Raw genomic sequence first — 57,545 nt, forward strand, 5'->3', positions numbered from 1 at the left:
GAGCAGTTGGCTTTTAACCAATTGGTCGAAGGTTCGAATCCCTCACGACCCACCAGATCTTGCCCCGTGCCTTCATTGGCGCGGGGCAATTTTTGTTATGCGTCAGAAAGATTCCGCGGCGTTGCCTCGACGCACGCCCGGGTACCTGGCGTGAGGTCGACTGGAGCGGGGAGCGTGGCAGGCGTATCCTTGTGCGCGAGCCACGGCTCATGTCCTTCAGAGGATGACGCTCGACAGGACACCGCCAAGGGCGATAGACGCCCAAGGCACCAGTTGCAGTCTGGGGAGCCCAGCTGCAGCGCAAGGGAGGGCCGCCACGCGCCGTTCGTGCTCATGGCCGGGCCCTGACCCACTCAGCACAGGGGGAGCCCCTGTGGGCTAGGTGAGAGACACATGAACAGCCTGACAAATGCCATGCCGGGTCGTGAGGCCCACGATAGCGTCCGCGAGCAGGTGCGAGAGCACCTCGCCCGTGCGTACTGCCCGACCCGTCCCGCGGCAGGGGATGCCGCGCTGATCGCCGAGATCAAGCAGCTGCTCGTCAAGCGTGATGCCGTGCTGGTCGCCCATTACTATTGCGATGACGCCATCCAGCAGCTTGCCGAGGACACCGGCGGCTGTGTCGCGGATTCCCTCGAGATGGCGCGCTTCGGCGCCCGTCATGACGCCTCGACGTTGATCGTCGCCGGCGTGCGCTTCATGGGCGAGACCTCCAAGATCCTCTCCCCGGAGAAGCGCGTGCTGATGCCGACGCTGGAGGCGACCTGCTCGCTGGATCTGGGCTGCCCGGAAGACGAATTCGCCGCCTTCTGTGATGCCCATCCCGATCGCACCGTGGTCGTCTACGCCAACACTTCGGCGGCGGTGAAGGCGCGTGCCGACTGGGTGGTGACCTCCTCCATCGCCGTTGATGTGATCGAGCACCTCCACGCGAAGGGCGAGAAGCTGATCTGGGCCCCGGACAAGCATCTGGGCGCCTATGTGCAGAAGCAGACCGGCGCTGACATGCTGCTGTGGGATGGTGCCTGCATCGTGCATGACGAGTTCCGCGCCCAGGGCATCACCGACCTGCTCAAGGTCCACCCGGACGCCGCGGTGCTGGTGCACCCGGAATCGCCGCAGTCGGTGGTGGAGCTTGCCGACGTGGTGGGGTCCACGTCCCAGCTGATCAAGGCCGCCGTCGAGCTGCCTCACGAGCAGATGATCGTCGCCACCGACCGCGGCATCTTCTTCAAGATGCAGCAGGCAGCACCGGGCAAGCAGTTGTTCGAGGCGCCGACCGCCGGTAATGGCGCGACCTGCAAGAGCTGTGCGCACTGCCCGTGGATGGCGATGAATGGTCTCGAGAATCTGGCCGCGGTGCTGCGCCGTGATCCCGCCGAGGCCAACGGCGAGGAAATCTTCGTCGACGACAGCCTGCGTGAGCGCGCGCTCAAGCCGCTGACCCGCATGCTGGAGTTCAATCGTGGCTGATCACGCCGACGCCTGATCGACGAGAGGCGCTGCAGGCAGGCGATGCAAACCGCCGCACCCGAGGAGTCGGGGCGGCGGTTTTTCATTGTCGGCGGGAAGGGGCGGTGGAGATCAGAACGCTTCGATGGCGTTGCGGTAGTCCTTGAAGTCCTCACGCCGCGCATTGATGCGATTGGCCAGCGCGAAGTCGTCTGCCTTGCGCGCCGCCTCATCGGCCAGTTTCAGCTGGGCGAAGGCACTGTCCATGCGTCCCTCGAGCTGCTCGAATTCCGCCCGGTACAGGAAGGCTTCGGCCTGATGCCCGCTGCGGCCACTGGCCTCGGCCGCCAGATTCCAGACCTTGGGATCATCGGGATGTTCGCGGCGCATGTCTTCCAGCTGTTGGCGTGCGCTGGCGGGGTCCTGCTGCAGCCTGACCTCGGCAAGTGCCAGGCGTGTCGGCAGGTAATCCGGCTGCAGGCGCAGCAGGCGTCTGGCGCGTTGCGTGGCCTCGTCATAGCGACGTGCATCCCGGGCGACCTCGATGGCACTGGCGCTGATCAGGGTGAGGTCGGGATGCTTGTCGTGCAGGCGGTCCAGCGCGGCGAGGGCGCTGTCGATCTCGTGATTCTCGGCGGCCGCCAGTGCCTGGTAGTAGGCGATGGCATCCGGATCGGCTGAGTCCTCACGCAAGGTCACCAGCCCCTGGGAGGGCTGGCTTAGGTTGAGCGCCAGCAGGGCGCGGGCGCGTATCATCTCGTAGGCCAGCGTGCCCAGCGGATCAGGGGTCGCGGTCTCCAGGGCATCGGCACGCGCCTGGGTGTCACCGATACGTGCTTCGGTGACCGGGTGCGTCAGCAGGAATTCCGGCGCGTTGCTGCCCTGCAGGCTGGCCATGCGCTGCATGGCGCGAAACATGCGGGGCATGGCCTCGGGGTCGAAGCCGGCACGCGCCAGCGCCTCGATGCCGACACGGTCGGCCTCCTGTTCGAAGCGGCGTGAGTAGGCCAGCTGATCCGAGATCGCCGCCGCCTGGGTGCCGGCCATGGTCGCGAGACCGGCCGAGCCGCCACCGCCGGCCGCGATCACCATGCCGGCGAGAAAACCGGCCAGTGTCGGCAGGCGAGTTTCAGCCTGACGTTCCATGTTGCGGGCAAAGTGATGCTGGGAGAGGTGGCCCAGCTCGTGGGCGAGCACCGAGGCGAAGGCGTCGCGGTCCGGCGCGAAGGCGAACAGCCCCGTATTGACGCCGACCACGCCGCCGGGCACGGCGAAGGCGTTCAGCTGACTGCTGGCCACCAGGGTGATGATGAAGTCATTGCGGTCCAGCTCACTCCAGGGCGCCAGCTTGCGAACGATGCCATTGATCCAGTCCAGCGTGATAGGGTCATCCCATTCACGCACGTGGGCGCGGAACTGGCGCAGCCAGGCGCGTCCGATACGATATTCATCGTTGCTGGAAATGCCGCCGCTGGCGCTGCCCAGGTCCGGCAGTCCATAGTCGTTCTGCGCCACGGCGGAGGGGCTGGCCAGGGAGGCGCCCATCAGCGTCAGGCTGAGCAGCAGGCTGGACAGGGTGACGCGTGTGGTGCGTGCGTGACGAACGCGACCGCTCAAGGGGGACAGCAACGACATGCAGGCAATCCTCTTCAATAAGGTGCAAGGCACAGTCGGCCCGCACGACACATGAAGTGAGCCGGACTGACCTGGCGCCCCCTCACTCTCAGGGGGTGGCGGGGCGGAAAGTTGCTTTGTCAGGCAAGGTGCCCTTAAATCGGGGCGTTTTCAAGCTGCACCCTTCATGCGTGTGGCAGAACATCATAACGAGAACGGAAGGGCAGATGGCATTCGAACGACCTGGCGCTGAGACTGCGAATCCGACGGCTGATTCCACGGCCGATACCCACCTGACAACGCTCGATGCGCGCGGCCTGCACTGTCCGTTGCCGCTGCTGCGCACCAAGCTGGCACTGGCTGGCATGAGTGCCGGCGAGCAACTCGAGGTCCTCGCCAGCGACGCCGGCGCCTGGGGTGACATCCCCGCCTATCTGGCGCTGAGCGATCACGCGCTGGTCTCGCGTGAAGAGACGGCCGCGGGTGATTATCGCTTCGTGATCAAGGCGCTCACGGAGGATGACCCCTCATGACCATGAAGACCCTGTTGCGTGGCTGGTTGGAGCGCTATTTCTCCGATGAGGAAGCGGTGGTGCTGTTTCTGGTGCTGGTGCTGGTCTTCGCGGCCGTCATCTGGCTGGGCAGCATGCTGGCGCCATTCTTCACGGCCTTGATCGTCGCCTTCCTGCTGCAGAGCGGCGTGAGCTTTCTGGAGCGGTTCGGCTTGCCGCGTCTGGCCGCCGTCAGTCTGATGACGCTGGTGTTCATGGGCATCATGCTGGCCAGTGCGCTGATCCTGTTGCCGCTGGTCTGGCATCAGCTGGCCAATCTGATCCAGGAGATTCCCGGCATGTTCGCCTCGGGTCAGCGCTGGCTGGGCGAGTTGCAGCAGCGCTTCCCCGGCCTGATCACGCCGGAGCAGGTCCAGCAGTGGGTCGGCGCCGCCGGGCGTGAGCTGACCCAGTTCGGGCAACGTGCGGTGTCCCTGTCGCTGGCGTCGCTCGGCAACCTGATGGGCGTGGTGATCTATCTGGTGCTGGTGCCGATCCTGGTGTTCTTCATGCTCAAGGATCGCGAGCGGCTGGTGGAGTTCACACTGGCATTGCTGCCGCGCAAGCGCCTGCTGATGAGTCGGGTGTGGAACGAGATGGATGACCAGATCGCCAACTTCGTGCGCGGCAAGGTGATCGAGATCGTCATCGTCGGTGGCGTCAGCTACGTCACCTTCGTCATCTTCGGATTGCCGTACTCGGCGCTGCTGGCCATCGTGGTCGGTTTCTCGGTGCTGATTCCCTACATCGGGGCGGCGGGGGCGACCCTGCCGGTGGCCGCCGTGGCCGGTTTCCATTTCGGGCTGGGCGATACCTTCATGTACGTGATGATCGCCTACGGCATCATCCAGGCGCTGGACGGCAACGTGCTGGTGCCGTTGCTGTTCTCGGAGGCGGTCAATCTGCACCCGGTGGCGATCATTCTGGCCGTGCTGTTCTTCGGCGGGATCTGGGGCTTCTGGGGCGTGTTCTTCGCCATCCCGCTGGCCACGCTGATGAAGTCGCTGCTCTACGCCTGGCCGCGTCGTTCCCGCGCCGAGGCAGGCCTGCCCGAAGAAGAAGTGCAGGGATGAGCGCATGTCCCGGGCCTCGTCCCGTGTCGCCTGCATGAAAAAGCCCCGCCGATCGGCGGGGCTTTTTCATGCAGGCGAGTGGCGGCGTTTCACCGCCATGGCCCTCCAGCAGGACCCTTGCGCACAGGCAGGCCTTGACGCTCGGGGCTTGCAGCCTTCCGGCGAGCATCACTTGCCGGCGTCGAGCTCGCGGGCGGCGTCCAGCACTTCCTCGACATGGCCCTTGACCTTCACGCCACGCCATTCGCGCGCCAGATTGCCGTCGGCGTCGATCAGGAAGGTGGAGCGCACCACGCCGAGACTTTCCTTGCCCATGAATTTCTTCATGTGAATGACGTCAAAGATCTTGCACAGGGTCTCGTCCGGGTCGCTGATCAGCTCGAACGGGTAGCCCTGCTTGGCCCGGAAGTTCTCGTGGGTGCGCAGGCTGTCGCGGGAGACGCCGAGAATCACGGTGTTGGCCGCTTCGAATTCCTTGAGGTGGTCGCGGAAGTCACCGCCTTCGGTGGTACAGCCCGGCGTGTGGTCCTTCGGGTAGAAATAGATGACGGCTTGCTTGCCCTTGAGGCTCGCCGGGGTGACTTCGGTGTCACTGGTGGCTTGTGCGGTAAAATCGGGAATTGGCTGACCGAGGCTGACGCTCATCTTGCTCTCCTGGCGATGACTGACGGCCATGTGGTGGCTGACAGTATGGAATGAGGAAAAAAACCGGCAGTCATGGGCATCGGGCTTGCCCAGTTCTGCGGTATGTCCTGCATTACACGCAGGGCGCCTGAACTTGTCAAAGACGGGGCAGAACTCTTGTGTTTCACCGCCTTGGCGACCGGCGTCATCGGGCCCGTCCGGCGTGCATCTGCCCCGTGGGCAGGCGAGGGAATCCATCGCTTTGCATAACCGGTGCAGATGGCGTCTGTACAGGCTTCGATGGTCTTTGTAACATCATCACCCTTGGCGCGACTCGCGTGTCGGCGTGCCCACGCAATCAGAGTCCTGCGTCAACCAATCTATGTCAGATGTCTGTCCCCGGGATCTGCTGTTTCAACAGCACAGGGACACGCCTGGCGCATCAGGCACCAGAGGAGAATTCGAGGGATGATCACAGGTAGCATTGTCGCACTGGCGACCCCGATGAAGGCCACCGGCGAGATCGACTGGGACGCCCTGCGCCAGCTGGTCGCCTTCCACCTCGAAAATGGCACCGATGCCATCGTCGCCGCCGGCACTACCGGCGAGCCGACCACCATGTCCTTCGCGGAGCACTTCGATGTGATCCGCTGTGTGGTCGAGACGGTCGCCGGCAAGATTCCGGTCATCGCCGGGACTGGCGCCAACGCCACCTCCGAAGCCGTCGAGCTTGCTCGTTATGCCAAGGAAGTCGGTGCGGATTACTGCCTCTCCGTGGCGCCGTACTACAACAAGCCGACTCAGGAAGGGCTCTATCAGCACTTCAAGGCCGTCGCCGAGCAGGCCGGTATTCCGGTCATTCTCTACAACGTGCCGGGTCGTACCTGCTCCGATATCTACAACGAGACGGTCTTCCGCCTCGCCGAGCTCGACAACATCGTCGGCCTCAAGGATGCCACCGGCAATCTGGAGCGTGGTCAGGAGCTGATCGACCGCCTCAAGGGCACCGATTTCGCGCTCTACTCCGGTGATGACCCCACGGCCTGCGACTTCATCCTGATGGGCGGCCACGGTGACATCTCCGTGACGGCCAACGTCGCACCGCGCCTGATGCACGAGATGTGCGCCGCCGCCGTCGCCGGCGATGCCGAGCGTGCTCACCAGATCAACACGCGTCTGATGCCGCTGCACTCCGCGATGGGCGTTGAGTCCAACCCGATTCCGGTCAAGTACGCCATGCATCGCATGGCGCTGGCACCGGAAGCCGGCGTGCGTCTGCCGCTGACCTGGCTGTCCGAGCAGTATCACTCCACGGTCGATGAAGCGCTGCAACTGGCCGAGGTGCTCAACTGATGAGTCAGCGTCTTGTGCCACTGGCCCTGCTGACGGCTCTCGCGGTCGCCGGCTGCTCCAGTGATGGTTATTACTATGACCGCAACAGCGAGTATGCGGACGCCAGCATCGCGCCGCCGCTCGAGCTGCCCGAGACACGCAATCGTGCCGAATATCAGGACTCGATGCCGGTGCCACAGGCCAGCAGCGATTTCTTGGCCAGCGATGACTTCGAGGCGCCGCGTCCGCAGCCGCTGGCGACCAGCGAGAAGGGACAGCGTGAATTCGTCGCCCTGCGTCAGAGTGGCGATGCCCGCTGGCTGGCGGTGAATGCCGCGCCTGCGGCGGTCTGGACGCGCCTGCAGACCTTCGCGCGTGACCAGCAGCTGGACGTGCAGAGCATCGATGCCGGCAAGGGCGAGATCACCACCAGCCAGGGCGTGATCAGCGTCAATCAGGGCCTGCGTGCCGACGCCTCTGAAGTGCGTTGTCAGCAGGGCGGTGACGTCTCCGGCAGCTGCCTGAACGCGCTGCGTGGCTATCTGGCCGCCTCGCCTGCAGACAGCGGTGTCTCGCTGGCGGCGCAGTCGCTCAGCCGTGACGACCGGGTCCGTCTGGAAGGCCGTGACGGTACCTGGCAGATCGACCTTGCACTGGATACCGAGCGCAGCTGGGCCGAGCTGCTCTACCAGCTGCAGAAGAACTTCAACACCGACTACCAGAAGCTGGTGGATCAGAACCGCTCACGTGGCGAATTCATGGTCAACTACATCCCGCGGGAAGATCGCGACGGTGGCTGGCTGGGGATCGGCGGGGATGGCGAGCCGCTGCCGATGGTGCTCACGCTGCGTGGCGAGCAGGATCATACGCTGGTCACAGCCAAGCGCGCCGACGGTGAAGAGACCACGCCTGCACTGGCCCGCGAGCTACTCGACGCCGTGGCGTCGACGCTGCGCTGAGCATGCTGCTTGATGCGTCTGCCGCCTCATTCGACCTTGCGTCGGATGAGGCGGCTGCGTTCTCGGCGCCGGCCCGCAGCGGCGTGATGTCGATGGCCTCGCTGGGCAGTGGCAGCAAGGGCAACGGCACGCTGATACGCACGCGCGAGGCGCTGGTGCTGGTGGACTGTGGCTTCACGCTCAAGGAGAGCGAGGCGCGTCTGGCGCGGCTCGGGGTGCATCCTTCGCAGCTGGATGCCGTGCTGGTCACCCATGAACATGGTGACCATCTGGGAGGCATCGGGCCGCTGGCGCGCCGTCATGGTGTGCCGGTGCATCTGACCACGGGCACCTGGCTTGCCGGCCGCGCGAAGAAGCTGGGCACGTTGCCGAGCCGTCATCTGATCACGCCGCAGCAGGAATTCGCGATCAAGGATCTCGAGATCCTGCCGGTGACCGTGCCGCATGATGCACGTGAGCCGGTGCAGTTCGTGTTCAGCCGACGTGGCGAGACGGCCACGCGGCGTCTGGGCGTGCTGACGGACCTCGGTCACGTCAGCGAGCACGTGCTGAGCTGCTTTGCCGACTGCGATGGTCTGGTGCTGGAGTTCAACCACGACCCGCAGATGCTGGCCAGTGGCCCTTACCCGCCCAGCCTCAAGCGGCGGGTCGGTGGACGGCTCGGCCATCTGGCCAACGCCCAGGCCTGTGCCGCGCTGCCGTATCTGGGGCTGGAGCGCCTGCAGCGGCTGGTCGCCTCGCACCTGTCGGAAAGCAACAATCATCCGTCATTGGCCCGGGAGGCACTGGCCCCCTGGCTTGCGGATGACGATAGCCGCCTGATCATCGCCGCGCAGGACAGCGGCTTTGGCTGGCAGGCCATCGCCTGATACTCATGACGCCCGGTCGCTTCGCGATCGGGCGTTTGTGATTCTGGATGAGCTGACCAGATGGACAGCTCTCGAATCACGCCATACACCAACGCCACGGTCCTTCTCGACTGGGCGTGACAGACTCAAGCGTGATCGATTCATCGTCGACCGCCTCAACACTCGACGCGACTAGCGTCATCAGGGGGAATCTCATGGAAAAGCGTGAAGAGCTCTACGCTGGCAAGGCCAAATCCGTCTTCGTCACCGACGATCCGGATCTTCTGCTGCTGGAATTCCGCGACGATACCAGCGCCTTCGACGGCAAGCGTATCGAGCAGCTGGACCGCAAGGGCATGGTCAACAACAAGTTCAATGCCTTCATCATGGAGAAGCTCAAGGCGGCCGGTATCCCGACCCACTTCGAGCGTCTGGTCAGCGACAACGAGTGTCTGGTCAAGCGTCTCGACATGATGGCGGTGGAGTGCGTGGTGCGTAACATCTCCGCCGGCTCACTGGTGCGTCGTCTGGGTGTCGAGGAAGGCCTCGAGCTCAATCCGCCGACCTTCGAGCTGTTCCTCAAGAACGACGAGAAGGGCGATCCGATGATCAACGAATCGCTGGTCGAGACCTTCGGCTGGGCAGAGCCCAAGCACCTGGCGCGCGCCAAGGAACTGACCTTCCAGGTCAACGACATCCTCAAGCAGCTGTTCCTCGATGGCGGCATCCTGCTGGTCGACTACAAGCTCGAGTTCGGTGTCTTCAAGGGTGAGGTCGTGCTGGGTGACGAATTCTCGCCGGACGGCTGCCGTCTGTGGGATGCCGAGACGCGCGAGAAGCTCGACAAGGACCGCTTCCGTCAGGGTCTGGGCGGCGTGATCGAAGCCTACGAGGAAGTCGGCCGTCGTATCGGGATCGATTTCACGGCGTGAGCATGGCGTGAGGCCGCCGCCTCACTCACGATGCACGCATGAACGAGACGACCCTCCTGCCAGTGGCAGGAGGGTCGTCTCGTGTCAGAGGTTTGCATGTGCAGAGGTTCGCATGTGCAGAGGTTCGCATGTGCAGAGGTGAAGCGGTACGGAGGCGTTACCCGTGGCGCAGTCTCGCCAGTTCGATCACCTGCTGTGCGACACTCGCCAGCGCGTGATCCTGACCTTCGTCATCCAGGCTGCCATCCTCGCGAAAGGCACTGCCTGCCCGGGATACCGCGATCTGCTGGGGCGCGACCAGCATGCCGAGGTTGTTCAGATAGAGTCGCACGAACGGCAGGGCGCGCATGCCGCCCATCCCGCCCGGGGACGCCGAGACGATGCCGACCGGCATGCCGCGCAAGGCATCCATGCCGCTCTGGCCTTCGGTGTCCGGACGCGACAGCCAGTCAAAGGTGTTCTTGAGCAATGGGCTGAAGAAGCCATTGTATTCCGGGGTGGCCAGCAACAGCCCCTGATGGCTGGCAAACAGGGCCTGCAGACGGTCTGCACTGGCAGGACGCCCGTTGGCTTCTTCGCTGTCCCCATCGTAGAGCGGCATCGGGAAGTCGTTGAGGTCGAGCAGGTTGATCTCGGCTCCCTGATCGCCGGCCAGATGGGCGAGGCGAGTGATCAGGCGCCGATTGACGGAGGCCTTGCGGGTACTGGCGGCAAAGGCAAGCAGACGAATACTCATGCGGCGGACTCCCGGTGGAACACGTGAAGATGCTGGAATGCACGCCCAGTATGGTCAGGAGTCGTGACGGTTCGCCAATGCAATCTGGCATTGTCCTGATCTGGCGCCGCTCTCTCGTTCAGCTGGCCACGATGGCGGCGACCTGCATCGTCAGGCTGCCGTCGGGTTGGGTGTACGCCGTGAAGCGCACATCCACGTCCACCAGCTGCACGCCATATTGACGCTTGCCATCGGCAGCCTTGGCGGCGTGGTAGGCGGGGCGCGGGTCCTGGGCGAGCACTTCCTCGATCAGCGCGCGCAGCGTGGCACTGTCGGAGCGCTGTTCAAGCTGCTGCTCGGCCTCGTCACTGAACATGACGGCATGGCGTGGCGGCGGGGCAGGCGCGTAACCGGCACGTGCCTGGGGCACGGCATCGACCCACGGCAGATAGGGCTTGATGTCCATCACCGGCGTGCCATCCAGCAGGTCATGGCCGCGCAGCAGCAGGCGCACGCCGCTGTGCCTGCCCGTCTGTCTGCCGCCCGGCCTGTCGCTGGCGCCTGTCTCGACGCCTGCAAGCTCGACCACCGACTGGCCCAGTCGGTTGGGACGATGGGTACTGCGCGAGGCGAACACGCCGGTGCGTGCATTGCCACCCAGGCGTGGCGGGCGGATCAGCGGCGTCCAGCGTGTGGGGCTGGCGTGGAACAGGAAGTGGATCCACAGGTGGCTGAAGCCGTCAATGTCGCGCACGCAGTCCGGGTCATCGAAGGGCGGCAGCAGGTGCAGGATGGCGGTGGCATGGCGTGCCAGACCCGGCTGGCGGGGAATGCCGAACTTGTCCGGGTAGCAGCTCTCGATGATGCCCACCGGCTGCATGGTCTGTTGCCCCAGTGTCATGGCCTGCTCACGCAGATGAGGGGGCAGCAGCGGCATGCGTCTGGCCAGTGCGGCATCGCTCATCGGGCGCTCGGCCGTGTCGGCGGTCGGATGGGGGCTGGCGGGCTGATCGGAAGAGGACATGGCAAGACCGTGGCAGAGGCTGAAGTGATGACGGGGCAGGATGTCGTGTGACATCCCGGGCCGCCATGATGCCATGCTCGTCGTCGTACGGCATGACTGGTCTCGCCGGGCTGGCTTGTGTAGTCTGCCGCGAGAGCAGTGCCCAGCGGCACTGAGTCGTGATGCTGGCGTCGGAGCGAGAGCGCTCCACGCGATTCTTGAGGGCCAATCAGACCATGTCAGACCCCATCGCCATTGCCGCCACCGCCGATGGCCTGCAGCCGACGCTGGATCTTGATCATCTGGCGCAGGCGAGCCAGCAGTTGATCGAGGCCGGGCGCGCACTGGACGCTGCCGGTCAGGTGCCCGCCACGGGCGGCAACTTCTCCTGTCGCCTCAGTGATCGCCTGATGGCAGTGACTGCCTCGGGCTGCCACAAGGGCCGCCTGACCAGTGGCGATATCCTGGTCAGCGATTTCGCCGTCAGGTTGCTGGGCACATCACGCAAGGCCTCGGACGAGGCACGCCTGCATGGCCAGCTCTACGAGGATCTGCCGCAGGCGCAGGCGATTCTGCATACCCACTCCAGGGCCGCCACCGTGCTGTCGCTGTGTCATGAGGGCGACACCCTGAACCTGGAGGGCTTCGAGCTCAACAAGGCCCTGGAAGGTATCAAGAGTCATGAGACGCCAGTACGTCTGGCGGTGTTCGACAATACTCAGGACATCGATGCGCTGGCGCTGGACGTGCGGGCCCGCCTCAAGGCGGATGCCGGCCTGCATGGCTACCTGATTCGTGGTCATGGCCTCTATACCTGGGCCAGCAGCATGACGGCCTGCCGCCGGCATGTCGAAGCGCTCGATTTCCTGATGGGCTGTGAACTGGAACTGAGGAGACAGCGATGAGCTTTCTGGCCATCTACGCCGAACAGGACGCCTCGCGTCCACAGTTGATCACGACCGATGGCGCGCGGATCGCCAGCGAACTCGAGGCCGAAGGCATCCGCTTCGAGCGCTGGACGGCGGGCTGCGAGTTGCGTGATCCCACCGACCAGGCTCAGGTGCTGGCGGCCTATGCCGACGATGTCGCGCGTCTCAAGCTGGAAAACGGCTTCGTGACCGCCGACGTGATCGGTCTGACGCCGGATCACCCCGAGCGGGAAGCGCTGCGGGGCAAGTTCCTCGATGAGCATCGCCACGCGGAGCACGAGGTGCGCTTCTTCGTGCGCGGCAGCGGCATCTTCTACCTGCATCTGGGCGAGCGGGTGCTGGCGGTCGGTTGCGAGAAGGATGACCTGATCGCCGTGCCGGCCGGTACCGCGCACTGGTTCGACATGGGACCGACGCCGGACTTCACCGCCATCCGCCTGTTCACCAATCCGGAGGGCTGGGTCGCCAACTTCACCGACAACGACATCGCCGCCCGCTTCCCGCGTCATGAAGCGCTGGCGGAACACTTCACCCAGACTGCCGCCCCGCATTCCCAGGAGTCCGCATGATTCGCGCCATCGTCACTGACATCGAGGGCACCACCGGCTCGATTCGCTTCGTGCATCAGGTGCTGTTCCCCTATGCGCGCGCCAATCTGGGCGATTTCCTGCGCGCCAATGCCGAGCGCGACGATGTCGCCGAGCAGCTGGCGGCCACCCGTGAGCTGGCCGAGGCGCCCGAGGCAGACCTCGAAACCGTGATCGGCATCCTGGAAGGCTGGATCGATGCCGATCGCAAGGCCACGCCACTCAAGGCCCTGCAAGGCATGGTCTGGGCGAAGGGCTACGCGGACGGCGACTTCACCGGCCATGTGTATCCCGATGCCGTGAAGGGATTGCGTGACTGGAAGGAACGCGGGCTGTCCCTGCATGTCTATTCTTCAGGCTCGATCCAGGCGCAGAAGCTGCTGTTCGGTCACTCGGATGCCGGGGATCTCACACCGCTGTTCGCGGGCTACTTCGATACCACGACAGGGCCGAAGCAGGAGGCCGAGAGTTATCGTCGGATTGCCGCGCAACTGGGCCTGCCGGGTGCCGAGATCCTGTTCCTGTCCGATGTGGTGGCTGAGCTCGATGCCGCCGCGGCCGCCGGCTTCCAGACCTGGCAGCTGGTCCGTGAGCCCGGCATGGTCACGGGGGATCACCCTCTGGCCAATCGCTTCGATGAAGTGTCCTTCAGCGGGTGAGAGGCAGTCGCTGATCAGACGTCTCTCGACGCCCTCTGCGCCACCGCGAGTCAGCCGCATTCCCGAAAGCGAATCGCCCCGTCCCGGGGCACAAGGAGGACCTACGATTGCACAGCCAGACCGATAGCCGCGCAGCAGCCTCGCGCATCAGCATCGTGACCGCGCAGCCGCGCCACGCCGCGGATCAGGCCGAGGTGTTCTATCAGGCCGTGATGCAGGGAGCGGCCAGTCACTATGATCTGGCGCAACGCCAGCAATGGGCGTCCCGTGTGCCCAGGGATGCCGAGCGCTGGGCGGCGCGCCAGCATCGCTTCGAAGTGCTGGTGGCCGAACGGGACGGGCGCTGCATCGCCTTCTGCGAGTATGCCCCTGAATGGCCGCTGGCCCGGATCGAGATGCTCTACGTCTACCCGGGGCTGACCGGGCAGGGGATAGGCACCCGCTTGCTGGAGGAGGCCGAACAGGACCTTCGCCGACGCAAGGTGCGGGTGGTGAGTCTGGAGGCCAGTCTGATGCTGTCGCCAGGGCTTGCACGCCGCGGCTGGGAGAGTCTGGGGCTTGAGCACGTCAAGCGAGGCGGTATCTGCCTCAAGCGCGAGCGCTTCGAGAAACGTCTCGACGAGTGACGCGTGCGTCACGGTGATATCGGACATGAAGACGCCCCCACCGGTCACCCGGTGGGGGCGTCTTGCGTTCGACAGGGTAACGGACCTGGCTGGCGATCAGGCCATGGTATCGACGATACCGCCTTCCACCCGCAGCGCGGCACCTGTCGTGGCACTGGCCTGCTCGGAGGCCGCGTAGACGCTCATGTTGGCGACTTCCTCGGGGCTTGCCATGCGCTGGAGGATGGAGGTGGGGCGGGTCTGCTGGACGAAGTCGGCCTCGACCTCCTCAAGCGTCCTGCCTTGCTCCTCGGCGTTCTTCTTGAGCATCTCGAGCACGCCCTCGGAGCGGGTCGGCCCGGGCAGGATGGCGTTGACGGTGACCTGCGTGCCGGACAGCACCTTGGCGAGCCCGCGTGAGACGGACTGGACGGCGGACTTGGTCATGCCGTAATGGACCATCTCGCTGGGGATGTTGAGCGCCGACTCGCTGGACAGGAACTGGATGCGCCCCCAGTCGCGCTCCTTCATGCCGCGCGCATAGTGGCGGGACAGGCGTACCGCCGACATCACGTTGACCTGGAAGAACTGCTCCCAGGTGTCATCGTCGGTCTCGAAGAAGTCCTGTGGGGCGAAGATGCCGACATTGTTGATCAGGATGTCGGTGTCCGGGACGGTCTGGATCAGCGTGTCGCAGCCTTCGCGCGTGCCCAGGTCCGCGGCCACGCCCTGTACCCTGCTGTCAGGGACGTCACGCTTGAGCTGGGCGATGGCGTCATCGACACGTGCCTGGGTACGGCCGGTCAGGGTGACGCTGGCACCCGCGCGGGCGAGTCCCGTCGCGATGGCAAGGCCGATGCCGGCGGTGGAACCACTGATGATGGCGCTGCGTCCGTGTAGATCAATCTGCATGCAACCTCCTTCACGGCAAGCGACGGCGTTCGCACACGATGTCCCGGCACCTGGGTAAGTGCCGGGACAACGGCCACGAATCGGCTCGCTGCTGTCATCTGGATGTCCTTGTTGCGTGGCGGTGCCGGGCGCGCAATGCAAGGGGCAGCGCCGGTGCGGATCAGATCTTGCGAAGGTGCATGTGACGCAACAGGCCGCCAGGCCCGAGGTCGCGGTCTTCCATGCGCTGTAGGGCATGCCCTTCCAGCAGGCCATCGAGAGGCACGCTGAGATTGGTGGCCAGCAGGCGGGCCAGCGGATTGAGCAGCCGCCGGATCACCCCGGCTGGCTGTTGACCGCGCAAGCCCTTGTCGAGCAGGGACATCTCGCCGTCCGATGCCAGCACGCGCAATGCTTCATCGAAGGCTGTCTGCGGTTCTGGCACGACCGCGAAGATCAGGTGGGCGATCACGACGTCAAAGTGGCCATCGGGAAAGTCGAGTGCCATGGCATTGCCCAGCTTGACGTTGGCATCGAAGCCCAGCGCCTCGGCGCGCTCGCGGCAGCGGCGCAGCATGGCGGGCGAGGCATCGACCACCTCAAGCTCGATGTCACGGGGCAGGAAGGGCAGGTCGAGCCCGGTACCGCCGCCGAGCAGCAGCACGCGAGTCCCGGCTTTCAGGTCCAGTGTCGCGATGGCGTCTCGGCGTGCCGAGCGGAGGACACGCGCTGCCACGCGGTCGTAGACCGGTGCGTAGAGGCTCCAGCGGCGGGTCTGCCAGCGTCCGCCTGACACCGTGGAGGCGGCAGGCGGACGCTGATGAGGAGATGGCGAGGACATGGGGCGCCTCCCTGGCGGTATGGCAAGGCGTCATGAAGATGGGCCGGCGTCACCGGTGGCATCAGCAGGACAGGAGCTGACCAGCAGGAAGGCACTCACCTGTCATCTGGCTAGCGGGTCTCGACAGTGTAGATGCGCATCGACAGGTCGATGGCCGTCACGTCCTTGGTCAGCGCGCCGATCGAGATGCAATCCACGCCGGTGGCGGCGATGCCGGCCAGGGTGCTCTCGTTGACGTTGCCCGAGGCTTCCAGCACGGCTGGCCTGGCATGCGCCTTGTTGCGCGCGACGGCCTCGATGAGCTGATCGTTGTTGAAGTTGTCGAGCATGATGACGTCGGCACCGGCATCCAGCGCCTGTTCCAGCTCCGCGAAATTCTCGACTTCCACTTCGCAGGTCAGGTCCGAGGCGATATCGCGTGCCTCACGGACGGCGGCCGCGATGCTGCCACAGGCGGCGATATGGTTTTCCTTGATCAGGAAGGCGTCATACAGGCCGATGCGATGATTGTGGCCGCCCCCGCAGCTGACGGCGTATTTCTGGGACACTCGCATGCCGGGCAGCGTCTTGCGGGTATCCAGCAGACGCACGCCGCTGCCTTCCACGAGTGAAGCGTAGTGGTGGGCGCGGGTCGCGGTGCCGGACAGCGTCTGCAGCAGATTGAGTGCTGCGCGCTCTCCGGTCAGCAGCGAGCGAGCGGGGCCTTCCAGCTCAAGGAAGGGCGTGTCGGCCTCGAGTCGGTCACCATCGCTGGCCAGCCACTTGAGACTGACACGCGAGTCGAGGCGACGAAAGAGCTCATCCACCCAGGGCACGCCGCACAGAATGGCCGCCTCACGGCTGATCACCCGGGCCTTGGCCCACTGTCTTTCGGGAATCAGCTCGGCGGTGATGTCGCCACCGCCAACATCTTCGGCGAGCAGGCGGGCGGCACTGGTGCGGATATCCTCGGCGAGGGCGTCGTGGAAGTTCATGCGCGTCTGATCCTTGTGCAAGAAGTGCTGCCGGAGCTGGTATCGCGCCGCAGGAAGCCCCCCGACACAGACCCATGGCTGCCGAGCATGCCATAATGTGCGCCATTATAGGAAAAGCCGCGCGGGCGGTCAGTCCCTGTGTGCGATACCGGTGCGATATCTCGCCTGACGGTGCACCGGGCCGGCAGGGTCACGATCAGGCCGTCATGAAACTCACGCCCCGCGTGCAATGTCGTTCCCGTCTGGAGTCATCGATGCCCCCCTCGTCTTCCTCCCCATGGTCGGGCCAGCTGGCGCGACTGGCCGTCACCCCTGAGCACTGGCTGGAAAATGCCCGTCAGGTACCGTCGCCCAACCACAATGCGCGTCCCGAGGGCGAAGTGTCGGCATTGGTGCTGCATTCCATCAGCCTGCCACCGGGGCGCTTCGGAGGGCCGGCCATCGAGCAGCTGTTCACCAATCAGCTCGACCCCGGTGCCCATCCCTACTTTGCCGACATCCATCATCTGCGCGTCTCGGCGCATGTGCTGATCCAGCGTGATGGTCGTCTGGTGCAGTTCGTGCCCTTCGATCGTCGTGCCTGGCATGCGGGGCGGTCGCGCTGGCATGACGGAGCGCGTGAGCGCGTGGAGCTCAATGACTTCAGCATCGGCATCGAGCTCGAGGGCGATGAGGTGCACCCCTACCGCGAGGTGCAGTACCGGACGCTGGCACGGACGGTCGCCGGCCTGATGGCCCGCTACCCGGCGCTGACCCGTGAGCGCATCACCTCGCATGCGCGGATTGCGCCGTTGCGCAAGACGGATCCTGGTCCCGCCTTTGACTGGGCTTACTTCGATCGCCTGCTGGACGACATTCAGGACTAAGGTCGCAAGTGCCTCGCGATGGTGCAATGCAGCATGCAGGGGCCGGATTCCGGTCAGGGAGCGTAGCCACGGGGCGCGTTGGTAGTTTTATTACAAGACGTGCTCCAGGCGACGGCTGGCATGCGGCGGGAAATCCCGCTCGGCACTGGCCGAGACCCGCACGGCCACGGCGGTGCCAGTCCATGGCGCACGGCTGCGCGGCCATGCGCACCGAATTGGCACGGGGGGGTGTTTGCGGTATCTTTCACGCCAAATGACTGCATCTTGTGCCCTGCTTTGACGCACGAAGCACAACGCATCTGGCAGCCGGAGTCTCCGGTTGCCGCGGTTTTATCGGAGACGCGGCCCACTCAGAAGGCTGTGCCCACACTGAAGAGCGCCACTGGTTCCGATGTAGCATTTCGTCGGAACAACTGACAAAAAATTTCTTCACTCGGAGAGACGTCTATGAGTCTGGAGGCAAGAGAAGATCTCGATCCGATCGAAACCACGGAATGGTTGGACTCCCTGGAATCGGTTCTGGATCGTGAGGGTGAGGATCGTGCCCAGTACCTGATGTCACGCCTGGCCGACCGCCTGCGTCGTGATGGCCATCAAGTACCCTTCTCGGTGACCACGCCCCATCGCAACAGTATCCCCGTGCACCGCGAAGCGCGCATGCCGGGCGACCTGTTCATGGAGCGTCGTATCCGTTCGCTTATCCGCTACAACGCCATCGCTCAGGTGATCCGCAACAACCGTGCCCACAAGGGCCTGGGCGGTCACATCTCGAGCTTCATGTCCAGTGCGACGCTTTATGATGTAGGTTTCAACCACTTCTTCCGTGCACCGGAAGGCGATTTCGAAGGTGACCTGCTGTATATCCAGGGCCACGTGGCACCGGGTATCTATGCACGTTCCTTCCTGGAAGGTCGTCTCAGCCAGGAGCAGATGGACAGCTTCCGTCAGGAAGTCGACGGCAATGGCCTGTCCTCCTATCCGCACCCGTGGCTGATGCCGGATTACTGGCAGTTCCCGACCGTCTCCATGGGTCTGGGCCCGATCCAGGCGATCTACCAGGCGCACGTCATGAAGTACCTCAACTCGCGTGAGTTGAAGTCCATGTACGACCGCAAGGTGTGGTGCTTCATGGGTGACGGCGAGTGTGACGAGCCGGAATCCCTGGGTGCCATCTCGCTGGCGGGTCGCGAGAACCTCGACAACCTGATCTTCGTCATCAACTGCAACCTGCAGCGTCTTGATGGTCCGGTGCGCGGCAACGGCCGCATCATGGACGAGCTGGAAGGCGTCTTCCGTGGTGCCGACTGGAACGTGCTCAAGGTCACCTGGGGTCGCTTCTGGGATCCGCTGTTCGAGCAGGACAAGAAAGGCATCCTGCAGAAGCGCATGGACGAGGCGGTCGACGGCGACTACCAGAACTACAAGGCCAATGGCGGCGCGTACACGCGTGAGCACTTCTTCGGCAAGTACCCGGAGACGGCCGATCTGGTCAAGGACATGTCAGACGACGACATCTGGCGTCTGAACCGTGGTGGCCACGACCCGTACAAGGTCTACGCGGCGTATCACGAGGCGGTCAACAACGCCAATGGTCGTCCGACCGTCATCCTGGCGCACACCGTCAAGGGTTACGGCATGGGCATGGGCGATGGCGAAGCGGCCAACGAAGCCCACCAGGTCAAGACCATGGAGCACGAAGCGCTCAAGACCTTCCGTGATCGCTTCGGTATCCCGCTGACCGACGAGCAGCTCGAGGAAGTGCCGTACTACAAGCCGGCGGACGACAGCCCGGAAATGAAGTACATGCACCTCATGCGCGAACGTCTGAACGGCTACCTGCCCCAGCGTCGCACCGAGTATGAAACGCTGGAAATCCCGCCGCTGGACGACAAGATCTTCGCGTCCCAGCTCAAGGGCTCCAACGGTCGCGAAGTGTCCACCACCATGGCCTTCGTGCGCGTGCTCAACGGTCTGGTCAAGCACAAGACCCTCGGCGAGCGTGTCGTGCCGATCATTCCTGACGAAGCGCGTACCTTCGGCATGGAAGGCATGTTCCGTCAGCTGGGCATCTACACCGCGGCAGGCCAGAAGTACGAGCCGGTCGACAAGGGTCAGATCATGTATTACCGCGAGGACCAGAAAGGTCAGGTCCTCGAGGAAGGTATCTCCGAAGCGGGCGCCATGTCCGCGTGGGTGGCGGCGGCAACGTCCTACGCCAACCACAACCTGCCGCTGATGCCGTTCTACGTCTACTACTCGATGTTCGGCTTCCAGCGCATCGGTGATCTGGCGTGGGCCGCAGGCGATCTGCAGGCACGTGGCTTCCTGGTCGGCGGGACCGCCGGGCGTACTACCCTGAACGGTGAAGGTCTGCAGCACCAGGATGGCCACAGCCATATCCTGGCCTCGACCATCCCGAACTGCCGCACCTACGACCCGACCTATGCTCACGAAGTGGCGGTCATCGTGCAGGACGGCATGAAGCGCATGTTCGAGCAGCACGAGCCGGTCTTCTACTACCTGGCGGTGATGAACGAGAACTACGAGCAGCCGGAACTTGAAACGGTGCCCGCAGACGACATCATCAAGGGCATGTACCTGCTCAAGGAAGGCGCGAAGGACGGCAAGGCACGCGTTCAGCTGCTGGGTTCCGGCACCATCCTGCGTGAAGTCGAAGCCGCTGCCGTGATGCTGAAGGACGACTACGGTGTCGATGCCGACATCTGGAGCGTCACCAGCTTCAACGAGCTGCGTCGCGAAGCGCTGGAACTGGATCGTCAGGCCTTCCTCAAGCCGGAAGAGACCCCGGCCAAGCCGCACATCACCCAGTGCCTGGAAGGACGTGACGGCCCGGTGGTGGCGGCCACTGACTACATGAAGCTGTTTGCTGACCAGGTTCGCGCCTGGGTGCCGGCTGACTATCACGTGCTCGGTACCGATGGTTTCGGTCGTTCCGATACCCGCGAGAAGCTGCGTCACTTCTTCGAAGTCGACCGCAACTTCGTCACCGTCCAGGCCCTGAAGGCGCTGGCGGATCGTGGTGAGATCGACCGCAAGGTGGTCGCGGAAGCGATCAAGACCTACGGCATCGACCCCAACAAGCCGAATCCGCTGAGCGTCTGAGCGGAGATCGCGGAACAGGCGAGCGGCACTCCATCCTCGACATCAAGATGATGCGAAGGTGATTCGGGTGTCGCTCCCCGTGCACGTTTTGGAAGGAGCACGATCTTGAGCAGCGAAATCATCAAGGTTCCCGACATTGGCGGTAGTTCCGATGTCGAGATCATCGAGATACCGGTGGCGGTCGGAGATGTCATCTCCGCCGAAGACACCATGATCACTCTTGAGTCCGACAAGGCCAGCATGGATGTGCCGGCACCGAAGGGCGGCAAGGTGGTGAAGATTCTCGTCAAGGAAGGCGACACCGTCTCCGAAGGCGACGACATCCTGGAGCTGGAAGCGGAAGGCGGTGGTGACACCTCCTCTGATGCTTCTGACGAGCAGGAAGCGCCGAAGGAAGAGGCTCCCAAGCAGGAAGCGTCTGAGCAGCAGGCGCCGAAAGAGGCCGCTGCTGCACCGAAGGCCGCTTCCGGTGGTACCCGGACCGTCGACATCGTCGTGCCGGACCTGGGCGACTCAGAGGCCGTGCCGATCATCGAGATGGCGGTCTCCGAAGGCGACGAAGTCGACGCCGAGGATGCGCTGATCACGCTGGAGTCCGACAAGGCCAGCATGGACGTCCCGAGCCCGCACAAGGGCAAGATCGTCAAGCTGACCGTCAAGGAAGGCGACAACGTCGCGTCCGGTGATGTCATCGGTCAGATGGAAATCGCCGGTGAAGGCGGTGACAGTGCGGCGGAATCAGCGCCGGCGGAAGAATCCTCCGCGTCTGCGTCTGAGTCTGAAGAGACCGCCTCTGAAGCGCCGGCTGCCGAAGAAGAGCCGGCCTCCGGTGAGCCGGCCTCCGGTGAGCCGGAGCGCAAGGAATTGCGTGTCCCGGATCTCTCCGGCAGCGACAGCGTGCCGATCATCGAGATGGCCGTGGCCGTCGGTGATGAGGTCAACGAGGAAGACGCGCTGATCACGCTGGAATCCGACAAGGCGACCATGGACATCCCGAGCCCCTACAAGGGCAAGGTGGTGGAGCTTTCCGTCAAGGAAGGCGACACCGTGTCCGAGGGCGACCTGATCGGTTACCTCGAGGTCGCCGGTGCCAAGCCTGCGCCGAAGGCTGCCAAGGCGGAGGCTCCGGCCGCGCCCAAGGCAGACAAGGCCGAGCAGAAGCCTGAGCCGACACCGGCCGGTACGCCGAGCCCGGAAGCCCAGATGGCGGCCCACAAGCCGAGCAAGGGTGCCAAGGTCCACGCAGGGCCTGCGGTTCGCTTGCTGGCGCGTGAGTTCGGTGTCGATCTGGCGGACGTCTCCGGCAGCGGTCCGAAGGGCCGTGTGGTGAAGGAAGATGTCCAGGCCTACGTCAAGCAGATGATGCAGAAGGCCAAGTCCGCACCGGCAGCCCCTGCCGCGCAGGCCACCGGCGGTGCCGGTATCCCGCAGGTGCCGGATCAGGACTTCAGCCAGTTCGGTGAGATCGAAGAGTCGAAGATGGGCCGCCTGATGAAGGCGGGTGCCACCAACCTGCATCGCAGCTGGCTCAACGTCCCGCACGTGACCCAGTTCGATGAAGCCGACATCACCGAGCTCGAGGCCTTCCGCAAGTCCATGAAGGCCGAGGCGGAAGCGGCAGGCGCCAAGCTCACGCCGCTGCCGTTCATGATCAAGGCGGCTGCCCACGCGCTGGCCAAGTATCCGCAGTTCAACGTCAGCCTCAAGTCTGACGGCGAGACCCTGGTGCACAAGAAATACGTGCACATCGGTATCGCGGTGGATACGCCGGACGGCCTGATGGTGCCGGTGATCCGCAATGCGGATCAGAAGAGCCTGCTGGAGCTGGCCCGCGAATCCGTGGAGCTGGCCAAGAAGGCGCAGACCAAGAAGCTCAAGCGCGAAGAGATGACCGGTGGTTGTTTCACCATCTCGAGCCTTGGCTCCATTGGGGGTACTGCCTTCACGCCGATCGTCAACACGCCGGAAGTCGCCATCCTGGGTGTCTCCAAGGCGCAGATGAAGCCGGTGTGGGATGGCGCTGCCTTCCAGCCGCGCCTGATGATGCCGCTGTCGCTGTCCTACGATCACCGGGCGGTGAACGGGGCGGATGCAGCACGCTTCACGGCGTATCTGGCTCAGGTGCTGACCGACGTGCGTCGTCTGCTGCTCTGATCCGTACCTTGCATGACAAGGGCAGGTGCCAGATGGCCTGTCGACAGAACGGCCTCCTTCGGGAGGCCGTTTTTTTTGTGCATGTCCGTTGGCGTGGCAGGGCGGCGACAGCTGTTGCTGCCCTGCACAACATGCGATGCTTCACGCCAACCTGCCGCGATCTGCCGCATCGTGCTGGCACTACCCGGGAAGGCCGGTTCTCGCAACACACAAGGAGCAAGACAATGGAATGGTTGATGGACCCTTCGGCATGGGTGGCTCTGGCGACCCTGACCGCGCTTGAGATCGTGCTGGGCATCGACAACATCATCTTCCTGTCGATTCTGGTCGCGCGCCTGCCCGAGGCTCAGCGCCAACGTGGCCGCATGATCGGTCTCGGCCTGGCGATGGGCATGCGCATCGTGCTGTTGATGTCGTTGTCGTGGCTGATGTCACTGACGACACCGTTGTTCAGCGTGCTGGATTTCAGCTTCTCCGGGCGGGATCTGATCCTGGTCTTCGGGGGGCTGTTCCTGCTCGGCAAGAGCACCCATGAGATCCATGCCAACCTCGAGGGTGAGGACCCGGCGGAAGAGGGCGCGAAGAAGGGCGGTGCCAGCTTCATGGCGATCATGGTCCAGATCGCGTTGATCGATATCGTCTTCTCGCTGGATTCGGTGATCACGGCGGTGGGCATGGTCGACCATCTGACGGTGATGATCATCGCGATCGTCATCTCGGTGGGCATCATGATGGTGGCGGCCAAGCCGATCGGTGATTTCGTCGATCGCCACCCGACCATCAAGATGCTGGCCCTGTCCTTCCTGATCATGGTCGGCATGATGTTGATGGTCGAAGGCTTCGGCGTCCATGTGCCCAAGGGCTACATCTACGTGGCGATGGCCTTCTCGCTGGCGGTGGAAATGCTCAACATCCGGCTGCGCGGCAAGCGGGCCAAGGCGGTGCGGCTACGTCGCAGCAGCCAGGCGGAAGAGGTCGCCGAGTGAGGTCATGACCCCCAGGCCATGACGCCTGAACCCTGAAATGAGTGGAACCCTGCCATGACGCCCCTGCGACCGAGTGCCGCGGGGGCGTCATGCCATCGTGAGGCTGGATCACGAGGCGCTGCACGCGCCGATCGCCTCGCCCGTCATCAATGAGCCAAAACAGTGCCAAGGGGCGTCATGCGCGCCTTTGGTGTGCTTGTGCGATGGCCGTGTGAGCGGTATCGTCAGCCCTTGCGTTGCATAGCGATGACATAATGAGATCGTCAGTGCGTGGAGAGTGTTCGTCACGCCACCAGTCGGTCCGCTTCCTGTTTCATCCTGGTCGCAAGCCGCTCGAGGCCCCGTGGCTGTCTCCTTCACTGTCATGTCGATGGGGAGACACTGCGCAGGTCAGCGCGTGAGCCGAGTCGTCTTGAGCGCTCGGCGGCCAGAGCGCCTCGGATGGCCATCTGCCGTCGAGGGCAGGGTACACAAGCCCGGATGACCCATTTACACCCGTTTCACGCTTTTCATTTGCACACTCAAGGAGCAGTACCGATGCGTTTGATCCTGTTGGGCGCCCCCGGCGCCGGCAAGGGCACTCAGGCCCAGTTCATCTGCGAGCGTTTCAACATCCCGCAGATTTCCACCGGAGACATGTTGCGTGCAGCGGTCAAGGCCGGCAGCGAGCTGGGGCTCAAGGTCAAGGAGATCATGAATACCGGCGGGCTGGTGTCCGACGAGATCATCATCGCTCTGGTCAAGGAACGCATCAGCCAGCCCGACTGCGAGAACGGCTTCCTGTTCGATGGCTTCCCGCGCACCATTCCGCAGGCTGACGCCATGAAGGAAGCGGGTGTGAAGCTGGACCACGTGGTCGAGATCGCCGTGGCGGACGAGGAAATCGTCAAGCGCCTGTCCGGTCGTCGTGTGCACCCGGATTCCGGTCGTGTCTATCACATCGAGTACAACCCGCCGCGCGAGGAAGGCAAGGACGACGTCACTGGCGAAGCCTTGATCCAGCGTGAAGATGACCGTGAAGCCACGGTGCGCAACCGTCTGTCCGTCTACCATGAGCAGACCGAGCCGCTGGTCGAGTACTACTCCAGCTGGTCTGCCACTGGCGATGCCCAGGCACCGGCCTACCATCGCATCGAAGGCATCGGCTCCGTCGATGACATTCGTGCCCAGCTGGTCAGCGCGCTGGAGCAGTGAGTCGCGTTGCCTGAGACGGCATGAGGACTATGGCGCCGCCATGGCCCGCATGATGTGCTCTTTCGGTATCAAGCGCCTTGAAAACGCCCGCAGGCTTTGTCTGCGGGCGTTTTCTTTGGTCGCGAAAGCGAAATGGCGTGTTGCGACAGACCCCTTCTGCAGCGCAGGTTCGCGGCCTGTGGCACGACTGACGCACAGCGCCGACACCTGCCGTGGACACCCTGCGTCTTTTGCTGCTAGCGGGGGACGGGTAGAATCGCGTCACATTTTTCTGATGATGAACCGCCCATGACCACGCTTCTGGCCATTGATGCATCCTCCTCCGCCTGTTCCGTTGCCCTGTGGCAGGACGGCGTTGTTACTGCCGAGCGCTGTGAAGCTCCCCGTCAGCATACCCAGCTGATGATGCCGATGATCGAGACGCTGCTGGCAGATGCCCAGCTGACGTTGAAGGATCTGGACGCGCTGGCCTATGGCCACGGCCCGGGTTCCTTCACGGGACTGCGCATCGCGGCTGGCACCATCCAGGGACTGGCCTTCGGGCTTGAGGTGCCGGTGATCGGTGTCTCGACCCTGGCGGCGCTGGCGCTGCAGGCCCATCGCCATCACCACGCCCGTTTCGTGTTGCCGATGCTGGATGCCCGCATGGGCGAGCTTTATACCGGCGCCTATCGTGTGGCGACCTCCGCCGAAGGTGAGGTCGAGGTCAGCCAGCTGCTGCCCGAGCAGGTCGTGGCGCCGGGACTCGTGGAGTTGCCCCAGGAGCTTCGTGAGCACGACTGGCTGGCCATCGGTTCCGGGCTGGTCATGCACGATGCGCTGCCGGAAGCCTTGCGCGCCAGCATCGTGCAGCGCCTGGAGGCACCGCAGCCGGATGCCGAGGACATGGTCATCCTGGCGGCGCAGGCCTTTGCGCGCGGCGAGGCAGTCGCTGCCGTCGAGGCGCAGCCTGTCTATCTGCGCAACGAGGTGGCATGGCGCTGATGGCGCCAGGGATCGCCATCCTCTCGCGTCAGTCAGGTGGTCTGCCAAGGCTGCCGTAAGGTTTCAGCATCACACTGCGGCCCCTGATGTCGGTCGCGCATCGGCTGACAGGGAACCGTTCTGTCATCACCGCACCTCGCAGTGCCACAGGCGATGTCTGTCGTCCGTGTGGGCCATTGAGGCCCGTTACTCTTAAAAGGATGTTTCATGGAACTCATGCACGTGGTGGCGTTGGCCGTCATTCAAGGTCTGACCGAATTTCTGCCGATTTCCTCCTCCGCTCACCTGATCCTGCCCTCCCAGGTGCTTGGCTGGCCGGACCAGGGACTGGCCTTCGATGTCGCGGTCCATGTCGGCACTCTGCTGGCCGTGGTGATGGCCTTTCGCAAGGATGTCGTCAATATCCTCGCTGGCTGGTTCGGACAGTTCAGCGGTTCAGGCGGGCTTGCGGCGCGTCAGACCGACGACAGCCGTCTGGGCTGGGCGGTATTGCTGGCGACGCTGCCGGCCGTCGTCTTCGGTGGCCTGTTGGGCGATGTGGTGGAAACGGCCGGGCGTTCGACTGCCGTGATCGGTACGACCACCATCGTCTTCGGTCTGCTGCTGTGGTGGGCGGATGCCAAGGGCACGCGCACGCGGGATCTGGCGACGCTCACGCTCAAGGGGGCGTTGATCATCGGTCTGTTCCAGGCATTGGCACTGATTCCGGGCACCTCGCGCTCGGGCATCACCATCACTGCCGCGCTGCTGCTGGGCTTCGAGCGTCAGAGTGCGGCGCGCTTCTCCTTCCTGCTGTCGATTCCGCTGATTCTCGCGGCGGGCTCACTCAAGGGGCTGGAGCTGATCGAGACCGGCAGTGAAGCCCAGCTGTTCGATGTCGGACTGGGTGTGGTGCTGTCCTTCGTCTCGGCGCTGGTGTGCATCAAGCTGTTCCTCAAGGCCATCGACAGCATCGGCATGTTGCCCTTCGTCATCTACCGTCTGCTGCTGGGCGTGCTGCTGTTCGGCATGCTGTTGCTGTAAGTCGCTCACGGCAAGTTCAGTCTTTCTCCGACGGCGTCGCTCTTGCGGCGCCGTCGGCGTTTCTGTCAGCCTTGCTTGCGCTTATCATGTCGCCTTTGTGCTGGTCTTTCGCGAGTCCCAGTGTCTCTTCATTTCTATAGAGCCCGTTCATGCTGCCATCCGATCCCCTCGCTCCTTCCTCTGACGCCGCTGCCGCGACCCCCGTGATCGCCATCGCTCGTTCGCAGCTGACGGTGCATCCGGAGCTCGCCATGCTGGCGGCGCACTTCGGGATCGCCATCCGGGACGATGATGCGTTGCCGGCTCTGCGGCTCGAGGTGGCGCAGGACGAGCAGGGCATACCGCGGGTCGTGATCGCCGGTGACGAGCGCGAGTACGGCAAACCGCTGCATGTGGATTTCGTCGCTGGTCGGGCGGACCACCGCCGGCGTTTCGGCGGGGGACGCAATCAGCTGATCGCGCGGGCCTGTGGCCTGAATCGCGGCGTGCTGCCAAGCATCGTCGATGCCACCGCCGGGCTGGGGCGCGATGCCTTCGTGCTGGCCAGTCTCGGATCGCCGGTGCTGATGATCGAGCGTGTCGCCGCGACGGCGGCGATCCTGGTCGATGGCCTGACCCGCGCGCAGGGCTGTGCAGACGATGAAATACGCGAGATCGCGCTACGCATGCAGGCGCTGCAGGGGGATGCCTCGCGTGATCTGGGAGAGCTCGTCGCGCTGTGGGATCAGCCGCCGCAGGTGGTGCATCTGGATCCGATGTACCCGCACCGTGACAAGTCCGCGCTGGTGAAGAAGGAGATGCGGCTCTTCCGTGCCCTGGCGGGGAATGACGCGGATGCGCCGGCCTTGCTGGATTCGGCACTGGAGGTCGCGACCCATCGGGTGGTGGTCAAGCGTCCGCGCAAGGCTGAGCCGATCGGCGGCATCGCGCCGAGTCATGTGGTGGAGGAGAAGACCAGCCGCTACGACGTCTACGTCAAGCAGGCGCTGCGCTAGCCGCGAAGGCCGGGTGATGCACCCTGACGTGCATGACCGCTCTGAAGATGACAGGACCCCGCTCGCGTCTGCCGCGAGCGGGGTCCTGTCGTTCATGCGAAGGGATGGCGTGGCACCGTTGTCAGCGTGGCTCGTCAGCCGAGTCAGCATTGTCCTCTGGCGTGTCCGGCGTATCGCGCAGGCGCACATGCTGCAAGCGATGGCGCAATGCCGGGTCGAACAGGTCGCGCCCACGGGTCTGCAGGTCTTCCAGCGCTTCGCCGAAGCACAGACGGTTGTCGTCCAGCCAGATGAAGTCCAGCTCCAGCAGGGTATCCAGCAGGCCACGGAACAGTCGCTTGTCGAAGAACTCGGGCGCGTTGAGGCCCGAGAGCAGCGTCAGCCGCTCTGCCAGCGCGCCGGAGTGGGTCTCGAGGGCTTCGCGATCCAGCGTGCCGCTGCCGTGTTGCAGCAAGGCCGCGATCAGTAGGTAGCCGCGCTCCAGCGTCGGCTGGACCGGCTGGGCCAGCAGCCGCAGCTGCTCGGAGGATTCCTGGCTTGCGACCGGACGCGACCAGCGTTCGGGCGTGTTCTCGGTTGCCGGCTGGTGCTCCAGCAGGCCCTCGTCGCTGAGCAGCGCGAGGGTGGCGGCGATATCGCCTTTCAGCTCCGGGGCTTCCGGCACGAACAGTTCACGTACCAGCACGGGCCAGGCCGGGCTGATCTGCTCATCCAGCGCCTGCAGGGTGTACTGGGCGGTGTTGCGGAAGGCGAAGGCGATCAGTGCCGGCAGCGCCAGCAGATGCAGGACGTTGTTGCGGTACCAGGTCAGCAGGCTGGCCTGTTCCGGTGTGGCGATCACCAGCTCACCGAGGTGCTGGGGGCGCAGGGTGACCAGCCCCAGATGCGCGCAGTGCGCGATCCATTCTTCCGGCGTGCCTTCGGGCAGGCTGTGGTCCTGCCGGCCAGGCAGCTTGCCGGCCAGCCGCACCAGCATGGCCAGCTGGCGCTGCATCAGGCTGGACTCGATGGCGTGGTGTGCGGTGGAAAGCAGTACCAGCGCCGACAGCGAGACAGGGTTGAGGGCCGCGGCGGCATTGATGCGCGTGGCGATCTCGTTGCCCAGTCGCGGCACGGCACTGGTCAGCCATTCCGGGCGCCGCTGGTGGCGACTGGCCTGCCACTCGGGAGTGGTCTCGTCCAGCCAGGCTCCCAGCTTGAGCGGCTCGCCAATGTTGAGATAGACCTTGCCGAAGGGCTGCTTGAGCTGCCCCAGCACGCGAATCAGATCCAGCGGCGACTCCTTCTTCTTGCTGGCGCCCGACAGTTCACGCTGATAGCTGAGGCTCTCGAAGACCTTCTCGTAGCCGATGTAGACCGGGACGAAGGCGACCTCGCGGCGCGTGTCACGCAGGAAGGAACGCAGCGTCATCGCCAGCATGCCCGGACGTGGCGGCAACATGCGTCCCGTGCGTGAGCGTCCACCCTCGATGAAGTATTCCACCGGGTGCCCGCGGGTGATCAGCTGGTGGACATATTCATCGAAGACCGCGCCATAGAGGCGATTGTCACGGAAGCTGCGGCGCAGGAAGAAGGCGCCGCCACGCCGGAGGATCGGGCCGATCACCGGCATGTCGAGATTCTTGCCGGCTGCCACGTGCGGCGTCATCAGCCCTTCGTGAAACAGTACGTAGGACAGCAGCAGATAATCGATATGGCTGCGATGGCAGGGCACATAGATCAGCTCGCAGTCCCCGGCGATCGCCTTGACGCGCGACATGCCGCGGATCTCGATGCCGTCATACAGCTTGTGCCACAAGCGCTTGAGGGCGTGAGCCAGGAAGCGCTGCACGGGATAGCCCATGTTGGAGGCGATCTCGCGGCCGTATCTCAACGCGCGCTTCTCGAGACGCGCGGGACGCTGGTTCTGGTCGCGGGCCAGCTCGCTGATCACGTCCTGTACGGCGGGCGCCTTCTGCAGATTGCGGATCATGGTGTGGCGATGCGAGAGGTCCGGCCCCAGCAGTCGGGTGCGCACGCGACGAAAGTGCACGCGCAGCAGCCGAGCGATGCGCCGGCGCGCCAGCGCCTGATCCTCGGGACCTTCGCGCAGCACCTCGTGGAGCTTGAGCGGCTGGCCGAAGTGCACATCCACCGAGCGACCATGCACGAGGATGGCGATGGCGCGACGCAATACCCCGGTGACACGCCAGCTGTCAGCGGAGATGAACTTCCAGAAGCCGAATTCCTTGCCCGGCGCACGCCCCCAGAACACGCTGACCGGTACCAGCTGGACCTCGACCTCATCCGGGGCGTTCTCCAGTGCCTCGATCAGCTGCGCGAGTCGTCGGGAAAGCAGGCCCTTGCCCTTGCGTGAGTGACGCAGCAGGCGCAACCGCGAGTGACTCAGACGCATGTCGCCTATGCTCAAGGGCAGAGTGGGAGACGGCAGGCCACGCCCCTCGCAAAGCTGCTCGATCACCAGTTCATCGGAGAGCGCCTGATAGGGGAAGACGTAGACCACCGGCAGGTCGGGGTCGAGATTCAGGGCACTGTGGTCCAGCGCGTTGATGTCGGGTTCCACCGCGCGCAGCTCCACCCATTTGTCCAGCAGACGGCGGCTGAGGTTGCGCAGAGGGCGCAATAACAGGGTGACGGGCGACATGGCGGAGCCTCGCAGGTGTACTCGAAAAGTTCGATGGTGAGACGCTGTCACAAGCAGGATCGTTTGCGTTGACTCACAGGATGCGGGAGTGGCGATCCGAGGATATCGACGTTGGGTCGCCGCATGCATGATATTGATCATTATACGCATTCTGTTCGATGACGCCGATATCGGCTGTCATTGCCCAGTGCGGGAGCGACGGGAGGCATGTCATGCTCGGAATGTGGCGTTCAGGCAATCGATTTACCCTGCTGCCGGAGGGGGCGCGCTTTCTGCCCAGCATGCTGGAGGCGGTGGAAGGCGCACGTCACTCGATACTGCTCGAACTGTATCTGGCCGAAAGCGGTCACCTCAGTCGGGTCCTGATCGAGGCTTTGAGCGCTGCGTGCCAGCGTGGCGTCAATGTACTGGTGCTGCTGGATGGTTTCGGCTCGCTGGGGCTCGAGGAGGCGGATCGCCAGCGCATGACCGAGGCCGGCATCGCCCTGCGCTTCTACAACCCGATTCGCTGGTGGCGGTTCGGTCGCAACCTGACGCGGGATCACCGCAAGCTGCTGGTCGTGGATGGCGAGGTGGGCTTCACCGGTGGTTTCGGCGCGGTCGATGAGTTTGCCGAGGCCTGGTCAGAAGTGGCGATACGCATCGAGGGGCCCTGTATCCGTGACTGGGTCAGGCTGTTCGCGCGGGTCTGGGATTCCGCTGCCAGCGAGGGGCAGGGGCGTCGTGAGGCCGTGCGCAGCGTCAACATCAATGCGGTCAACGTCGTCACGGGATATCTGGGGATGCGCGGGCGTGTCGTCTGGGGCCATGGATTTCGTTATCAGGCGATTCGCCACTCGCTCCAGCATCAGGCCAGCAGCACCCGCAAGCGGCTGTGGATCTGCACGCCTTACTTCGTGCCGACCTTCAGCATGCGTCGACGCCTCAAGCGGGCGGCTCGGCGCGGCGTCGATGTGCAGCTGTTGATCGCGGGACAGCATCACGACCATCCCGGCGTGCGTTCTGCGGGGCAGCGTTTCTATGCGAGTCTCCTCAAGGCGGGCGTGCGGATCCATGAATTCCAGCCGCGCTTTCTGCATGCCAAGTTCTCGTTGGCGGATGACTGGGTCACGCTGGGGTCATGCAACTTCGATCACTGGAGCCTGCAATGGAATCTGGAGGCCAATCAGGAGGTGCAGGACCATCGCTTCGCGGCGGAGGTGGCTGCGCTGTTCGAGCAGCATTTCGCGCGCAGCGTCGAGATCACCCGGGCTGCCTGGCAGCGACGCTCTCTGGCGCAACGCTGTCGCGAGTGGGGCTATGGCACCCTGGATAGCCTGGTGACGCGGCTGCGCTAGCCAGTTCACGGATGTCAGACACTGCTTCGTGAAACGACAACGCCGGACGACCCCAAGGGGCGTCCGGCGTTGTCGTGTCTGGCGCTGCGCGGCGCAAAGAGGGGGATGGCGGGGGCTCAGCGCTTCTTGCCGCCACCCTTGCCAGCAGGCTTCTTCGCGCCGCCCTTGCCACTGCCCTTGCCGCCCGCATGCTTGCCACGCGGAATGCCCGCGGCGCCCGGCGTTGCGGCTCCCTTGCGGCGCGGTGATGGCTTGGGGCTTTCCGGCGGCACGCGATAGAGCAGGTAGAGATCCAGCAGCAGTTCCGGCAGCTGGTTGACGAAGCGCTGGGCACCGACGGGGTCGGCGATCAGCTCGCCGATCTCCGGGTCTTCATCGTCGAATACGCCCGAGATGGCCATGAAGGGCAGCAGCAGCTCGGCCGCGGTCTCTTCCTGGGTCCCGAACCAGGCTTCCTCGTCCATGAAGACACCTTCCATGAAGCCTGCACACCAGTCACCGATCGGCGTCTCGACGGGGTCGAGGCCACCGAGTTCCAGCTCGAACAGCAGCTCAGGCAGGATACCGTGCTCGAGGGCGTCGATGGCATTGGCGCGCATCTGCTCGAACAGTGCGACCACCTGGGCTTCCTGCTCGGGGCTTTCATAGGCTGGCTGCCCCTGGAACAGCTCCGGCAGCCACAGGCTGGAAGGCACTTCGCGTGGTGCGATGGCCAGTGCCAGCATGAAGCCATGCGCGCTGATGATGTCGAGGGCTTCCGGGCCGACCAGGTCGGATTCAAGGAACTCATCGAGGATGTCGAGGGATTCATCATCCAGCAACGGCTGGGTCTGGACAGGCTCGGCCATGGGGAAGGTCTCACATGCGGGATAGAAGTCGGGCAGGGCGTCGCGGCCACTGCGAATGTGGCTAGTGTATCATCTCGTGGCAGGGGTTTTCGTCGCCACGAAAGCCCCTGAATCGTCGAATTCTCCACTTTCTTCAGCGGTTGCCGTTCACCTCGATCGTCTGGCATCAAGGGGTCGTCTCATGTCTTGTTCCCGTGTCGCGCCCGCCGTGGATGGCAGTGTCGTCAGTCGATATCGCTTTCCCGTCGACCATGTGCTGGCGTGTCTCGGTGATGCGGTCGCCGACCCCCTGCCGTTGGCCGATGAGCAGACACTGGATGCCCTCAGCGAGCCGCAACTGCATGCCATGCTGCAATCCCGTGTGCTGGCCTGTCTGGCGCGCGCACGTGCGCACTATCCCGAGATGCGCATGCCCGCCGTGTCCTGTCGTCTCAGGGGACGCACTGCCGGGACAGCCGAACCGGCGCGCCAGCGCCTGCGCTTCAACTGGCAATTGCTGTGCGAGAACCGCCATCACTTCCTGAGCCAGACCGTCCCTCATGAGGTGGCGCACTGGGTGGTGATGGAAGTGGTGGAGCGCGCGCGCGGCCAGCGGGTCAAGCCGCATGGCCCGGAGTGGCAGCAGGTCATGACGAATCTCTATGGTGTCGCACCTGAGGTGACCCACCGCATGGATGTTTCCCGCGCGAGTCCGATGCCCTGGGCCTACGGATGCGATTGCGAGACTCCGCACTATCTGAGTCATCGTCGACATGCCAATGCGCTTCGTGGGCAGCGTTACCGATGCCGGCAGTGCGGGAAAGCGCTCAAGGGGCCATTGAGCGATCCATGATGCCTGTCATCGCCTTCCGTGCAGTCCTGCCTCCCGTTTTCAATGCCGCCGTGGCGCGCTCAGTCCCTCTGGAGTGCGGGTTTTCTGCGGCGAAAGTCGCTGTGACCTTGGTGTTATTTGTTGATAAATAGTTGAAATTATTGGGAAAAAATTGTCTACCAAGGTCTAGTGTGTGGCCCCCCCATGCTTGGGTTTAAGCTGAAACGGACTAGCCATGACTCGTCCGCAGCGTACCCGTGTCGTATGAGGCAGCCCGAGGCGTGTCGCCCGCCAACTTCCAGAGGTCGAACAACAATGAGCGAAGATGCCAAGGTTCACCCGGTCAAGCCTGATGTTGCCGCCCGTGCATGGGTAGATCGTGAGCGCTACCAGGCCATGTATCAGCAGTCTGTCGAGGCACCCGAGGATTTCTGGGCCGGGCAGGCGCAGTCGCTGGACTGGTTCAAGGCGCCCTCGGTAATACGCAGTACCGACTTCGGCCCTGAGAATGTCGATGTGCGCTGGTTCGAGGATGGTCAGCTCAACGTGGCCCACAACTGCCTGGATCGTCATCTCCAGGAGCGTGGCGACCAGGTGGCGATCATCTGGGAAGGGGATGACCCCAGCGAGTCCCAGTCGATCACCTATCGCGAGCTGCATGCGCGCGTCAGCCAGTTCGCCAATGGCCTCAAGGAACTGGGCGTGGGGCGTGGTGACGTGGTCACCCTGTACATGCCGATGATCCCCGAAGCGGCCATGGCGATGCTGGCCTGTACCCGTATCGGTGCGGTGCACTCGGTGGTCTTCGGGGGCTTCTCGCCGGACGCGCTGGCAGGACGGATCGCCGATTCCAGCTCGCGTATCGTGATCACCGCCGATGAATCGCTGCGCGGTGGCAAGCGAGTGCCGCTCAAGGAGAATGTCGACGATGCGCTGGAGCGCGATGGCACCGACTGCGTCGACCACGTGCTGGTGGTGCGGCGTACCGGGGGTGACGTGCACTGGGGGAGTCGTGATCTGTGGTTCCACGAGCTGGTCGACCGTCAGTCCAGCGACTGCCCGGCAGAAGCGATGGGCGCGGAAGACCCGCTGTTCATTCTCTACACCTCCGGCTCCACCGGCACGCCCAAGGGGCTGAAGCACACCACGGGCGGCTATCTGCTCTATGCGGCCATGACCCATCGTTACGTCTTCGACTACCACGATGGCGACATCTACTGGTGCACGGCGGATGTCGGCTGGGTGACAGGGCACAGCTACATCGTCTATGGACCGCTGGCCAACGGCGCGACCACGCTGATGTTCGAGGGGGTGCCCAGCTATCCGACTCACGGGCGCATGGGGGAGATCGTCGACAAGCATCAGGTCAATATTCTCTACACGGCCCCGACTGCCGTGCGCGCGCTGATGGCACACGGCGATGGCGTGATGGACTCCAGTTCCCGCGACAGCCTGCGCCTGCTCGGCTCGGTGGGTGAGCCGATCAATCCTGAGGCATGGGAGTGGTTCCACCGCGTGATCGGCAAGGGCAACTGCCCGCTGGTGGATACCTGGTGGCAGACCGAGACCGGCGGCATCATGATCGCGCCGCTGCCGGGTGCCACGGATCTCAAGCCGGGTTCCGCCACCTTGCCGTTCTTCGGCGTGCAGCCGGCGCTGGTCGACAACGAGGGCAACATTCTCGAGGGAGCCACCGAAGGCAATCTGGTGATTCTCGACAGCTGGCCCGGGCAGGCGCGCTCCATCTGGGGCAACCATGAGCGTTACGTGCAGACCTATTTCTCCACCTATGCCGGCATGTACTTCACCGGCGATGGCTGCCGCCGTGACGAGGATGGGTATTACTGGATCACCGGACGCGTCGACGACGTGCTCAACGTTTCCGGGCACCGCATGGGCACGGCCGAGATCGAGTCATCGCTGGTCGCGCATGAGGCGGTCGCCGAAGCCGCGGTGGTCGGTTATCCCCACGACATCAAGGGGCAGGGGATCTACATCTACGTGACGCTCAATGATGGCATCGAGCCAAGCGATGAGCTCAAGAAGACCCTGACCCAGTGGGTGCGCAAGGACATCGGGCCGATCGCGTCACCTGATGTCATCCAGTGGGCACCGGGACTGCCCAAGACGCGTTCCGGCAAGATCATGCGGCGTATCCTGCGCAAGATCGCCGCCAACGAGACCGACGGTCTTGGGGATACCTCGACGCTGGCGGACCCGACGGTGGTGGATGATCTGATCGAGCATCGCGCCAACCGCTGAACTCGTCGGATGGCGGCCATGCAGGCCTGACGAGACACGTCGCGACAGCGAAGCGCGGGAGCCTGGCTCCCGCGCTTTTTTCGTGTGCGTCCGGGTCATGCGCTCCTGTTTCGTGGGTGCCTGTTTCGTGAGTGTCTGTCTCGTGCACATTCTGGCCGTGTCTGAAGCAGGAAAGGTTGGCCATCGATGAGCGGCTGACTTGATAATGATGCGACAACCCGCATGCGACAGGTGGGCCTGATGGCCTCCCTGAGCATTTCCTCATTCACTTCATGATCAAGGCAGCCCCCCATGTCAGCAGGCAAGTCGGATGCATCCTGCGCCACGTCTCAGCCCGCCACTTCCTCACAGGTTTCATCATCGTCATCCACCGAGGGCGAGAACAGTCCACGCGCTGTCGTGCTGATGTGCCTGTCGGCGATCTCCTTCGCGTTGATGGGGGCGATGGTCAAGTTGAGCGGTGACTTGCCGCTGTTCGAGAAGGTCTTCGTGCGCAACCTCGTAAGCCTGGTGGTTGCCGTCGTGATGGTACGCATGGCGGGCGCTCGTCTGCTGGGACACTGGCACCATCAGCCGTTGCTGCTGGCGCGCTCGCTGATCGGGCTTGGCGGCGTGATGAGCTTTTTCTACGCCATCGATCACCTGCTGCTTGCGGATGCGACTATCCTAAACAAGCTGTCGCCGTTTTTCGTGATGCTGTTTGCCGGCATGTTTCTGGCAGAGCGCCTGGGCGGCTGGCGGCTGGTAGGCATGCTGATTGCCTTCGTGGGGGCGACTCTGGTCATCAAGCCGCAGCTGGCGTTCGCCGAGGGAGGTGTGGAGGCACTGTTTCCGGCGCTGGTCGGATTGGGCTCGGCCATGTTGGCCGGCGCTGCCTACACGCTGATTCGGGCGCTGCGAGGGCGTGAGGCTTCCGCGACAATCGTGTTACATTTCTCGCTGGTCTCCAGCATCGTCACCCTGGTGCCGATGCTGATGAATCCGGTGATGCCCAGTGCGCCACAGGCACTGGCCCTGTTGGGGATCGGGGTCTTCGCGGCCGGTGGCCAGATCCTGATGACCACGGCCTATCGGCTGGCGCCCGCGGGGGAAGTGTCGATCTATTCCTATCTCACCATCGTGTTCTCCGCATTGGCCGGCTGGGCGATCTGGGGGGAAGTGCCGGACGCTGCCAGCCTCATGGGTTTCCTGCTGATTGCCGGTGTGGCACTGGTCGGTTGGCATGCGAGTCGCGTTGCGGTTAGGGTGGTCTGACTCTCCATCCGCAGGATGCTGTCAGAATTCACTTGTGCATTGTCCACTCATCATTGGGCAATCCGTGCGATACTCGTGTTCCCCGAGCGAAACATCAGTATGTCTCCCGATGGTGGGCTGCTTTGTTAAACGCGCGTTCCATGGGGTAACATGCCAGAAAATAACGGCGATCATTGACCGGCCAGGAAGGTCGGTGATGATCACCATCGGGGTTTTGGAGGAGACTCAATGGCCTTTGCCCAGAAGTTCATCGTTGCAGACGATCATCCGCTCTTTCGTGCCGCACTGACGCAGGCACTCAGGCAAGTGGCCTCACAGGCAGAGATTGTCGAAGCCGACAGCATGGACGCGACCAACGATATCGTTGCCCGCCACCCCGATGCTGATCTGATCCTGCTGGACCTGCACATGCCGGGAGCCCATGGCTTCTCAGGCCTGATCCAGCTGCGTGGTCAGACGCCGGATATCCCGGTCGCCGTCGTATCCGGTAGCGAGGAGCCCTACGTGGTGCGCCGCGCCATCGACTATGGCGCTTCCGGTTTCATCCCCAAGTCCGCAAGTCTGGATGTGATCGCCGAGGCGATCGGCGAGATTCTCGAAGGCGAAGTCTGGCTGCCGACGGACATCGCCGAAGCCATGGGCGAGTCCAGCGAAGATGAGTCCCGCTTTGCCGAAGCGATCGCCTCGCTGACGCCGCAGCAGTTCCGCGTGCTCAACATGCTGACGGAAGGCCTGCTCAACAAGCAGATCGCCTATGAGCTGAATGTGTCCGAGGCCACCATCAAGGCGCACGTGACCGCCATTCTGCGCAAGCTTGGCGTGCATTCCCGCACCCAGGCCGTCATCGCGGCGCAGCGTCTGGAAGTCGAGCCGCCGAAGGTTCGCTCCTGAAGTCGCTGTGATTGACGGGATGATGCATCCCGTTCGATGAGCATGATCCTGCTTCGGAAAGACAAAAGCCCGCCCTGTCACTGACAGGGCGGGCTTTTTGCGGATACAGCGCCTGCTCGTTCACAGGCGCTGCGCGATTCACCCGCGATCAGCCATCGCCGTTCTCCGGGGCTCCGCCTGTCTCATCCGAGGTACCGCTGGCATGCTTCTCGGCACGATTGGCCTGCAGGGTACGCGTCAGCAGTGCGCGCAGCGCCGCCGGACGCACCGGCTTGAGCAGCAGGTGATAGCCGGCACGGCGTACCTCCTCGGCGACTTCGTCAGTGCGATCCGCGGTGATGACGATGCCGGGCACGGAGCCTGCCAGGCGTTCATCCAGAGCATCCAGCGCCATCAGACCGGTCACTTCATTGTCGAGGTGATAATCGGCGAGGATGGCATCCGGATCACCATCCAGATTGCGAATCACGGATTTGGCACCACCGATGGACGTGGCGGTGAAGACTTCGCAGCCCCAGCCGGACAGCATCGCCTTCATGCCTTCCAGAATCAGGCTCTCGTTGTCGATGCACAGCACGCGGGTGCCGGTCAGCTTGTTGCCGGCGCGCTTGCGGGCCGGGACGGCATCCGGCTGTTCAGCGGCCGGCAGTGTCTTGCTGATCGGGACGCTGACCGCGAAGACCGTCCCCACACCGACCCAGCTGCGCACCGTGATCGGGTGATCGAGCACGCGACTCATGCGCTCGGCGATCGACAGGCCCAGCCCCAGCCCCTTCTCGCTCTCCTTGTGACGCTCGCTCTGATCGAGACGCCGGAATTCCTGGAAGATCTCGGTCAGCTTGGACTCGGGGATGCCGGGGCCGGTGTCCCAGACTTCGATGCGAATGCGATCCCCCAGGCGGCGACAGCCCAGCAGTACGTGGCCCTGACGGGTGTAACGCACGGCGTTGGACAGGAAGTTCTGCACAATGCGCCGCAGCATCTGGCCGTCAGAATCCACCGCCAGCTGGGTCATCACCACCTTCAGGTCCAGCCCTCGGTCTTCCGCCATCACCTCGAACTCGGCCTTCAGCGGCTTGAGAATATCCGACAGGCGGAACACGCTGCGACGTGGTGCCAGCGCGCCGGCATCGAGCTTGGAGATGTCGAGCAGGGTGCTGAGCAGCTCCTCGGCGGCCTGCAGCGAGTTGTCGATGTGATTGGTGGTGGTCTTCATCTCGCCTTCCACCTGCTGGGCGAGAGCGGAGGTGAACAGGCGCGCGGCATTCAGGGGTTGCAGCAGGTCATGACTGGCCGCGGCCAGAAAGCGCGTCTTGGAGGCGTTGGCATCCTCGGCCAGCTGCTTGGCCTGACGCAGTGCCTGCTCGGCTTCCGCACGTACACGGTTCTCGGTACGCAATGCCTCGTTGACCTGTGACAGCTCCTGGGTACGCACGCGAACGCGTTCTTCCAGATTCTCGTTGGTTTCCTTGAGGGCAATCTCGGCCAGGCGGCGTTCGGTGATGTCCTGATAGAGCGCGAAGAAGCCGAGGATGTTGCCCTTGCCGCTGAAGTGGGGCGTATAGGTCACCAGCATGTAACGCACGCCGCCCTCGGGGGCTTCCAGCGAGATCTCGAAGGAGACGCGTTCCCCCGCCAGGGCGCGCGTCATCCAGGGGGCGCGCTGGCGATAGATGTCTTCAGGCATCGCCGCCTCGGCCGGCTCGCCGATGACGGCGGTACGGTCGATGCCCATCACCGCTTCATAGGCGCGGTTGGTGAAGAGGTAACGACACTCCTTGTCGAAGTAGGCGATCAGCGCCGGCACGTTGTCGGTGTAGATGCGGATGTTGTTTTCCGAGCGGATCAACGCCTCTTCGGTGCGCTTCTGCTGGGTGATGTCCTGGTAGGTATAGACGAAGCCGCCGCCGGGCATCGGGTTGCCCTGGATCTCCATCACGGTGCCGTCCTGGCGATAGCGCACGTAGCGATGTGGCTCGCCGTCACGGATGGCGTCCAGCAGCTGATCGACATGCTCTTCCGGGTCGCCCGGACCATATTCACCATTGTGCGCGTTGTAACGGAAGATGCGATCGATCGGGGCGCCGACACGGATCAGGTTGTCAGGGAAGCGGAACATGTCCAGATAGCGCTGATTCCACACCACCAGGCGCATGTGCTGGTCGACCACGCTGATGCCCTGGTGGATGTTCTCGATGGTGGCCTGCAGCAGGGCGCGGTTGAATTCCAGCACCTGTGAGGCTTCATCGACGATGGAGATGACATCCGAGATACCGATGCCGCGTCCCTGCAGGGCGGAGTTGACCACGATCCGCGCCGAGGAGGCACCGAGCACGGAAGCCAGGAAGCGCTCGGTGAACTGGATCAGGTCGATTGACGCGCGCCCGTGGAGTTCCAGCGGCTGGCCGCTGCGGCGTGCGTAATCTTCGAAGGCGCGTTCGACCTGCTCATGGCTCAGGAAGCGCTCACAGAGTACGCGCAGGTCCGAGACGGAGGTAGAGCCGGTCCACGGGCGCGAGACGCTGGTCTGACGCGTCTCGACGCTATCGACGAACAAGGATGCCTGGATGCGCTCGACCACGCGTTGCGGCGTCATCTGCGAGACGAAGATATAGCCGAACAGGTTGAGGCCGAGAGACAGCATCACGCCGTGGGTCAGCGGGTCACTGAAGCGGAAGCCGAACAGGCCATGCGGCGAGAGCCAGTCGATGCCGAGCGGACCGTAATTGACCATGTCGGCGGGCATCAGGCCTGCCTGGGCCAGTGCCGGAACCAGCAGGGTCCAGGCCCAGACGGCGAAGCCGAGGTTGAGGCCGACGATGACCCCCAGGCGATTGCCACGCTTCCAGTAGAGCCCGCCCAGCAGAGAGGGCGCGAACTGGGCCACGGCGGCGAATGACAGCAGCCCGATGGCTGACAGCGTGCTGTATTCGGCGATCAGCAGATAGAAGCCGTAGGCCAGGCCGAGAATCATCACGATGGTCAGGCGGCGGGCCAGCAGCACGATATGACTGTAGTCGCGGGCTTCGGTATCGAACCAGCGCAAACGGAACAGCAGCGGGATGACGATCTCGTTGGAGATCATGATCGAGACCGCGACCGCCGCGACGATGACCATGCCGGTCGCGGCCGAGAAGCCCCCGATGAAGGTCAGCAGGGTCAACCAGGTCTGATCTGCCGCCATCGGCAGTGCCAGCACGAAGCTGTCCGGTGACACCGAGCCATCCGGGAACATCGTCAGGCCGGCGGCGGCGATGGGCAGCACGAAGAAGGAGATGGCGATCAGATAGATCGGGAACAGCCAGCGGGCGCGGCGGGCATCCGAGTGGTGGGTGTTCTCGACCACCGCGACATGGAACTGGCGCGGCAGGCAGAAGATGGCCAGCATCGCCAGCAATGTCTGGGCCCAGAAGCCGGAGCCGAAGGTCTGGTTCTCGAGCTGTTGCTGGAGCTCCAGATAGGTGTCCGCCTTGGTGAAAAGATCCCCCAGGCCATTGAACATGCCCCAGGTGACATAGGCGCCCAGCGTCAAAAAGGCGATCAGCTTGACCAGAGATTCGAAGGCGATGGCCTGCAACAGGCCGACATGGTGCTCGGTGGCATCGGTATGCCGCGTGCCGAACAGGATGGCGAATATCGCCATCACCGCCGCGACATAGAAGGCGGTATCCCCCAGCCAGGCAGTGCGCGTGACGTCACTGGTGTCGGTCAGTACCTGATAGGCACTCGACACCGCCTTCAGCTGCAGGGCGATGTAGGGCAGGGTGCCGACCAGTGCCACCAGCGAGGCAAACACGGCCAGTGACTGCGTCTTGCCGTAACGCGAGGCGATGAAATCGGCGATCGAGGTGATGTTCTGTCGCTTGGCGACGCGAATCATCTTCAAGAGGATCGGCCAGAACAGCAGACAGGTCAGGATCGGCCCGATGAAGATGCTCAGGTAGCTCCAGCCACTGGTCGCGGCCTGGCCGACACTGCCGTAAAAGGTCCAGCTGGTGCAGTAGACCGCAAGCCCCAGACTGTAGACTGCCGGTCGGCGAGTGGCCGACCCGTGCTTCTTGGCGTTGCGATCCCCTCGCCACGCAATCATGAACAGTACCGCGATATAGCCCAGCGCCACTGCGATTAGCCACCACCCCTGGAACATGTTGCTCTCCTCTCTGGAAGCGCCATTCTACGCAGGCCCGGCCATGAGTCCCAAGCCTTGCAGGCCGCTCAGGGCTTCCTCCTGGCCATCAGACGACAAGATGTCTGCTCTCGCTCGTCCGTTCTCACCCGGCCTGAGGTGTCTCCGGCAGAAAATTGCGCCGCTTTCTTTCAGTGACATGACGAAAGAGCGGGGCCGTCTCGCCATCATTGCCGACGCGTCATGAGAGTGTTTCGTTACTCATTTGGCCAATAGACCAAGGGAGTGCGTCTTTAGTTTATCTTTCAAGTATCTGTTATTTAAGGAGTTGATGAGAGGCGTCATGAGGTCTTCAAGCGGATGCTCATGCTCTCGACTAAAGTCAGCCTGCGATGAGCTGGCCCCTTGGCTACTGTCAGAAGCGAGTCGCCAAGTTTCCTGATAAGCAACGCAAGACGCAGGGAATATCACTCACTCCATGAGGACGAATGATTCAGTCAATGGAGACCATTCATCGGTTCATCGCCGATGGGTCTCTCGCCAATCACAATAACAATGCGAGAACTCCGTCATGAAGGAAGAGAATGCCAAGGCGTATTGGGCCGCCAATATCAGACTGATCATGGGGTATCTCGTGATCTGGTTTGTCGTGTCCTATGGATGCGGAATCCTGTTGGTGGATGTCCTCAACAATATCCAGTTCTTCGGTTTCAAACTCGGTTTCTGGTTTGCTCAGCAAGGGGCGATCTATTTCTTCCTCGCGCTGATCATCTTGTACGCCCGTTCGATGAACAAGCTGGATGAACGCTTCGACCTCCACGAGCAATGAGCGGTGTTGAACCGCTTCCGTGGTCAGGTCTGCGATGAATTACAGCGACGGCTCTGCAGGAAAGGAACAGGACTGAGCGTTTCATCTCTCACGACAACAAGATGATCGATATCGCCAAGGACAACGCCAATGGATGTTCAATTACTGACGTACCTTTTCGTGGGCGCCTCGTTCGCGCTCTACATCGGCATTGCGGTGTGGTCGCGTGCCGGCTCTACCAAGGAATTCTACGTGGCGGGCGGAGGGGTCCACCCCATCGCCAACGGGGCCGCCACCGCTGCGGATTGGATGTCTGCCGCCTCCTTCATCTCCATGGCGGGCATCATCGCCTATGTGGGCTATGACGCCTCCGTCTATCTGATGGGCTGGACGGGTGGCTATGTGTTGCTGGCGATGTTGCTGGCACCGTATCTGCGCAAGTTCGGCAAGTTCACGGTGCCGGATTTCGTCGGTGACCGTTATTACTCGAGCGTCGCACGTACCGTGGCGGTGGTCTGTGTCATCTTCATTTCCTTCACCTATGTCGCGGGTCAGATGCGCGGCACCGGCATCGTCTTCGCGCGCTTCCTTGAAGTGGACGTGAACGTCGGTGTCGTCATCGGCATGGCGATCGTCTTCTTCTATGCCGTTCTGGGTGGCATGAAGGGGATCACCTATACCCAGGTGGCGCAGTACTGCGTGTTGATCTTCGCCTTCCTGGTACCGGCCGTCTTCCTGTCGATCATGATGACCGGACACGTGCTGCCTCAGACCGGCTTCGGCGGCACGCTGGTGGATGCACAGGGCAACGATACCGGCGTCTATCTGCTGCAGAAGCTGGATCAGGTCGTGACCGACCTCGGCTTCCGCGAGTACACCGAAGGCTCCAAATCCACCATCGATGTCTTCTTCATCACGGCGGCACTGATGTGCGGGACCGCGGGTCTGCCGCACGTCATCGTGCGCTTCTTCACGGTACCGACCGTCAGGGATGCACGTATCTCCGCTGGCTGGGCGCTGTTCTTCATCGCACTGCTCTACACCACTGCGCCGGCCGTGGGTGCCTTTGCGCGGGTGAACCTGGTCGAGACCGTCAACGAGACAGCCTATGAGGAACTGCCGGGCTGGTTCTACAACTGGGAGAACACCGGTCTGATCGGCTGGGTCGACAAGAATGGCGACGGCATCATCCAGATGCGCGGCGGTGACCCCTTCGCGGGCAAGCCGAGCTATGAAGGCGACGCCGACAGCCAGGCCGCTCGTGGTGAGTATGGTCAGCGTCTGGTGAGCAACACGCCCACCGACAACGAGAGCGAGGTCTACATCGACCGCGACATCATCGTGCTGGCCAACCCGGAAATCGGCAACCTGCCGGCATGGGTCATCGCGCTGGTGGCGGCAGGTGGCGTGGCGGCGGCGCTCTCGACGGCAGCGGGGCTGTTGCTGGTCATCTCCTCGGCCATCTCGCATGACCTGCTCAAGAAGACCTTCAAGCCAGACATCACCGAGAAACAGGAGTTGATGGCAGCTCGCATGGCGGCAGCGGTGGCCATCGTGATCGCCGGTTACTTCGGCATCAATCCGCCAGGCTTCGTGGCGCAGGTGGTGGCCTTTGCCTTCGGTCTCGCGGCCTCGAGCTTCTTCCCGGTCATCCTGCTGGGGATCTTCTCCAAGCGCATGAACAAGGAAGGCGCCATCGCGGGCATGCTGGTCGGGCTGGTGTTCACCTTCAGCTACATCGTCTACTTCAAGTTCATCTCGCCGGAGCTCAACACGGCGGAGTACTGGCTGCTGGGCGTGTCGCCGGAGGGGATCGGCTCGCTGGGCATGGTGCTCAACTTCGTCGTCGCGGTCGTCGTCTGCAAGGTGACACCGCCGCCGCCCGAGCACATCCAGCATATCGTCGAGGACATCCGCGTGCCGCGCGGGGCAGGAACGGCAGTGGATCACTGATCCCTGACGACAGCGCCTGGCCCGCTTGACCTCTCGGTCTGCGGGTCAGGCCCTACATATCCCGAGGCCCCGTCGTGCATTCGCAGGCGGGGCCTCATGGCTTGATGATCCGTGCCCTTCGGGGCGGGGAGCCAGTGGAGTCGTGTCATGCAAGCCACATTAGTCGAAATTCCGTTCGGCGAGCCGCCGTTCAGCCTGCTGGATGAGCGCAGCCGGGCACGCCTGGCCGAGAACGTCGACCTGCAGTACTTCGCGGCCCTGGAGCAACCGCTGATACCGGGAGCGGTGGGAGAGGCGCTCTTCATCATCCACAAGGGCGAGGTGGTCGAGCTGGCGGCAGAAACGCCATTGCCGGACACCGCCACCCTGGAGCAGGCGCGACGTGAGGGTCACGACGCCTGGCTGAGTCTGCGCATCGGGCATTACAGCAAGGGAGATCTGTTCGGGGCCTTGACCCTGCTCAATGGCGAATGCCGGACACGCTTCGTCTGCGAGCAGGAAACGCTCTGCTATCAATTGCCGGCCGACCACTTCCATCAGCTGTGTGAAGACAATCCCGGGTTCGAGGAGTATTTCCAGCACAGCCTGCGTGACAAGGCCCGGCTGCTCGCGGCGTATCGGGACACCCGACTCGGCAGCAGCCGGGACCAGACAGGCTTCATGCTGGCGAGGGTGATGGATTGCATGCGTCCGCCACTGGTGATGCCAGCCAGCAGCAGCATCGAGGCAGGCGTGAAGGCCATGGGAGAGGCTGGTGCTGACAGTCTGATCATCGAGGTACAGGGCCGTTGTGGCGTGGTCACGCGCACCGATCTGCTCAACGCACTGGTGCTGGAGGGACTTCCTGCCACGCATCGTCTCGCCCCTCTGGGCACCTTCGCGCTGGTGGCGGTCACCGCCGAGGATTATCTGTTCCAGGCACTGGTCCAGATGACGCGTCATCGGGTCGCCCGCGTGGTGGTGCAGGAATCGATCGCTGCCGATGCCAAGGTGGTCGGAGTCATCGAGCTGACCGATGTGCTGGGCTTCTTCTCCAATCGTAGCCAGCTGGTCAGTCTCGAGATCGAGCGCGCGGCGGATCTGGAGGCGCTGGCGCTGGCCAGTGCTCGCCTGCCGGAGCTGGTCCGCGCGCTGGTTCTCCAGGGCGCGCATCTGCGCCATGCCATGGCACTGCTCAGCGCCCTCAATGGACGTCTGATCGAGCGCACCTTCGCCCTGCTGGTGGAAGAGCAGCACCGAGTCTCCTGCTGTCTGATGCTGATGGGCAGTGAGGGGCGTGGCGAGCAGATGCTCAAGACCGACCAGGACAACGGGCTGATTCTCGCTGATGGACATCAATGGCCAGACTGCAGCGACGCCATGCAGACCTTCAGCGCTACCCTGGCACGCCTCGGCTATCCACCGTGTCCGGGCAACATCATGGTCTCCAATCCAGAGTGGGTCGCGACCGAATCCCGCTGGCGCGGCAAGGTGGCGCGCTGGTGTGCCGGACGCGATGGGGAGGCGCTGATGAATCTAGCCATCGTCTTCGATGCACGCGCCAGCGGTGGCAATGCCGAGCTGGTCGACAGTCTGCGCGAACACCTGGTGCAGCATGCCCGACGTGATGAATTGCTGCTGTCGCACTTCGCGCGCCCGGCATTGCGGTTCTCGACGCCGTTGACGCTGTTCGGCTCACTGCGCTCACCCCGCCATGGCATCGACATCAAGAAGGGCGGCATCTTTCCCATCGTGCATGGGGTACGCACCATGGCGCTGGAGCGTGGCGTGATGGCGACCGGCACCTTTGCGCGTCTTGAGGCGCTGGTAGAGGAGGGGCGTATCGAGGCCAGCGACAGCGAAGATCTGTCTGAGGCCCTGTCGCTGTTCTCCGAACTGCGTCTGCGTCAGCAGTTGCGGCATCTCGAGGAGGCGCCGGCCAACGCTGGCAGACACGCTGAGCAAGAGCTGTCCGAGGCACGGGGTAACGCCAGCACTGCCAGTGCCAATCTCATCATCACCCAGTCGTTGTCTTCGCTGGAGCGGGACCTGCTGCGCGATGCCTTGAGTCGGGTCAAGGATTTCAAGCAGCGCCTGACCCATCGTTATCACCTGGATTACTGACGCGCGGCCGAGCGCCGCAAGGAGATGGCATGTTCCAGCAGCTACGTCGTGCGGCAGACCGCCGCCGCCATGGGCATGGCGAGTTTGCCGAGCTGTTCAGACCCTGGCACGCCAGTGAACATGAGGGAGAGCGGGTGGCACTGGATTGCGAGACCACCAGTCTCGATGTCGAGCGTGCCGAGCTGGTCTCGCTGGCGGCGGTACGTTTCGATGCGCGCCGGGTGAGGACGGCCAGCGCGCTGTCGTTGCAGCTCCAGTGTCCGGAAGGCCTGCGCGGTGACTCCATCCGGATTCATCGCCTGCGCGGAATCGACCTGCATGGTGGCGAGGCGCTCGGCGACGCCTTGCACCAGTTGCTGGCCTTCATCGGCAATCGCCCGCTGGTGGGGTGGTGCATCGATTTTGATGTCGCGGTGATCAATCGCCACCTGCGGCCACGTTTCGGCTTCGACCTGCCCAATCTGCGTCATGATCTCGCGCGCGACTACCTGAAGCGCTGTCGTCACGCTCAGCCCGAGGCCGCGCCGGACCTGCGCTTCGAGGCCATGGCCGAGGCGCTGCAGGTGCCGGTGATCGGGCGGCACACTGCGCTGGGGGATGCCGTGACCAGCGCCATGATGGCGCAGCGCCTGATGCTGCCGGTCACTCAAGTCGTGCCACGTCACGATGCCTGTTCAGGCTCATGAGCCTGAACCACCTGGTCCATGCGTCGCCCGGGCGACGAGCCTGTGGTTGATGACTCTGTGGTTGATGGCCTTGCGATAGATGGCCCTGCGATTGATGGCCTTGTCGTTGTTAAACCTCTTGGCTAATAAACCAAGGTCTGTTGCCGGAATGTCCAATGGCAAGATATCACCCGCTTGGCCACACTGGCTCCATACGACGACGCCACGCTGCTTTTTCTCATCGTGACAGGCATGCGCGAGCCCTTGTCGAACCGGATTACACGCCAGTGCAGTACCGACCAGCAACACGGTCAGCCATGCAGGATGCATTACCGAGCAGCTTGATAATCATAACGGGGTAGCGACAGCGTGCAGAGGTCATGATCGACGAAGACCTGCTGTCAGCCAGCCCCAGTCAGGCCCGAGGGATGTGAACGCTTCGCCCTGCGCGATGACGGATGCACTCTCGGGATCGCCATCACTACGCCAGGTGATGGCACCGGGCCTTGGGCACCTGCCTGAGGCCCGGTTTCAGATTGGGCACCACGCGCTGTTGCCTTTCTTGCCTATTCAGGGTTCTTGCCCACGAGGTGCGACATGCTGATCGCGACCAACACGTTATTGATCATTGGCCTTGCCATCGTTCTGTTTGCCTATTCCCTCTACATCCGTCGTACCCAGGATGTCCGGGGAGTACTGATGTTCTGGTCTCGCAAGCTGGCGCTCACCGCGCTCGAATTCCGACTGCAGCGCTTCGGCATCATGGTGATGCTGGGCGGAGTGGTCATCCGCTATCTGGAAGTCCTGCGGCTGTTCTGATCGCTTCCCGTCATCTGCACGAATCCCCCCACGCCCGCTGACTGCGGGCGTCTTGCGTATTGCGGCAGGCCGTCCGCCTCTGTGACGTGACACTGGCCGATGCTAGACTGTGTGCCCTCCCAAACTGCCTGTCTGATGCCCCATGTTCACACCTGAAACTGACGCCACCTCCCGCACGCATGACGCAGCGGATGCCAAGCATGAGCTGAACAAGCTGCAGAAGCGGCTGCGCCGCAATGTCGGCACCGCCATCACGGATTACGGCATGATCCGCGATGGCGACAAGGTGATGGTGTGCCTGTCAGGTGGCAAGGACTCCTACACCATGCTGGACATCCTGATGAACCTGCAGCGCAATGCGCCGGTCCAGTTCAGTCTGGTGGCGGTGAATCTGGATCAGAAACAGCCCGGTTTCCCGGAGCACGTGCTGCCGGCATGGCTTGAGTCAGTGGGCGTGGAGTACCACATTCTCGAGCGTGACACCTATTCCATCGTCAAGGAGAAGGTGCCCGAGGGCAAGACGACCTGCGGGCTGTGTTCACGCTTGCGGCGTGGCTCGCTGTACGGCTTTGCCACCGAGATAGGAGCGACCAAGATCGCCCTTGGCCATCACCGCGATGACATTCTCGAGACGCTGTTTTTGAACATGTTCTTCGGTGGCAAGCTCAAGACGATGCCGCCCAAGCTGCTGTCGGATGATCAGCGGCATATCGTCATTCGTCCGCTGGCCTATTGCCGCGAATCGGACATCGAAGCCTATTCCACGGCGCGTCAGTTCCCGATCATTCCCTGCAACCTGTGTGGCTCCCAGGAGAACCTGCAGCGTCAGGTGGTCAAGGAGATGCTGCAGGACTGGGAGACGCAGCATCCCGGGCGGCTCGAGACCATGTTCCGTGCCGTCACTTCCGTGGCACCCTCGCACCTGGCGGACCGTGAGCTGTTCGACTTCGCGGGGCTGGATGAGAAGCGCGATCGCTTCCAGGCCACGCGTATCGATGCGCTGGACATGGACTCGGAGCAGGCCGGCATGGCAGAAGACCTCTTCGAAGCCGAGCGCCGTGTTCAGGCTGCCTCCGAGACTGCGGCCTCATTGGGCCGGGAGCTCTAAGCCCGGATCCTGCTGACATCCGCGAATCCCCGACGCCATCTCGCCTGTCGCGAGGTGGCGTCGTGCGTTTCAGGGCCGGTAATCCGTAAATGGTAAGGCGGGACAGCGCTGGCGTGCGTGAGTGGAACGTCATCGACAGTTGATGGCCCGCGACCATTGTCGTCTCGCCTGACGGGGCAACTGTCCGCATGCTCTGAGGATGTCGGATGACCCAAGGGCAGGGGGCGGTGATGGACAATGATGTCGATGAACGTGGCAATGGTCAGCAGGGCCAACGTCTGGCGGCGACGGTGCTGCATGGCTTTGATGAATACCGCTCGCGCTTCAAGCAGATTTCCAGCGATGCCAGACGGCGTTTCATCGAGGCCGACTGGCGTGAGGCACAGCAGGCCTCGGCGGCACGCATCAACCTCTATGACGAGAAGGTCGCCGCGACCATGGAGCGTCTGGCGCGCGCCTTCGAGCCTGAGCGTCTGAGCGAATGCACCCTGTGGGGCGAGGCCCGACGCCATTACATGACGCTGATCGATCAGCGCCTGGACTACAAGCTGGCCGAGACCTTCTACAACTCCATCTTCTGCAGTGTCTTTTCCCACCGTCATATCCGGGACGACTGGATGTTCGTGTCATCTTCCCGACAGGCGCCAGCTCGCCACTCCGGGATGAGCATCAGCCACCGTGTGCCGGTCGAGGGTGATTGGGCAGGGGCGCTGGACACGGTATTGAGCGAGGCCCCGCTGGGGATCGCCTTCGAACATCAGGGGCGCGACGTGACATTGGGCGCCGAGATGCTGCTCGAGGTGTTGCCACCCGAGGTGCGTGAGGCCTCCGATGCCACCTTCGAGGTGCTGCGCAGCGTCTTCTATCGCAACAAGGGGGCCTACCTCATCGGACGCATCGAGGGCGGCGGGCAGACGCTGCCGCTGGTGCTGCCGGTACTGCATACCGAACGCGACGGCGTCTATCTCGATACCGTGATCATCGAGCCCGAGGAAGTCTCGATCATCTTCTCCTTCACCCGCGCCTACTTCCAGGTCGAGATCGAGGTGCCCGGTGAGGTGGTGGGCTTCCTTCAGACACTGATGCCCGACAAGCCCATCGGCGAGCTCTACGCTGCCATCGGGTTCTACAAGCACGGCAAGACCGAACTTTTCCGTGGCCTCAACGACCATGTTGCCAGTCGCACCGACCGATTCATCATCGCGCCGGGCGTGCGAGGCATGGTGATGGCGGTCTTCGTGCTGCCCAGCTATCGACTGGTCTTCAAGCTGATCAAGGATCGCTTTGCGCCCAGCAAGGACATGAGCCGGGACCAGGTGCGCCAGAAGTATCGTCTGGTCAAGCGCCACGACCGCGTCGGCCGTCTGGCGGACACCCAGGAGTTCTCCAATTTCGCCGTCGGACGCGATCATTTCGATCCCGACTGCCTGGCCGAGCTACTGGAGGTCTGCAGCTCCTCCATCACGCTGCGCGGCAACAAGGTACTGATTCGGCATTGTTATACCGAACGCATGATGACGCCGCTCAATCTCTATCTCGAGCAGTGTGATGAGGATGAGACGCGCGCCGTGCTCAATGACTACGGCAATGCGATCAAGCAGCTGGCCGCGGCCAACATCTTCCCCGGCGACATGCTGCTGAAGAACTTCGGCGTGACCCGTCATGGTCGGGTGGTCTTCTATGATTACGACGAGATCAACTATCTCACCGAGTGCAATTTCCGCGAGATTCCCGAAGCGCTCTACCCTGAGCAGGAGATGGCCAGCGAACCCTGGTATTCCGTGGGACCGAACGACATCTTCCCGGAAGAATTTGGCCCCTTCCTGTTCGCGGATCTTGGGCTGCGCAAGCTGTTCTACGAGCTGCATCCGGAAATCTTCCAGGCCAGCTGGTGGAAGGGGCTGCAGGATGCCATCACGGCGGGACGGGTGATCGATGTCTACCCCTATCGCAACAAGCGACGTTTCGGGGTCGATCGCAGCCAGGACTTCATCGATGACTGAAGGCTTGCGTTTGGACAGGAAGCGCCCCCAGGCTCGGCAATGGGACGTCACGATCAAGTTCACAGCGAGAGAGAGTGTTGGATGAGTGAAGGTTTCAGGGATCCTGGCGCGCGCCATGGTCGGCATCTGGTCGTGCTCAGTGGCGCAGGCATCAGCGCGGAAAGCGGTCTGCGCACCTTCCGTGCGGAAGATGGCCTGTGGGAAGAGCACCGTCTGGAGGAGATCGCCACTCCGCAGGCATTTCGGCGTGATCCGCAGAAGGTGCTGCGCTTCTATGATGATCGCCGTGCCCAGGTCCGGCGGGCCAGGCCCAACGCGGCGCACAAGGCACTGGCAGAACTTGAACAGGCCGGTTTTCGTGTCTCGGTGATTACCCAGAATATCGATGATCTGCACGAGCGCGCCGGCTCGCGCGAGGTCATGCATCTGCATGGCGAGATTCTCAAGGCACGCTCGAGCGTCGACCACGGCTTGCGCTACCCGCTGCCGCGCGGTGGCATTCGGCTGGGAGACCTGTGTGACAAGGGCAGTCAGTTGCGCCCTGACGTGGTGTGGTTCGGCGAGGCAGTGCCACTTTACGGCGTCGCCGAAGGCATCGCGGCGGAAGCGGATCTGCTGTTGATCGTGGGGACCTCGCTCAAGGTGATGCCGGCCTCGAATCTCTATGCAGCGGCACCGTTGGATGCCCCCATCGTGCTGGTGGACCCGAATGCCCATGAGCTGGCGGAGCCCGGCGTGCATCCCCTGGCGGAAAGCGCCGGGCAGGCAGTGCCACGTCTTGTGCGCCATTGGTTGTATCAGGGACACCTGGGCCTGCCTGATACGTTATGATGCGCGGCTTCAGGCCTGCCATGGGCGGTGGGCCAGCAATCCCGGAGGCAAGCAACCTTCGGTGACCGGAAATTGAAAGCATGTTTGAGACGCTGAATCGTTTCTTCCCGCTGTGGGCCCTGTTGTTCGCCGGCCTCGCCGTGCTGGCGCCGGCGCCTTTCGTGGCCCTCAAGGATGTCATCCAGCCGCTGCTGGCCCTGATCATGTTCGCCATGGGACTGACGCTGTCGCGTGAGGATTTCATGCGTGTCGCACGTCGTCCGGGGCCCATCGCGCTGGGCCTGCTGCTGCAATACAGCGTGATGCCGCTGGCTGCCTTCCTGATCGCGCGGCTGCTGGGGCTGGACCCCGCGTTGACGGTCGGCATGGTGCTGGTGGGGGCCACTGCAGGAGGAACCTCCTCCAACGTGATGACCTGGCTCGCCGGTGGTCACGTGGCCCTCTCCGTCTCGATGACCATGGCCTCGACACTGCTCTCCATCGTGATGACGCCGCTGTTGACCTGGTGGCTGCTGGGGACGGACATCGACGTGCCGGTGAGCGGCATGCTGCTGAGCATCGCCAAGCTGGTGGTGGCGCCCATCGTGCTGGGTGTCATCGTGCATCACTTCGCGCGTGACGCCATCCGCGAGTGGGAATCGGCGCTGGCGAGTCTGGCCATGCTGGCGATCGTGTTGATCATCGCCATCGTGGTGTCGCTCAATGTCGGTCGCCTGGCCACGCTGGGCCCGCTGGTGGCATTGGCCGTCGTGGCGCACAACGCCATCGGCCTGAGCGCCGGCTATGGCCTGTCGCGCCTGTTCGGACTGGATGAGCGTACCTCGCGCACCATCGCCATCGAGGTCGGCATGCAGAACTCCGGACTGGCGGCGTCACTGGCCAGCCAGTTCTTCTCCGCCACGGCGGCGTTGCCGGGAGCGATCTTCTCCATCTGGCACAACGTCTCCGGCTCGTTGCTGGCCGGTTACTGGAAGCGTCGGCCGCCGAAGTTCGTGACCGGCGGCAAGCACCGCTACGAGGTATAGCCGCGACACTCGCTGAGTGAACCACGCTTGGCGACACGAGACGGCAACATGAGAAAGGGACACGCATGCTAGAATGCGCGTCCCTTTTTCTTTGGTACTGACCACCCATCATGTGTGATTCCCGTCTTACGCCGGCCGCTGGTCATCCCGCCAGCGTTGATCAAGCCGCTTCCTCCGCCCCGGAGTCGACCGAGCCGGGCGAAGCCAGCGGTATCACGACGCTTCCCAGTGGCGAGCCGGATGAGTGGCACGGACGCCACCCGCGACGGGAATTCAAGGCGCGTGGCAGCCAGGTGATCCGTTGCGAGGCCTGCCGTCTGCCCAGGCTCAACTGCCTGTGCCCGTATCAGGTCAGCGCGCAGTCACGCATCACGTTCTGGTTGATCACCCACCCGCTTGAGCACTACAAGCCCACCAATACCGGGCGCCTGATCGCGGATGTGCTGGCGGGCACCGAGGTCTTCAGCTGGTATCGTGTCGAGCCCGACCCCCGCCTGCTGGCGCTGCTGGAAGATGAGCGCTATCAGCCGTTCATCATCTTCCCGGACGATCAGCCGGACTACGCTGATCGCGTGGTCGACGTGAACGCCATCGCCGGTGTCGGGCCCGAGGTGGCGACGCATACCGCCAGTGGCGAGGAGCGCATTCCGGTCTTCATCCTGCTGGACGGGACCTGGCGTCAGGCGCGTCGCATCTTCCGCAAGAGCCCTTATCTGGATGGTCTGCCGGTGCTGCCGCTGCACACCACGCGTCTGACGCGCTATCACCTGCGCAAGCCGGCGTCCCAGTCACATCTGTGCACGGCGGAGGTGGCGGCGGAGCTGCTGCGTCAGGCGGGGGAGGAGGAGGCGGCCAACGTGCTGGATGATTACTTCGACGCCTTCAATGACTGCTATCGCGCCAGCCGGATTCACTATGTGCTGGAGCCGACCGCACCGATGCGTCGGCTGTTGGTTCGCCGTGAGGCCAATGCCGGCGAATAGCCGTGACACAGAAGTGAGAACGCCCCCGTCGGAGCCATCCGGCGGGGGCGTTCGCGTTCAGGGGCGGGCAGGAGCTTGTCCGCTCCGCCTGCTCGACGGGCAGGACTCAGCGTCGCCAGAAGGCCGGCGTGAACAGAACCAGAACCGTGAAGATCTCCAGGCGTCCCAGCAGCATCGCCAGAATCAGGATGCCCTTGGCCGCCCCCGGGATATCGCCGTAGTGGGTCGCGACCTCACCGAGTCCCGGCCCCAGGTTGTTGAGCGCAGAGCCGACCGCCGACCAGGCCGTGACCTGATCCAGTCCGGTGGCCAGCATGCCCAGCATCATCAGCACGAACAGCAGCAGGTAGACGGAGAAGAAGCCCCATACTGCCTCCGCGACCCCTTCGGAGATGCGCATCTTGCCCACCTTGACCGAGAGGATGGCGTTGGGGTGGATCAGACGATGCACCTCACGCACGCCCTGCTTGAGAATCAGCAGGATACGGATGACCTTCATGCCGCCGCCGGCGGACCCGGAGCACGCGCCGATGAAGGCGGCGATGAACAGCATCATCGGCAATACGCCCGGCCAGCCGGTGAAGTCGGCGACGCCGAAGCCGGTGGTGGTGGCCACCGAGACGGCCTCGAACAGGCCATGGCGCAGCGCCTTGCTGTCATCGTAGCTGCCGGTGAGCAGCAGGCCGGCGATGGTCACGCAGGTCAGGATCAGCAGCAGGATCAGGAAGAAGCGGGTCTCGGGATCGCGCAGATAATGACTGATCCGCCCCTCGCGCCAGGCGGCGAAGTGCAGGCCGAAACTGATCGAGGACACCACCATGAAGAACACGCAGATCATCTCGATGGTGGCGGAATCGAAGTAGCCGATGCTGGCATCGTGGGTCGAGAAGCCGCCCACCGCGACGGTGGAGAAGCTGTGGCCGAGGGCATCGAACCAGCTCATGCCGGCGGCCCAGTAGCTGGCGAAGCACACCAGGGTCAGGGCGGCGTAGATGTACCAGAGCGCCTTGGCCGTCTCGGTGATGCGCGGCGTCAGCTTGGAGTCTTTCAGCGGCCCGGGGATCTCGGTGCGATAGAGCTGCATGCCGCCGATACCGAGAGTCGGCAGGATCGCCACCGCCAGTACCACGATCCCCATGCCGCCCAGCCACTGCAGCTGCTGGCGATAGTAGAGGATGGAGTGGGGCAGCAGATCGAGCCCCGTCATCACCGTCGCCCCGGTGGTGGTAAGCCCCGAGAACGACTCGAACATGGCGTCGATGATCGACAGGTTCGGGTCCTCGGCGAGCAGGAAGGGCAGCGACCCGAAGGCACCCAGCACCGTCCAGAACAGCACCGTGATCAAGAAGCCATCGCGGTTGCGCAACTCCTTGCGGGCATGCCGGTTGGGATAGAACAGCGCGAAGCCGGTCAGCAGGGTGATGCCGAGGGCGATGGCAAAGGCGCTGAGGGTATGGTCCTCGAAGGCCAGCGAGATGAGCATCGGCGGGACCAGCGTCAGGCTGAACAGCATCAGCAGAATGCCGAGGATGCGATAGATGACGCGCAGGCTCATGCACGACCCCCACGCATCATGACGCGAATGTGGCGGCCCATGCAGCGAGCCCGGCTTGCGAGAGACATCGTGGCGGCCATCATCAGAAGAAGGTCAGCCCGACCTGGAACAGGCGCTCGACTTCCCGGATACGGCGCTTGTCGACCACGAACAGGATGACGTGGTCGTTGGATTCCACCACCAGATCGTGATGCGCGACCAGCACTTCCTTGCCACGCACCACGGCACCGATGGTGGCACCCTCGGGCAGATTGATGTCCTCGATGCGCCGGCCCACCACCTTGGAGGAGCGCTCATCGCCGTGGGCGATGGCCTCGATAGCTTCTGCCGCGCCGCGCCTGAGAGAGTGCACGTTGACGATGTCGCCCTTGCGCACATGCGTCAGCAGACCGCCGATGGTGGCCTGCTGCGGCGAGATGGCGATATCGATCTCGCCACCTTGCACCAGGTCCACGTAGGCCGCGTTGTTGATCAGCGTCAGTACCTTCTTGGCGCCGAGTCGCTTGGCCAGCATCGAGGACATGATGTTGACCTCGTCATCGTTGGTCAGCGCGCAGAAGATGTCGCAGTCCTCGATGTTCTCCTCCAGCAGCAGGCGCTTGGAGGTGGCGCTGCCGTGCAGGACCACGGTGCGGTCGAGGCGCTCGGACAGGTCGGTGCAACGGGCCAGCGAGTGCTCGATGATCTTGACCTGATGGGTGTGCTCCAGCGTCTCGGCCAGGCGCTCACCGATGTGGCCGCCGCCGGCGATCACCACGCGACGGAAGTTGCGGTCCACGCGGCGCAGTTCGCCCATCACGGTGCGGATATCCTTGCGCGCCGCGATGAAGAACACCTCGTCATCGGCCTCGATCACGGTATCGCCACGCGGGATGATCGGACGATTGCGCCGGTAGATGGCTGCCACGCGAGTATCCACATTGGGCATGTGACGACGCAGGAAACCGAGTTCCTGACCGACCAGCGGACCGCCGTAGTAGGCCTTTACTGCCACCAGCTGAGCGACACCATTGGCGAAGTCCAGCACCTGCAGGGCACCGGGATACTCGATCAGGCGGCGGATGTGATCCGTCACCACCTGCTCGGGGCTGATCAGCACGTCCACCGGAATGGCATCGTGGGAGAACAGGCCCTTGCGGGTCAGATAGGCGGTGGAGCGCACCCGCGCGATCTTGGTCGGGGTATGGAACAGGCTGTGGGCGATCTGACAGGCAATCATGTTGACCTCGTCAGAATTGGTCACCGCGATCAGCATGTCGGCATCTTCGCCGCCGGCCTGACGCAGCACCTGGGGATAGCTGGCCGCGCCGGTGACGGTGCGGATATCGAGACGGTTGTGCAGCTCGCGCAGCCGCTCGGTGTCGGTGTCCACGACCGTGATGTCATTTTCTTCATGGGCCAGGTGTTCGGCGAGTGTGCCGCCGACCTGACCTGCCCCCAGAATGATGATTTTCATGTCCGGCTCGTCCGCTGTTGCTCAGTCGGCACAGGATAAACCAGTGCCATGACGGAAGACAGCCGTGCCCCGGGAGTCGGGGCACGGCTGTCCTGGTGTGCCAGGCGCATCATCTCGCAAGCCGGGATGCGGTACGCCTGTCCGGTGAT

General features: G+C 63.6%; 47 protein-coding genes. 34 read left to right on the forward strand and 13 right to left on the reverse strand.

What is annotated here, in order from left to right:
* Positions 1-414: 414 nt before the first annotated feature.
* On the forward strand, positions 415-1,473 hold the full coding sequence (gene nadA / locus QD172_RS16390) for a quinolinate synthase NadA (protein ID WP_077380226.1): 1,059 nt from the start codon (positions 415-417) through the stop codon (positions 1,471-1,473).
* Between the two features lie 111 nt (positions 1,474-1,584).
* On the opposite strand, the gene QD172_RS16395 is transcribed toward nadA, so the two are convergent.
* The gene (locus QD172_RS16395) at positions 1,585-3,087 is read right to left on the reverse strand and encodes a M48 family metalloprotease (RefSeq protein ID WP_136939651.1); all 1,503 of its coding nucleotides are present in this window, start codon (positions 3,085-3,087) and stop codon (positions 1,585-1,587) included.
* 206 nt (positions 3,088-3,293) lie between these two features.
* On the opposite strand from QD172_RS16395, the gene QD172_RS16400 reads away from it, so the two are divergent.
* Positions 3,294-3,599, forward strand: a complete 306-nt coding sequence (locus QD172_RS16400) for a sulfurtransferase TusA family protein (protein ID WP_077380174.1) — start codon at positions 3,294-3,296, stop codon at positions 3,597-3,599.
* Positions 3,596-4,690 carry an AI-2E family transporter gene (locus QD172_RS16405; RefSeq protein ID WP_084207883.1) on the forward strand — a complete coding sequence of 365 codons (1,095 nt, stop codon included), beginning with the start codon at positions 3,596-3,598 and terminating at the stop codon, positions 4,688-4,690. Before QD172_RS16400 ends, QD172_RS16405 begins: the two co-directional genes overlap by 4 nt.
* A gap of 168 nt (positions 4,691-4,858) precedes the next feature.
* Here QD172_RS16405 and QD172_RS16410 read toward each other — a convergent pair whose 3' ends face one another.
* Entirely contained in the window at positions 4,859-5,335 is a 477-nt protein-coding gene (locus QD172_RS16410) for a peroxiredoxin (RefSeq protein ID WP_077380170.1), read from the reverse strand.
* 447 nt (positions 5,336-5,782) lie between these two features.
* Between QD172_RS16410 and dapA the strand changes: the two genes are divergently transcribed.
* The 4 genes from dapA to purC all read left to right on the forward strand — a co-directional run bounded on the left by dapA (position 5,783) and on the right by purC (position 9,385).
* Positions 5,783-6,667, forward strand: a complete 885-nt coding sequence (gene dapA, locus QD172_RS16415) for a 4-hydroxy-tetrahydrodipicolinate synthase (RefSeq protein ID WP_077380168.1) — start codon at positions 5,783-5,785, stop codon at positions 6,665-6,667.
* Positions 6,667-7,605: a hypothetical protein gene (locus QD172_RS16420; protein WP_077380166.1), complete on the forward strand. Its 939-nt coding sequence runs from the start codon at positions 6,667-6,669 to the stop codon at positions 7,603-7,605. Before dapA ends, QD172_RS16420 begins: the two co-directional genes overlap by 1 nt.
* Before the next feature lie 2 nt (positions 7,606-7,607).
* The gene (locus tag QD172_RS16425; protein ID WP_307722814.1) at positions 7,608-8,474 is read left to right on the forward strand and encodes an MBL fold metallo-hydrolase; all 867 of its coding nucleotides are present in this window, start codon (positions 7,608-7,610) and stop codon (positions 8,472-8,474) included.
* 194 nt (positions 8,475-8,668) lie between these two features.
* On the forward strand, positions 8,669-9,385 hold the full coding sequence (gene purC / locus QD172_RS16430; RefSeq protein WP_077380164.1) for a phosphoribosylaminoimidazolesuccinocarboxamide synthase: 717 nt from the start codon (positions 8,669-8,671) through the stop codon (positions 9,383-9,385).
* 157 nt (positions 9,386-9,542) lie between these two features.
* Here the strand turns inward: purC and QD172_RS16435 are convergent, their stop codons facing one another.
* Together QD172_RS16435 and tsaA are read right to left on the reverse strand one after the other, a co-directional pair.
* Positions 9,543-10,121, reverse strand: a complete 579-nt coding sequence (locus QD172_RS16435; protein WP_077380162.1) for an NAD(P)H-dependent oxidoreductase — start codon at positions 10,119-10,121, stop codon at positions 9,543-9,545.
* Positions 10,122-10,239: 118 nt separating this feature from the next.
* Positions 10,240-10,980, reverse strand: coding sequence for a tRNA (N6-threonylcarbamoyladenosine(37)-N6)-methyltransferase TrmO (gene tsaA / locus QD172_RS16440; protein ID WP_174775667.1), 741 nt, complete (start codon positions 10,978-10,980; stop codon positions 10,240-10,242).
* A 359-nt stretch (positions 10,981-11,339) separates the two neighbouring features.
* Between tsaA and QD172_RS16445 the strand changes: the two genes are divergently transcribed.
* From QD172_RS16445 to QD172_RS16460, 4 genes are all read left to right on the forward strand, one after another.
* Complete coding sequence (locus tag QD172_RS16445; protein ID WP_136939652.1) at positions 11,340-12,008, forward strand: methylthioribulose 1-phosphate dehydratase; 669 nt, start codon at positions 11,340-11,342, stop codon at positions 12,006-12,008.
* Positions 12,005-12,601, forward strand: a complete 597-nt coding sequence (locus QD172_RS16450) for a cupin (RefSeq protein WP_077380160.1) — start codon at positions 12,005-12,007, stop codon at positions 12,599-12,601. Before QD172_RS16445 ends, QD172_RS16450 begins: the two co-directional genes overlap by 4 nt.
* Positions 12,598-13,278 (forward strand): acireductone synthase, encoded by a 681-nt coding sequence (gene mtnC / locus QD172_RS16455; protein ID WP_279856305.1) that lies wholly within the window; start codon positions 12,598-12,600, stop codon positions 13,276-13,278. The genes QD172_RS16450 and mtnC overlap by 4 nt, the downstream gene beginning before the upstream one ends.
* A 107-nt stretch (positions 13,279-13,385) precedes the next feature.
* The gene (locus tag QD172_RS16460; RefSeq protein WP_240499645.1) at positions 13,386-13,904 is read left to right on the forward strand and encodes a GNAT family N-acetyltransferase; all 519 of its coding nucleotides are present in this window, start codon (positions 13,386-13,388) and stop codon (positions 13,902-13,904) included.
* A 96-nt stretch (positions 13,905-14,000) separates the two neighbouring features.
* Here QD172_RS16460 and QD172_RS16465 read toward each other — a convergent pair whose 3' ends face one another.
* The 3 genes from QD172_RS16465 to nadC form a co-directional block, all read right to left on the reverse strand.
* Positions 14,001-14,795: an SDR family NAD(P)-dependent oxidoreductase gene (locus tag QD172_RS16465; RefSeq protein WP_279856306.1), complete on the reverse strand. Its 795-nt coding sequence runs from the start codon at positions 14,793-14,795 to the stop codon at positions 14,001-14,003.
* A gap of 160 nt (positions 14,796-14,955) precedes the next feature.
* On the reverse strand, positions 14,956-15,615 hold the full coding sequence (locus tag QD172_RS16470; RefSeq protein WP_279856307.1) for a class I SAM-dependent methyltransferase: 660 nt from the start codon (positions 15,613-15,615) through the stop codon (positions 14,956-14,958).
* A gap of 110 nt (positions 15,616-15,725) precedes the next feature.
* Positions 15,726-16,589, reverse strand: coding sequence for a carboxylating nicotinate-nucleotide diphosphorylase (gene nadC / locus QD172_RS16475; protein ID WP_271303326.1), 864 nt, complete (start codon positions 16,587-16,589; stop codon positions 15,726-15,728).
* A 254-nt stretch (positions 16,590-16,843) separates the two neighbouring features.
* Between nadC and ampD the strand changes: the two genes are divergently transcribed.
* The 8 genes from ampD to QD172_RS16515 all read left to right on the forward strand — a co-directional run bounded on the left by ampD (position 16,844) and on the right by QD172_RS16515 (position 27,914).
* On the forward strand, positions 16,844-17,455 hold the full coding sequence (gene ampD, locus QD172_RS16480) for a 1,6-anhydro-N-acetylmuramyl-L-alanine amidase AmpD (RefSeq protein ID WP_084207887.1): 612 nt from the start codon (positions 16,844-16,846) through the stop codon (positions 17,453-17,455).
* 447 nt (positions 17,456-17,902) lie between these two features.
* A complete protein-coding gene (aceE, locus tag QD172_RS16485) occupies positions 17,903-20,578 on the forward strand; it encodes a pyruvate dehydrogenase (acetyl-transferring), homodimeric type (protein WP_077380148.1) in 2,676 nt (891 codons plus the stop codon).
* Between the two features lie 105 nt (positions 20,579-20,683).
* Positions 20,684-22,732 (forward strand): pyruvate dehydrogenase complex dihydrolipoyllysine-residue acetyltransferase, encoded by a 2,049-nt coding sequence (gene aceF, locus QD172_RS16490; protein WP_279856308.1) that lies wholly within the window; start codon positions 20,684-20,686, stop codon positions 22,730-22,732.
* Between the two features lie 224 nt (positions 22,733-22,956).
* Positions 22,957-23,718 carry a TerC family protein gene (locus tag QD172_RS16495; RefSeq protein ID WP_077380144.1) on the forward strand — a complete coding sequence of 254 codons (762 nt, stop codon included), beginning with the start codon at positions 22,957-22,959 and terminating at the stop codon, positions 23,716-23,718.
* A 537-nt stretch (positions 23,719-24,255) separates the two neighbouring features.
* Positions 24,256-24,912 carry an adenylate kinase gene (gene adk / locus QD172_RS16500; RefSeq protein WP_077380142.1) on the forward strand — a complete coding sequence of 219 codons (657 nt, stop codon included), beginning with the start codon at positions 24,256-24,258 and terminating at the stop codon, positions 24,910-24,912.
* 288 nt (positions 24,913-25,200) lie between these two features.
* Positions 25,201-25,896 (forward strand): tRNA (adenosine(37)-N6)-threonylcarbamoyltransferase complex dimerization subunit type 1 TsaB, encoded by a 696-nt coding sequence (gene tsaB, locus QD172_RS16505; protein WP_077380140.1) that lies wholly within the window; start codon positions 25,201-25,203, stop codon positions 25,894-25,896.
* 207 nt (positions 25,897-26,103) lie between these two features.
* The gene (locus QD172_RS16510) at positions 26,104-26,919 is read left to right on the forward strand and encodes an undecaprenyl-diphosphate phosphatase (RefSeq protein ID WP_077380138.1); all 816 of its coding nucleotides are present in this window, start codon (positions 26,104-26,106) and stop codon (positions 26,917-26,919) included.
* Positions 26,920-27,170: 251 nt separating this feature from the next.
* Complete coding sequence (locus QD172_RS16515; RefSeq protein ID WP_279856329.1) at positions 27,171-27,914, forward strand: class I SAM-dependent methyltransferase; 744 nt, start codon at positions 27,171-27,173, stop codon at positions 27,912-27,914.
* A 121-nt stretch (positions 27,915-28,035) separates the two neighbouring features.
* Here QD172_RS16515 and plsB read toward each other — a convergent pair whose 3' ends face one another.
* The gene (gene plsB / locus QD172_RS16520; RefSeq protein WP_141392096.1) at positions 28,036-30,558 is read right to left on the reverse strand and encodes a glycerol-3-phosphate 1-O-acyltransferase PlsB; all 2,523 of its coding nucleotides are present in this window, start codon (positions 30,556-30,558) and stop codon (positions 28,036-28,038) included.
* A gap of 212 nt (positions 30,559-30,770) precedes the next feature.
* Between plsB and QD172_RS16525 the strand changes: the two genes are divergently transcribed.
* Positions 30,771-31,895 (forward strand): phosphatidylserine/phosphatidylglycerophosphate/cardiolipin synthase family protein, encoded by a 1,125-nt coding sequence (locus QD172_RS16525; RefSeq protein WP_084207890.1) that lies wholly within the window; start codon positions 30,771-30,773, stop codon positions 31,893-31,895.
* Positions 31,896-32,011: 116 nt separating this feature from the next.
* Here the strand turns inward: QD172_RS16525 and QD172_RS16530 are convergent, their stop codons facing one another.
* Entirely contained in the window at positions 32,012-32,743 is a 732-nt protein-coding gene (locus QD172_RS16530; protein WP_077380132.1) for a YecA family protein, read from the reverse strand.
* A 181-nt stretch (positions 32,744-32,924) separates the two neighbouring features.
* Between QD172_RS16530 and QD172_RS16535 the strand changes: the two genes are divergently transcribed.
* From QD172_RS16535 to QD172_RS16550, 4 genes are all read left to right on the forward strand, one after another.
* Positions 32,925-33,575 carry a SprT-like domain-containing protein gene (locus tag QD172_RS16535; protein ID WP_279856309.1) on the forward strand — a complete coding sequence of 217 codons (651 nt, stop codon included), beginning with the start codon at positions 32,925-32,927 and terminating at the stop codon, positions 33,573-33,575.
* 294 nt (positions 33,576-33,869) lie between these two features.
* Complete coding sequence (acs, locus tag QD172_RS16540; protein ID WP_279856310.1) at positions 33,870-35,816, forward strand: acetate--CoA ligase; 1,947 nt, start codon at positions 33,870-33,872, stop codon at positions 35,814-35,816.
* Between the two features lie 291 nt (positions 35,817-36,107).
* Positions 36,108-37,070 (forward strand): DMT family transporter, encoded by a 963-nt coding sequence (locus QD172_RS16545; RefSeq protein WP_279856311.1) that lies wholly within the window; start codon positions 36,108-36,110, stop codon positions 37,068-37,070.
* Positions 37,071-37,298: 228 nt separating this feature from the next.
* Positions 37,299-37,961 carry a response regulator transcription factor gene (locus tag QD172_RS16550; RefSeq protein WP_077380128.1) on the forward strand — a complete coding sequence of 221 codons (663 nt, stop codon included), beginning with the start codon at positions 37,299-37,301 and terminating at the stop codon, positions 37,959-37,961.
* Between the two features lie 148 nt (positions 37,962-38,109).
* Here QD172_RS16550 and QD172_RS16555 read toward each other — a convergent pair whose 3' ends face one another.
* Positions 38,110-42,108: a NahK/ErcS family hybrid sensor histidine kinase/response regulator gene (locus tag QD172_RS16555; RefSeq protein WP_141392099.1), complete on the reverse strand. Its 3,999-nt coding sequence runs from the start codon at positions 42,106-42,108 to the stop codon at positions 38,110-38,112.
* 550 nt (positions 42,109-42,658) lie between these two features.
* Between QD172_RS16555 and QD172_RS16560 the strand changes: the two genes are divergently transcribed.
* The 4 genes from QD172_RS16560 (at position 42,659) to QD172_RS16575 (ending at position 47,637) form a co-directional block, all read left to right on the forward strand.
* Positions 42,659-42,916, forward strand: a complete 258-nt coding sequence (locus QD172_RS16560) for a DUF4212 domain-containing protein (RefSeq protein ID WP_077380124.1) — start codon at positions 42,659-42,661, stop codon at positions 42,914-42,916.
* 129 nt (positions 42,917-43,045) lie between these two features.
* On the forward strand, positions 43,046-44,848 hold the full coding sequence (locus QD172_RS16565) for a sodium:solute symporter family protein (RefSeq protein ID WP_077380122.1): 1,803 nt from the start codon (positions 43,046-43,048) through the stop codon (positions 44,846-44,848).
* Between the two features lie 147 nt (positions 44,849-44,995).
* On the forward strand, positions 44,996-46,951 hold the full coding sequence (locus QD172_RS16570) for a DUF294 nucleotidyltransferase-like domain-containing protein (RefSeq protein ID WP_279856312.1): 1,956 nt from the start codon (positions 44,996-44,998) through the stop codon (positions 46,949-46,951).
* Positions 46,952-46,980: 29 nt separating this feature from the next.
* The gene (locus QD172_RS16575) at positions 46,981-47,637 is read left to right on the forward strand and encodes a 3'-5' exonuclease (protein WP_077380118.1); all 657 of its coding nucleotides are present in this window, start codon (positions 46,981-46,983) and stop codon (positions 47,635-47,637) included.
* Here QD172_RS16575 and QD172_RS16580 read toward each other — a convergent pair.
* Positions 47,632-47,946, reverse strand: coding sequence for a hypothetical protein (locus tag QD172_RS16580; protein ID WP_279856313.1), 315 nt, complete (start codon positions 47,944-47,946; stop codon positions 47,632-47,634). The genes QD172_RS16575 and QD172_RS16580 overlap by 6 nt on opposite strands.
* 267 nt (positions 47,947-48,213) lie before the next feature.
* Here QD172_RS16580 and QD172_RS16585 point away from each other — a divergent pair, with 267 nt between their 5' ends.
* The 6 genes from QD172_RS16585 to QD172_RS16610 all read left to right on the forward strand — a co-directional run bounded on the left by QD172_RS16585 (position 48,214) and on the right by QD172_RS16610 (position 54,385).
* Positions 48,214-48,435 (forward strand): hypothetical protein, encoded by a 222-nt coding sequence (locus tag QD172_RS16585; RefSeq protein ID WP_077380116.1) that lies wholly within the window; start codon positions 48,214-48,216, stop codon positions 48,433-48,435.
* 142 nt (positions 48,436-48,577) lie between these two features.
* Positions 48,578-49,543, forward strand: coding sequence for a tRNA 2-thiocytidine(32) synthetase TtcA (ttcA, locus tag QD172_RS16590; RefSeq protein WP_279856314.1), 966 nt, complete (start codon positions 48,578-48,580; stop codon positions 49,541-49,543).
* Positions 49,544-49,773: 230 nt separating this feature from the next.
* Positions 49,774-51,546, forward strand: a complete 1,773-nt coding sequence (gene aceK / locus QD172_RS16595; RefSeq protein WP_077380112.1) for a bifunctional isocitrate dehydrogenase kinase/phosphatase — start codon at positions 49,774-49,776, stop codon at positions 51,544-51,546.
* 81 nt (positions 51,547-51,627) lie between these two features.
* Positions 51,628-52,377 (forward strand): Sir2 family NAD-dependent protein deacetylase, encoded by a 750-nt coding sequence (locus QD172_RS16600; RefSeq protein WP_077380110.1) that lies wholly within the window; start codon positions 51,628-51,630, stop codon positions 52,375-52,377.
* 80 nt (positions 52,378-52,457) lie between these two features.
* A complete protein-coding gene (locus QD172_RS16605) occupies positions 52,458-53,402 on the forward strand; it encodes a bile acid:sodium symporter family protein (protein ID WP_077380107.1) in 945 nt (314 codons plus the stop codon).
* Positions 53,403-53,512: 110 nt separating this feature from the next.
* Positions 53,513-54,385, forward strand: a complete 873-nt coding sequence (locus tag QD172_RS16610) for a DTW domain-containing protein (RefSeq protein WP_279856315.1) — start codon at positions 53,513-53,515, stop codon at positions 54,383-54,385.
* 106 nt (positions 54,386-54,491) lie between these two features.
* Here QD172_RS16610 and QD172_RS16615 read toward each other — a convergent pair whose 3' ends face one another.
* Together QD172_RS16615 and trkA are read right to left on the reverse strand one after the other, a co-directional pair.
* On the reverse strand, positions 54,492-55,940 hold the full coding sequence (locus tag QD172_RS16615; RefSeq protein ID WP_077380103.1) for a TrkH family potassium uptake protein: 1,449 nt from the start codon (positions 55,938-55,940) through the stop codon (positions 54,492-54,494).
* An 82-nt stretch (positions 55,941-56,022) separates the two neighbouring features.
* Complete coding sequence (trkA, locus tag QD172_RS16620) at positions 56,023-57,396, reverse strand: Trk system potassium transporter TrkA (RefSeq protein WP_077380101.1); 1,374 nt, start codon at positions 57,394-57,396, stop codon at positions 56,023-56,025.
* Positions 57,397-57,545: the final 149 nt, after the last annotated feature.

The organism is Cobetia sp. 10Alg 146 (assembly GCF_029846385.1).
Lineage (GTDB): Bacteria > Pseudomonadota > Gammaproteobacteria > Pseudomonadales > Halomonadaceae > Cobetia > Cobetia marina.

What these genes read in the sequence shown, in the direction of transcription:
- nadA (WP_077380226.1), top strand. Translation starts at nt 415, where the DNA reads ATGCCGGGTCGTGAGGCCCACGATAGCGTCCGCGAGCAGGTGCGAGAG.
- QD172_RS16395 (WP_136939651.1), bottom strand. Translation starts at nt 3,087, where the DNA reads ATGTCGTTGCTGTCCCCCTTGAGCGGTCGCGTTCGTCACGCACGCACC.
- QD172_RS16400 (WP_077380174.1), top strand. Translation starts at nt 3,294, where the DNA reads ATGGCATTCGAACGACCTGGCGCTGAGACTGCGAATCCGACGGCTGAT.
- QD172_RS16405 (WP_084207883.1), top strand. Translation starts at nt 3,596, where the DNA reads ATGACCATGAAGACCCTGTTGCGTGGCTGGTTGGAGCGCTATTTCTCC.
- QD172_RS16410 (WP_077380170.1), bottom strand. Translation starts at nt 5,335, where the DNA reads ATGAGCGTCAGCCTCGGTCAGCCAATTCCCGATTTTACCGCACAAGCC.
- dapA (WP_077380168.1), top strand. Translation starts at nt 5,783, where the DNA reads ATGATCACAGGTAGCATTGTCGCACTGGCGACCCCGATGAAGGCCACC.
- QD172_RS16420 (WP_077380166.1), top strand. Translation starts at nt 6,667, where the DNA reads ATGAGTCAGCGTCTTGTGCCACTGGCCCTGCTGACGGCTCTCGCGGTC.
- QD172_RS16425 (WP_307722814.1), top strand. Translation starts at nt 7,608, where the DNA reads ATGCTGCTTGATGCGTCTGCCGCCTCATTCGACCTTGCGTCGGATGAG.
- purC (WP_077380164.1), top strand. Translation starts at nt 8,669, where the DNA reads ATGGAAAAGCGTGAAGAGCTCTACGCTGGCAAGGCCAAATCCGTCTTC.
- QD172_RS16435 (WP_077380162.1), bottom strand. Translation starts at nt 10,121, where the DNA reads ATGAGTATTCGTCTGCTTGCCTTTGCCGCCAGTACCCGCAAGGCCTCC.
- tsaA (WP_174775667.1), bottom strand. Translation starts at nt 10,980, where the DNA reads ATGCAGCCGGTGGGCATCATCGAGAGCTGCTACCCGGACAAGTTCGGC.
- QD172_RS16445 (WP_136939652.1), top strand. Translation starts at nt 11,340, where the DNA reads ATGTCAGACCCCATCGCCATTGCCGCCACCGCCGATGGCCTGCAGCCG.
- QD172_RS16450 (WP_077380160.1), top strand. Translation starts at nt 12,005, where the DNA reads ATGAGCTTTCTGGCCATCTACGCCGAACAGGACGCCTCGCGTCCACAG.
- mtnC (WP_279856305.1), top strand. Translation starts at nt 12,598, where the DNA reads ATGATTCGCGCCATCGTCACTGACATCGAGGGCACCACCGGCTCGATT.
- QD172_RS16465 (WP_279856306.1), bottom strand. Translation starts at nt 14,795, where the DNA reads ATGCAGATTGATCTACACGGACGCAGCGCCATCATCAGTGGTTCCACC.
- QD172_RS16470 (WP_279856307.1), bottom strand. Translation starts at nt 15,615, where the DNA reads ATGTCCTCGCCATCTCCTCATCAGCGTCCGCCTGCCGCCTCCACGGTG.
- nadC (WP_271303326.1), bottom strand. Translation starts at nt 16,589, where the DNA reads ATGAACTTCCACGACGCCCTCGCCGAGGATATCCGCACCAGTGCCGCC.
- ampD (WP_084207887.1), top strand. Translation starts at nt 16,844, where the DNA reads ATGCCCCCCTCGTCTTCCTCCCCATGGTCGGGCCAGCTGGCGCGACTG.
- aceE (WP_077380148.1), top strand. Translation starts at nt 17,903, where the DNA reads ATGAGTCTGGAGGCAAGAGAAGATCTCGATCCGATCGAAACCACGGAA.
- QD172_RS16495 (WP_077380144.1), top strand. Translation starts at nt 22,957, where the DNA reads ATGGAATGGTTGATGGACCCTTCGGCATGGGTGGCTCTGGCGACCCTG.
- adk (WP_077380142.1), top strand. Translation starts at nt 24,256, where the DNA reads ATGCGTTTGATCCTGTTGGGCGCCCCCGGCGCCGGCAAGGGCACTCAG.
- tsaB (WP_077380140.1), top strand. Translation starts at nt 25,201, where the DNA reads ATGACCACGCTTCTGGCCATTGATGCATCCTCCTCCGCCTGTTCCGTT.
- QD172_RS16510 (WP_077380138.1), top strand. Translation starts at nt 26,104, where the DNA reads ATGGAACTCATGCACGTGGTGGCGTTGGCCGTCATTCAAGGTCTGACC.
- QD172_RS16515 (WP_279856329.1), top strand. Translation starts at nt 27,171, where the DNA reads ATGCTGGCGGCGCACTTCGGGATCGCCATCCGGGACGATGATGCGTTG.
- plsB (WP_141392096.1), bottom strand. Translation starts at nt 30,558, where the DNA reads ATGTCGCCCGTCACCCTGTTATTGCGCCCTCTGCGCAACCTCAGCCGC.
- QD172_RS16525 (WP_084207890.1), top strand. Translation starts at nt 30,771, where the DNA reads ATGCTCGGAATGTGGCGTTCAGGCAATCGATTTACCCTGCTGCCGGAG.
- QD172_RS16530 (WP_077380132.1), bottom strand. Translation starts at nt 32,743, where the DNA reads ATGGCCGAGCCTGTCCAGACCCAGCCGTTGCTGGATGATGAATCCCTC.
- QD172_RS16535 (WP_279856309.1), top strand. Translation starts at nt 32,925, where the DNA reads ATGTCTTGTTCCCGTGTCGCGCCCGCCGTGGATGGCAGTGTCGTCAGT.
- acs (WP_279856310.1), top strand. Translation starts at nt 33,870, where the DNA reads ATGAGCGAAGATGCCAAGGTTCACCCGGTCAAGCCTGATGTTGCCGCC.
- QD172_RS16545 (WP_279856311.1), top strand. Translation starts at nt 36,108, where the DNA reads ATGTCAGCAGGCAAGTCGGATGCATCCTGCGCCACGTCTCAGCCCGCC.
- QD172_RS16550 (WP_077380128.1), top strand. Translation starts at nt 37,299, where the DNA reads ATGGCCTTTGCCCAGAAGTTCATCGTTGCAGACGATCATCCGCTCTTT.
- QD172_RS16555 (WP_141392099.1), bottom strand. Translation starts at nt 42,108, where the DNA reads ATGTTCCAGGGGTGGTGGCTAATCGCAGTGGCGCTGGGCTATATCGCG.
- QD172_RS16560 (WP_077380124.1), top strand. Translation starts at nt 42,659, where the DNA reads ATGAAGGAAGAGAATGCCAAGGCGTATTGGGCCGCCAATATCAGACTG.
- QD172_RS16565 (WP_077380122.1), top strand. Translation starts at nt 43,046, where the DNA reads ATGGATGTTCAATTACTGACGTACCTTTTCGTGGGCGCCTCGTTCGCG.
- QD172_RS16570 (WP_279856312.1), top strand. Translation starts at nt 44,996, where the DNA reads ATGCAAGCCACATTAGTCGAAATTCCGTTCGGCGAGCCGCCGTTCAGC.
- QD172_RS16575 (WP_077380118.1), top strand. Translation starts at nt 46,981, where the DNA reads ATGTTCCAGCAGCTACGTCGTGCGGCAGACCGCCGCCGCCATGGGCAT.
- QD172_RS16580 (WP_279856313.1), bottom strand. Translation starts at nt 47,946, where the DNA reads ATGCATCCTGCATGGCTGACCGTGTTGCTGGTCGGTACTGCACTGGCG.
- QD172_RS16585 (WP_077380116.1), top strand. Translation starts at nt 48,214, where the DNA reads ATGCTGATCGCGACCAACACGTTATTGATCATTGGCCTTGCCATCGTT.
- ttcA (WP_279856314.1), top strand. Translation starts at nt 48,578, where the DNA reads ATGTTCACACCTGAAACTGACGCCACCTCCCGCACGCATGACGCAGCG.
- aceK (WP_077380112.1), top strand. Translation starts at nt 49,774, where the DNA reads ATGGACAATGATGTCGATGAACGTGGCAATGGTCAGCAGGGCCAACGT.
- QD172_RS16600 (WP_077380110.1), top strand. Translation starts at nt 51,628, where the DNA reads ATGAGTGAAGGTTTCAGGGATCCTGGCGCGCGCCATGGTCGGCATCTG.
- QD172_RS16605 (WP_077380107.1), top strand. Translation starts at nt 52,458, where the DNA reads ATGTTTGAGACGCTGAATCGTTTCTTCCCGCTGTGGGCCCTGTTGTTC.
- QD172_RS16610 (WP_279856315.1), top strand. Translation starts at nt 53,513, where the DNA reads ATGTGTGATTCCCGTCTTACGCCGGCCGCTGGTCATCCCGCCAGCGTT.
- QD172_RS16615 (WP_077380103.1), bottom strand. Translation starts at nt 55,940, where the DNA reads ATGAGCCTGCGCGTCATCTATCGCATCCTCGGCATTCTGCTGATGCTG.
- trkA (WP_077380101.1), bottom strand. Translation starts at nt 57,396, where the DNA reads ATGAAAATCATCATTCTGGGGGCAGGTCAGGTCGGCGGCACACTCGCC.